The organism is Paralcaligenes ginsengisoli (assembly GCF_054781135.1).
Genome location: NZ_BAAGUZ010000020.1, coordinates 1 through 56076, shown reverse-complemented (window position 1 = coordinate 56076; position 56076 = coordinate 1). Strand labels below are relative to the sequence as shown.

Annotated in this window: 57 protein-coding genes, 1 tRNA gene and 1 pseudogene (1 of these 59 only partly in view); 32 read left to right on the top strand and 27 right to left on the bottom strand. The window is 59.4% G+C overall.

The features are described 5' to 3' along the window. Positions 1 to 540 carry the 3' portion of a LysR family transcriptional regulator gene (locus ACYVIS_RS11375; protein ID WP_460874011.1) on the top strand. 399 nt of this gene lie to the left of the window's left edge, so 540 of the gene's 939 nt are visible here — the last part of the coding sequence; its start codon lies off the left edge, out of view; its stop codon occupies positions 538 to 540. A gap of 7 nt (positions 541 to 547) precedes the next feature. Here the strand turns inward: ACYVIS_RS11375 and ACYVIS_RS11370 are convergent, their stop codons facing one another. After that, entirely contained in the window at positions 548 to 1420 is an 873-nt protein-coding gene (locus ACYVIS_RS11370; protein ID WP_460874010.1) for an NmrA family NAD(P)-binding protein, read from the bottom strand. Positions 1421 to 1465: 45 nt separating this feature from the next. After that, positions 1466 to 1888, bottom strand: a complete 423-nt coding sequence (locus tag ACYVIS_RS11365) for a DoxX family protein (RefSeq protein WP_232742544.1) — start codon at positions 1886 to 1888, stop codon at positions 1466 to 1468. Positions 1889 to 2005: 117 nt separating this feature from the next. Between ACYVIS_RS11365 and ACYVIS_RS11360 the strand changes: the two genes are divergently transcribed. After that, positions 2006 to 2911, top strand: a complete 906-nt coding sequence (locus tag ACYVIS_RS11360; RefSeq protein WP_232742543.1) for a LysR family transcriptional regulator — start codon at positions 2006 to 2008, stop codon at positions 2909 to 2911. Positions 2912 to 3025: 114 nt separating this feature from the next. Here the strand turns inward: ACYVIS_RS11360 and ACYVIS_RS11355 are convergent, their stop codons facing one another. The 3 genes from ACYVIS_RS11355 to ACYVIS_RS11345 all read right to left on the bottom strand — a co-directional run bounded on the left by ACYVIS_RS11355 (position 3026) and on the right by ACYVIS_RS11345 (position 5624). After that, positions 3026 to 3619 (bottom strand): YdeI/OmpD-associated family protein, encoded by a 594-nt coding sequence (locus ACYVIS_RS11355; protein WP_232742542.1) that lies wholly within the window; start codon positions 3617 to 3619, stop codon positions 3026 to 3028. A 328-nt stretch (positions 3620 to 3947) separates the two neighbouring features. After that, positions 3948 to 4241 carry a YciI family protein gene (locus tag ACYVIS_RS11350; RefSeq protein ID WP_232742541.1) on the bottom strand — a complete coding sequence of 98 codons (294 nt, stop codon included), beginning with the start codon at positions 4239 to 4241 and terminating at the stop codon, positions 3948 to 3950. A gap of 588 nt (positions 4242 to 4829) precedes the next feature. Next, a complete protein-coding gene (locus tag ACYVIS_RS11345) occupies positions 4830 to 5624 on the bottom strand; it encodes an SDR family NAD(P)-dependent oxidoreductase (protein WP_232742540.1) in 795 nt (264 codons plus the stop codon). A 577-nt stretch (positions 5625 to 6201) separates the two neighbouring features. Between ACYVIS_RS11345 and ACYVIS_RS11340 the strand changes: the two genes are divergently transcribed. The 3 genes and pseudogenes from ACYVIS_RS11340 to ACYVIS_RS11330 all read left to right on the top strand — a co-directional run. After that, positions 6202 to 6489, top strand: coding sequence for a co-chaperone GroES (locus ACYVIS_RS11340; RefSeq protein WP_232742539.1), 288 nt, complete (start codon positions 6202 to 6204; stop codon positions 6487 to 6489). A gap of 28 nt (positions 6490 to 6517) precedes the next feature. Then, positions 6518 to 8158, top strand: coding sequence for a chaperonin GroEL (groL, locus tag ACYVIS_RS11335; RefSeq protein ID WP_232742538.1), 1641 nt, complete (start codon positions 6518 to 6520; stop codon positions 8156 to 8158). A 236-nt stretch (positions 8159 to 8394) separates the two neighbouring features. Further along, positions 8395 to 8703, top strand: a pseudogene (locus ACYVIS_RS11330) (DUF3363 domain-containing protein); the annotation flags it as partial. Positions 8704 to 8709: 6 nt separating this feature from the next. Here the strand turns inward: ACYVIS_RS11330 and ACYVIS_RS11325 are convergent. Continuing rightward, complete coding sequence (locus ACYVIS_RS11325; RefSeq protein ID WP_232742537.1) at positions 8710 to 9372, bottom strand: TetR/AcrR family transcriptional regulator; 663 nt, start codon at positions 9370 to 9372, stop codon at positions 8710 to 8712. Between the two features lie 239 nt (positions 9373 to 9611). On the opposite strand from ACYVIS_RS11325, the gene ACYVIS_RS11320 reads away from it, so the two are divergent. From ACYVIS_RS11320 to pyrF, 4 genes are all read left to right on the top strand, one after another. Continuing rightward, positions 9612 to 10610, top strand: coding sequence for an alpha/beta hydrolase (locus ACYVIS_RS11320; protein ID WP_232742536.1), 999 nt, complete (start codon positions 9612 to 9614; stop codon positions 10608 to 10610). Beyond that, positions 10607 to 11125, top strand: a complete 519-nt coding sequence (locus ACYVIS_RS11315) for an SDR family NAD(P)-dependent oxidoreductase (protein ID WP_232742535.1) — start codon at positions 10607 to 10609, stop codon at positions 11123 to 11125. The genes ACYVIS_RS11320 and ACYVIS_RS11315 overlap by 4 nt, the downstream gene beginning before the upstream one ends. A 93-nt stretch (positions 11126 to 11218) precedes the next feature. Next, positions 11219 to 11602 (top strand): diacylglycerol kinase, encoded by a 384-nt coding sequence (locus tag ACYVIS_RS11310; RefSeq protein WP_232742534.1) that lies wholly within the window; start codon positions 11219 to 11221, stop codon positions 11600 to 11602. Positions 11603 to 11741: 139 nt separating this feature from the next. Beyond that, the gene (gene pyrF / locus ACYVIS_RS11305) at positions 11742 to 12557 is read left to right on the top strand and encodes an orotidine-5'-phosphate decarboxylase (RefSeq protein ID WP_460874009.1); all 816 of its coding nucleotides are present in this window, start codon (positions 11742 to 11744) and stop codon (positions 12555 to 12557) included. Here pyrF and ACYVIS_RS11300 read toward each other — a convergent pair. From ACYVIS_RS11300 to ribBA, 6 genes are read right to left on the bottom strand one after another with little or no spacing between them, the layout of a single operon-like run. Next, positions 12541 to 13047 carry a CinA family protein gene (locus ACYVIS_RS11300; RefSeq protein ID WP_232742532.1) on the bottom strand — a complete coding sequence of 169 codons (507 nt, stop codon included), beginning with the start codon at positions 13045 to 13047 and terminating at the stop codon, positions 12541 to 12543. The two genes, pyrF and ACYVIS_RS11300, sit on opposite strands and share 17 nt — an antisense overlap. After that, entirely contained in the window at positions 13044 to 13568 is a 525-nt protein-coding gene (locus ACYVIS_RS11295) for a phosphatidylglycerophosphatase A family protein (RefSeq protein ID WP_232742531.1), read from the bottom strand. Before ACYVIS_RS11295 ends, ACYVIS_RS11300 begins: the two co-directional genes overlap by 4 nt. A gap of 32 nt (positions 13569 to 13600) precedes the next feature. After that, the gene (gene thiL / locus ACYVIS_RS11290) at positions 13601 to 14560 is read right to left on the bottom strand and encodes a thiamine-phosphate kinase (RefSeq protein ID WP_232742530.1); all 960 of its coding nucleotides are present in this window, start codon (positions 14558 to 14560) and stop codon (positions 13601 to 13603) included. A gap of 21 nt (positions 14561 to 14581) precedes the next feature. After that, entirely contained in the window at positions 14582 to 15103 is a 522-nt protein-coding gene (gene nusB / locus ACYVIS_RS11285; RefSeq protein WP_232742529.1) for a transcription antitermination factor NusB, read from the bottom strand. Further along, positions 15072 to 15581, bottom strand: a complete 510-nt coding sequence (gene ribH, locus ACYVIS_RS11280) for a 6,7-dimethyl-8-ribityllumazine synthase (RefSeq protein ID WP_232742528.1) — start codon at positions 15579 to 15581, stop codon at positions 15072 to 15074. Before ribH ends, nusB begins: the two co-directional genes overlap by 32 nt. 14 nt (positions 15582 to 15595) lie before the next feature. Then, a complete protein-coding gene (gene ribBA / locus ACYVIS_RS11275) occupies positions 15596 to 16759 on the bottom strand; it encodes a bifunctional 3,4-dihydroxy-2-butanone-4-phosphate synthase/GTP cyclohydrolase II (RefSeq protein ID WP_232742527.1) in 1164 nt (387 codons plus the stop codon). Positions 16760 to 16962: 203 nt separating this feature from the next. Between ribBA and ACYVIS_RS11270 the strand changes: the two genes are divergently transcribed. Beyond that, positions 16963 to 17775, top strand: a complete 813-nt coding sequence (locus ACYVIS_RS11270; RefSeq protein WP_232742526.1) for an IclR family transcriptional regulator — start codon at positions 16963 to 16965, stop codon at positions 17773 to 17775. Between the two features lie 118 nt (positions 17776 to 17893). Further along, on the top strand, positions 17894 to 19486 hold the full coding sequence (locus tag ACYVIS_RS11265; RefSeq protein WP_460874008.1) for a CYTH and CHAD domain-containing protein: 1593 nt from the start codon (positions 17894 to 17896) through the stop codon (positions 19484 to 19486). Positions 19487 to 19518: 32 nt separating this feature from the next. Here ACYVIS_RS11265 and ftsY read toward each other — a convergent pair whose 3' ends face one another. Further along, positions 19519 to 20652, bottom strand: a complete 1134-nt coding sequence (gene ftsY / locus ACYVIS_RS11260) for a signal recognition particle-docking protein FtsY (RefSeq protein ID WP_232742524.1) — start codon at positions 20650 to 20652, stop codon at positions 19519 to 19521. 62 nt (positions 20653 to 20714) lie between these two features. Here ftsY and rsmD point away from each other — a divergent pair, with 62 nt between their 5' ends. The 3 genes from rsmD to ACYVIS_RS11245 all read left to right on the top strand — a co-directional run bounded on the left by rsmD (position 20715) and on the right by ACYVIS_RS11245 (position 22212). Next, positions 20715 to 21305 (top strand): 16S rRNA (guanine(966)-N(2))-methyltransferase RsmD, encoded by a 591-nt coding sequence (gene rsmD, locus ACYVIS_RS11255; protein ID WP_460874007.1) that lies wholly within the window; start codon positions 20715 to 20717, stop codon positions 21303 to 21305. Positions 21306 to 21381: 76 nt separating this feature from the next. After that, positions 21382 to 21885 carry a pantetheine-phosphate adenylyltransferase gene (gene coaD / locus ACYVIS_RS11250; RefSeq protein WP_232742522.1) on the top strand — a complete coding sequence of 168 codons (504 nt, stop codon included), beginning with the start codon at positions 21382 to 21384 and terminating at the stop codon, positions 21883 to 21885. A 75-nt stretch (positions 21886 to 21960) separates the two neighbouring features. Next, entirely contained in the window at positions 21961 to 22212 is a 252-nt protein-coding gene (locus ACYVIS_RS11245) for a YfhL family 4Fe-4S dicluster ferredoxin (protein WP_232742521.1), read from the top strand. 4 nt (positions 22213 to 22216) lie between these two features. On the opposite strand, the gene ACYVIS_RS11240 is transcribed toward ACYVIS_RS11245, so the two are convergent. Together ACYVIS_RS11240 and ACYVIS_RS11235 are read right to left on the bottom strand one after the other, a co-directional pair. Beyond that, positions 22217 to 22603 carry an MOSC N-terminal beta barrel domain-containing protein gene (locus tag ACYVIS_RS11240; RefSeq protein WP_460874006.1) on the bottom strand — a complete coding sequence of 129 codons (387 nt, stop codon included), beginning with the start codon at positions 22601 to 22603 and terminating at the stop codon, positions 22217 to 22219. Continuing rightward, on the bottom strand, positions 22600 to 25194 hold the full coding sequence (locus tag ACYVIS_RS11235; RefSeq protein WP_460874005.1) for an AsmA family protein: 2595 nt from the start codon (positions 25192 to 25194) through the stop codon (positions 22600 to 22602). The genes ACYVIS_RS11240 and ACYVIS_RS11235 overlap by 4 nt, the downstream gene beginning before the upstream one ends. 274 nt (positions 25195 to 25468) lie before the next feature. Here ACYVIS_RS11235 and ACYVIS_RS11230 point away from each other — a divergent pair, with 274 nt between their 5' ends. Beyond that, entirely contained in the window at positions 25469 to 26746 is a 1278-nt protein-coding gene (locus ACYVIS_RS11230; RefSeq protein ID WP_460874004.1) for a bifunctional O-acetylhomoserine aminocarboxypropyltransferase/cysteine synthase, read from the top strand. 56 nt (positions 26747 to 26802) lie between these two features. On the opposite strand, the gene ACYVIS_RS11225 is transcribed toward ACYVIS_RS11230, so the two are convergent. Further along, positions 26803 to 27225, bottom strand: coding sequence for a YidB family protein (locus ACYVIS_RS11225; protein ID WP_460874003.1), 423 nt, complete (start codon positions 27223 to 27225; stop codon positions 26803 to 26805). 123 nt (positions 27226 to 27348) lie between these two features. Here ACYVIS_RS11225 and ACYVIS_RS11220 point away from each other — a divergent pair, with 123 nt between their 5' ends. From ACYVIS_RS11220 to ACYVIS_RS11205, 4 genes are all read left to right on the top strand, one after another. Next, entirely contained in the window at positions 27349 to 28467 is a 1119-nt protein-coding gene (locus tag ACYVIS_RS11220) for a Re/Si-specific NAD(P)(+) transhydrogenase subunit alpha (protein ID WP_460874002.1), read from the top strand. Beyond that, positions 28467 to 28781: an NAD(P) transhydrogenase subunit alpha part 2 gene (locus ACYVIS_RS11215; protein WP_232742515.1), complete on the top strand. Its 315-nt coding sequence runs from the start codon at positions 28467 to 28469 to the stop codon at positions 28779 to 28781. Before ACYVIS_RS11220 ends, ACYVIS_RS11215 begins: the two co-directional genes overlap by 1 nt. Further along, on the top strand, positions 28778 to 30214 hold the full coding sequence (locus ACYVIS_RS11210; protein WP_460874001.1) for an NAD(P)(+) transhydrogenase (Re/Si-specific) subunit beta: 1437 nt from the start codon (positions 28778 to 28780) through the stop codon (positions 30212 to 30214). Before ACYVIS_RS11215 ends, ACYVIS_RS11210 begins: the two co-directional genes overlap by 4 nt. 89 nt (positions 30215 to 30303) lie before the next feature. Continuing rightward, positions 30304 to 31065, top strand: a complete 762-nt coding sequence (locus ACYVIS_RS11205) for a flagellar brake protein (protein ID WP_460874000.1) — start codon at positions 30304 to 30306, stop codon at positions 31063 to 31065. 30 nt (positions 31066 to 31095) lie between these two features. On the opposite strand, the gene amaB is transcribed toward ACYVIS_RS11205, so the two are convergent. Then, a complete protein-coding gene (gene amaB / locus ACYVIS_RS11200) occupies positions 31096 to 32601 on the bottom strand; it encodes an L-piperidine-6-carboxylate dehydrogenase (RefSeq protein WP_460873999.1) in 1506 nt (501 codons plus the stop codon). 149 nt (positions 32602 to 32750) lie between these two features. On the opposite strand from amaB, the gene ACYVIS_RS11195 reads away from it, so the two are divergent. The 7 genes from ACYVIS_RS11195 (at position 32751) to ACYVIS_RS11165 (ending at position 39679) form a co-directional block, all read left to right on the top strand. Beyond that, the gene (locus ACYVIS_RS11195) at positions 32751 to 33926 is read left to right on the top strand and encodes an NAD(P)/FAD-dependent oxidoreductase (protein WP_460873998.1); all 1176 of its coding nucleotides are present in this window, start codon (positions 32751 to 32753) and stop codon (positions 33924 to 33926) included. Between the two features lie 83 nt (positions 33927 to 34009). Beyond that, positions 34010 to 34939, top strand: a complete 930-nt coding sequence (gene lhpI, locus ACYVIS_RS11190; protein WP_460873997.1) for a bifunctional Delta(1)-pyrroline-2-carboxylate/Delta(1)-piperideine-2-carboxylate reductase — start codon at positions 34010 to 34012, stop codon at positions 34937 to 34939. Between the two features lie 112 nt (positions 34940 to 35051). Next, positions 35052 to 36557, top strand: a complete 1506-nt coding sequence (locus ACYVIS_RS11185) for a 2-hydroxymuconic semialdehyde dehydrogenase (protein ID WP_460873996.1) — start codon at positions 35052 to 35054, stop codon at positions 36555 to 36557. A 28-nt stretch (positions 36558 to 36585) separates the two neighbouring features. After that, entirely contained in the window at positions 36586 to 37008 is a 423-nt protein-coding gene (locus ACYVIS_RS11180) for a RidA family protein (RefSeq protein ID WP_460873995.1), read from the top strand. An 18-nt stretch (positions 37009 to 37026) separates the two neighbouring features. Then, positions 37027 to 37560, top strand: a complete 534-nt coding sequence (locus ACYVIS_RS11175; protein WP_460873994.1) for a 3-hydroxyanthranilate 3,4-dioxygenase — start codon at positions 37027 to 37029, stop codon at positions 37558 to 37560. Positions 37561 to 37632: 72 nt separating this feature from the next. Continuing rightward, positions 37633 to 38634: an amidohydrolase family protein gene (locus ACYVIS_RS11170; protein WP_460873993.1), complete on the top strand. Its 1002-nt coding sequence runs from the start codon at positions 37633 to 37635 to the stop codon at positions 38632 to 38634. 88 nt (positions 38635 to 38722) lie between these two features. Then, a complete protein-coding gene (locus ACYVIS_RS11165; RefSeq protein ID WP_460873992.1) occupies positions 38723 to 39679 on the top strand; it encodes a LysR substrate-binding domain-containing protein in 957 nt (318 codons plus the stop codon). An 11-nt stretch (positions 39680 to 39690) separates the two neighbouring features. Here the strand turns inward: ACYVIS_RS11165 and ACYVIS_RS11160 are convergent, their stop codons facing one another. The 10 genes from ACYVIS_RS11160 to ACYVIS_RS11115 all read right to left on the bottom strand — a co-directional run bounded on the left by ACYVIS_RS11160 (position 39691) and on the right by ACYVIS_RS11115 (position 49393). Further along, positions 39691 to 41349 carry a diguanylate cyclase domain-containing protein gene (locus tag ACYVIS_RS11160; protein ID WP_460873991.1) on the bottom strand — a complete coding sequence of 553 codons (1659 nt, stop codon included), beginning with the start codon at positions 41347 to 41349 and terminating at the stop codon, positions 39691 to 39693. 135 nt (positions 41350 to 41484) lie between these two features. After that, positions 41485 to 42576, bottom strand: a complete 1092-nt coding sequence (gene ychF / locus ACYVIS_RS11155; protein WP_460873990.1) for a redox-regulated ATPase YchF — start codon at positions 42574 to 42576, stop codon at positions 41485 to 41487. Between the two features lie 106 nt (positions 42577 to 42682). Further along, positions 42683 to 43489 carry a CPBP family glutamic-type intramembrane protease gene (locus ACYVIS_RS11150; protein WP_460874021.1) on the bottom strand — a complete coding sequence of 269 codons (807 nt, stop codon included), beginning with the start codon at positions 43487 to 43489 and terminating at the stop codon, positions 42683 to 42685. Further along, positions 43479 to 44075 (bottom strand): aminoacyl-tRNA hydrolase, encoded by a 597-nt coding sequence (gene pth / locus ACYVIS_RS11145; RefSeq protein ID WP_460873989.1) that lies wholly within the window; start codon positions 44073 to 44075, stop codon positions 43479 to 43481. Before pth ends, ACYVIS_RS11150 begins: the two co-directional genes overlap by 11 nt. A 123-nt stretch (positions 44076 to 44198) precedes the next feature. Beyond that, complete coding sequence (locus ACYVIS_RS11140) at positions 44199 to 44828, bottom strand: 50S ribosomal protein L25/general stress protein Ctc (protein ID WP_460873988.1); 630 nt, start codon at positions 44826 to 44828, stop codon at positions 44199 to 44201. Between the two features lie 106 nt (positions 44829 to 44934). Next, entirely contained in the window at positions 44935 to 45885 is a 951-nt protein-coding gene (locus ACYVIS_RS11135; RefSeq protein ID WP_232742499.1) for a ribose-phosphate pyrophosphokinase, read from the bottom strand. A 116-nt stretch (positions 45886 to 46001) separates the two neighbouring features. Continuing rightward, a tRNA-Gln gene (locus ACYVIS_RS11130) sits at positions 46002 to 46078 on the bottom strand. 1 nt (position 46079) lies between these two features. Next, positions 46080 to 47045 (bottom strand): 4-(cytidine 5'-diphospho)-2-C-methyl-D-erythritol kinase, encoded by a 966-nt coding sequence (gene ispE / locus ACYVIS_RS11125; protein WP_460873987.1) that lies wholly within the window; start codon positions 47043 to 47045, stop codon positions 46080 to 46082. A 12-nt stretch (positions 47046 to 47057) separates the two neighbouring features. Next, positions 47058 to 47618: a lipoprotein insertase outer membrane protein LolB gene (gene lolB / locus ACYVIS_RS11120; protein WP_460873986.1), complete on the bottom strand. Its 561-nt coding sequence runs from the start codon at positions 47616 to 47618 to the stop codon at positions 47058 to 47060. Then, complete coding sequence (locus tag ACYVIS_RS11115; protein ID WP_232742496.1) at positions 47618 to 49393, bottom strand: tetratricopeptide repeat protein; 1776 nt, start codon at positions 49391 to 49393, stop codon at positions 47618 to 47620. The genes lolB and ACYVIS_RS11115 overlap by 1 nt, the downstream gene beginning before the upstream one ends. Before the next feature lie 87 nt (positions 49394 to 49480). Here ACYVIS_RS11115 and mutM point away from each other — a divergent pair, with 87 nt between their 5' ends. From mutM to fahA, 6 genes are all read left to right on the top strand, one after another. After that, entirely contained in the window at positions 49481 to 50308 is an 828-nt protein-coding gene (gene mutM, locus ACYVIS_RS11110; RefSeq protein WP_232742495.1) for a bifunctional DNA-formamidopyrimidine glycosylase/DNA-(apurinic or apyrimidinic site) lyase, read from the top strand. Positions 50309 to 50391: 83 nt separating this feature from the next. Continuing rightward, entirely contained in the window at positions 50392 to 51348 is a 957-nt protein-coding gene (locus ACYVIS_RS11105) for an MBL fold metallo-hydrolase (RefSeq protein WP_460873985.1), read from the top strand. A 31-nt stretch (positions 51349 to 51379) separates the two neighbouring features. Further along, the gene (locus ACYVIS_RS11100; protein WP_460873984.1) at positions 51380 to 53056 is read left to right on the top strand and encodes an FAD-dependent oxidoreductase; all 1677 of its coding nucleotides are present in this window, start codon (positions 51380 to 51382) and stop codon (positions 53054 to 53056) included. 6 nt (positions 53057 to 53062) lie between these two features. Then, positions 53063 to 53269, top strand: coding sequence for a DUF2783 domain-containing protein (locus ACYVIS_RS11095; RefSeq protein ID WP_460873983.1), 207 nt, complete (start codon positions 53063 to 53065; stop codon positions 53267 to 53269). Between the two features lie 52 nt (positions 53270 to 53321). Next, positions 53322 to 54623 carry a homogentisate 1,2-dioxygenase gene (gene hmgA / locus ACYVIS_RS11090; protein WP_232742491.1) on the top strand — a complete coding sequence of 434 codons (1302 nt, stop codon included), beginning with the start codon at positions 53322 to 53324 and terminating at the stop codon, positions 54621 to 54623. A 16-nt stretch (positions 54624 to 54639) separates the two neighbouring features. Further along, on the top strand, positions 54640 to 55959 hold the full coding sequence (fahA, locus tag ACYVIS_RS11085; RefSeq protein WP_232742490.1) for a fumarylacetoacetase: 1320 nt from the start codon (positions 54640 to 54642) through the stop codon (positions 55957 to 55959). The last annotated feature ends 117 nt before the right edge of the window (positions 55960 to 56076 follow it).

Here is a 56076-nt window from a genome sequence, read left to right as displayed (position 1 = left end):
GGCGCCGCCTATCTGCCCGTTCTGGACGGCCGATGCAGCCTCGGCATACTGACTCCGTTGCCCCAGACATTTCCGTCACTGGTGAGCGAGCGACTGGGCGAATTGCCGTTGGTCGCGGTCGCTTCAGCATGTCACCCACTCGCGAACTTTAGTCATCGGATACCACGGCGTGAGCTGGCGAAACATGTACAACTTGTGCTCACCGACAGGTCCGACCTCACGACCGGCCGGGACTTCGGTGTCGCATCGCCGTCGACGTGGCGTCTGGCGGACTTGTCGACCAAATATGCGTTCCTCAAAGACTGCGTGGGATGGGGAGGGATGCCCTTGCACATGGTCGAGAAAGACATCGCTGCAGGCACGTTGGTTGTTCTGGATGTGGATGAAATGCCGCGCACAGGTTTCATGCTGACGATGTCCGCATTTCACCGGCCTTCGCAACCGCCTGGACCCGCAGGCAAATGGTTCGTTGACCATCTGAAGACCTTGTGGGAGCAAGACGATGTCGTTCAGGCGCCGTCATCGCGGTTGGGCGTGTAGCGCGGACCTACGCTGCAGCGGCCTTCTGGGCCGCCGCGAAGACATCGCGGGCGGACGTCGTGCCCGGGACGTGCTCCGTACCCTCGACCCCGAGGTTCATCCATCCCGCGTTGACGGCCTCAAACATGTCTTCGGCAGGTCCGGTGTGGCCCTTCGGAATGCCGACCTGCTCGAATGCTGCCGGCCACCCGGCCCGCGGGATGGCAAAAGCTTTGACGTCGACCTTCAAGACTTCGCCCAATTGTGTCGCTACTTCATCCGCGCTGACCATCGAACCGAGCTCGATGACCCGATGCCCCAACCATGCCGGCCCGGTCAGAAGTGCTGCGACCTCGGCGCCGATATCATTGGTCGCAACCATGGCTGATTTCCGATTTGTCGGGTTGTAGTAGACGGGGAGCGTGCCACCCTGGGCAGCCTGCAAGCCGTAGAGAAAGTTTTCGAAAAACCCGCCGGCGCGCACATAGGCGACCGGCGATTTCAGGCTCCGGAACCCTTGCTCCAGAAGCGACAGGGCTGTGATCATCCCGAGCCCGCTGGTCCTGTTCGCACCCATCGATGAAAGCGCAACCACTCGCGGCGGCGCTGCCTTGGCGAGCGCCTCGACATAGTTTGCAATCACGCTCTTGGCTTCTTTGTAATCGGGCGAGGGCGCCCAGACAGCCGGCAACATGACGAACGCGCCTTCGACGCCTTTGAGCGCTTGCTCGATGGCTGCCGAATCATTCCAATCGCCGTCTACCAGTTCCACGCCCTGATTCGCCCAGTTAGCCGCCTTCTCGCGATTGCGGACCAGCGCGCGTACTTCCTTGCCGTGCGCCAGCAGATGTGCTGCCGTTGCGCCGCCCACTTTTCCCGTGATTCCCATTACTAAAAACATGTGTTTTCTCCTGATATTGAGGGGCAGAGCACTGCCCCGGTTGGTTTAACGGATGAGCGGCAGAATGGCCCGGATACGGGGATCACGCGCGTAAAGGCCGCCCCATGTCATCGCACCCAGAAGCAGCGAAATGATTTCCGGCGGCGACCCCAACTCACCAATGCGGACATGGGCGCAGATGGCACCTCCCAGAAAACCTGTCACGAGGATCGCGCCGAGGACGGAGGTGGCTGGAATGGCGTAAAGCATGGCGCAGGCGAGTAGGATCGGGCCCACGACACGGGTCAGGTCCATCGCGAACCCAGTTTCCTGCAACATGCTCGCGATCTGTGCTGGCGCGAAAAGCTGAATAGTCCCGTCTGCCACCAGAGCGATAACGACAATCGCGCTCATTATCCGGCCGGCCCACAGCCTGCGATGCAAGGTCATGGCTTGAGGCACTTGATGCGGGTTCATGGTTTTGGACATTTGCCGTTCTCCGATTGGGTTATCTAATTTCGAAGCTTACTGTGTCTCTTAGGTATGATAAACACCGAAAAACTGAACTTACTGTTCTCTCTGCGGGGAACAATACCGAGGCACGAAATGCAAAATCTCGAACCCATCCTCATTTTCATAACGGTAGCGGACATGGGGAGCTTCACCCACGCAGCCGATAGCTTGGGCATTCAGAAGGGAAGGGCCTCAATGGCGGTCCGGAAGCTGGAAGAAGATATCGGTGTCAGACTCCTGCACCGGACGACGCGCAGCGTGCAGCTGACGGAGGACGGACGCGCATTTCATGCGCGTGCCCGTGATCTGCTTGCTGAAGTCGATGACCTACACTCGATGTTCGCAGGCGATCGCGTGGCACTTCGCGGGCGTTTACGAGTCGATCTTCCGACCGAGGTGGCGCGCACAACGATCGTGCCGGCATTGCCGGAGTTCATGGCGACTCATCCCGAGTTGGAGCTGGAAGTGTCGAGTACGGATCGGCAAGTCGATCTGGTTCAAGAGGGGTTCGACTGTGTATTGCGGCTTGGACCCATAAGGGACGAGACGCTGATTGCCCGCCCGCTGGGTTTGCTGCGCATGGTCAACGCTGCCAGCCCCGCCTATCTGGCGCGCCATGGCGTCCCTCGATCGCTCGAAGATCTCCAGCGTCAGGAGCATCGGGCAATTCATTTTTCGACGATGCTGGGCGCAAGACCCTATGGATGGGAATATCCGGACGGCGATAGCTACTCGACGCTTCAGTTGCCAGGTAAGCTGCACGTCAACAGCGCGCAGACCTACGAAGCCGCTGCCCTCGCCGGCCTTGGCCTGATTCAGGCGCCACTCTTGGGGATTGGCCAATACTTAGAGAGTGGAGCACTTGTGGAGGTTATGCCCGATTTTCGTCGCCGGGCGCTCGCCGTGTCCCTCGTCGTAGCACATCGGAGCAATCTGTCGCGCCGAGTACGCGCATTCATGAAATGGATCGAAGTTGTGCTGATGCCGTATCTGGAATGAGGCGTGGTGGATAAACGTTGATCGAGAGTGCCCTAAAAATTGACTGCTCCGAAGTTGTCGTTGCATAGGTAAATCATTTCAATCTTGGCGGCTTTCTGGCGCTACTCGAATTGGTTACGGATGTACCTTTTCATGTCGTTCCAGCATTTGCACGAACTGTGAAATTCGCTTGGCGCGCGTTTCAGCCTTCTTGGCGGTTTGTATCCTGAACAGAACGGCGTATCGATTCCGACTGTCGAGCGTTCCAAAGAAGTCCTTCGCTCGCGCATTGCTATCTAGCGCGGACTGAAAATCACTTGGTACAGTTGCCTTGCTGGCCGAGTCATACGCAGCGTCCCAGCGCCCGTCGATCTTCGCGCGCTCAATTTCTTTAAGTCCGGCTGGTTTCATGGCTCCTGCTTTGACCAAGGCAAGCGCTTTCTCCTTATTGATCTTGGACCAAATGCTTTTGTCTGAACGTCGAGTAAATTTCTGGAGCCAGAATTGCTCGCTGTGGGCTTGCTTTTGTCCATCTATCCATCCAAAGCAAAGGGCAATTTCAACGGCTTCGTCGTATGAAACTGACCGTGTATCGGCTCCCTTCTTTGCAAGTTTCAACCACACGCCAGACGATAGGTTATGGTTTTCTGTCAGCCAGGTAGTCCAGTCTTGTTGCTGCTCAAAGTGATGAATAGACAGGGCTGTAGGGGACTTGGTTGGAGATTTCATTCTCGACCCGTTCTGAATTAGGTGAGCGCCCGACTTGTTACATACAAAAAAATATCAGCCATGGCCTCCAAAGGTAGCACATCGGTGACAAGTCATGGCCCGCATGCATGCTGTGTTCAGGCACTATGCATTGTATATTTGTACACGAATAACACGTCTGATGAAAACGTTAATCCACCGATTTAGGCACCGCGCCTTCTCGACCAAGTTCGCGGGAGCGTCAGCGCGAATGGCTGCTTCGAGGCTAAAGCATGACCGGCCGCTCCTAGCCGATTGAAGCCTATCATCAATGTGTCAGCTCAAGCCTTTACGGTTGCTCCCGTTTATTTCAAATGGCGGTTTGCTCAGGGAACGCCTTGTGCCAAGAGTGGATTTCATATCTTTCCCGCAGCCCGTGTATCCAGAAGGGATCTGTGCGAAGCAGATCTTCAATAACACTTTTACTGTCGCAGTGAACGATCCATAACGCCCCTATGGCATCAGATTCTGGATCCAGCCGCAGAGAGCCGCCGATAAGAATTACGTCACTGTGAACGCGAAGCCATTCAAGGTGTGCATTTAAGAAGCTCTTTCGCACCTCAGGCCGCTTAGGCCTGTCGTAGAAACGAACTGCAAACAACATTACGTCACCTCGTAAAGGTTCGTTGGCCTGATGACCATATCGGTAGGCAGCAAGGAACGACTGCAAATATTAGCCGAAAAAATAGTTAAATCGCTTTGTCCGGGGTCGGGAAATATAGGTCGTCGGGTTAACTCTTGCATTGAGTCGCTACCGAGCGCTGTCTACCTGACGTAGGGTGGCTGCTCACGCAGTGTGGCATTTTTCCTTTTTTCTATATGACCGCGGCGTCATGCCGAAGGACGGTCGGTGGGCGTTTGGACTTGGGAGGGAATCGCCGCAGACGGCGACTTTCGAGTCTAATGTCTGCTTCTGGCCGAGGCTGTGTGAAAACTCGAAAAAGCCCCATTTTCGGGAGTAGCAAAACCATTCCCGATTACCCGATAATCGGGAATGGGTCGATCTGAGAGGTCGCGTCTCAAGTCAGCCTGTTCACGATGGAGTTTTCACACAGCCTCGGCCAGAAGCGGACGTTGATGGCCGTTGTATTACGTTCAAGCTCAGGAGCGCTGCGCAGCTTGATCGAGCGCCTCCTTAGGCCACAGTGTCACGGCGTGACTGGTGAGTGGCCTAAGGAAGACTTCAAAGCATTTAGCGTCCACCGGCCTCACGGCGTAGAGTCGGCAACCCGACGCCCGCTGCATCGAATCCGCCGTCGACGGCGAGCACTTGGCCATTCACATAGCTGGCGCCCGGTGTGCACAAAAAACCGACCGCCGACGCAATTTCTTCCATAGTGCCATAGCGACCGAGCGGAATACTGTCGTAATAGTCGGCCCGGATTGCTGCCGAATGGACTTGCTTGGCCATTTCGGTTTCGACAGGCCCTGGCGCGATTGCGTTGACCCGGATTCCCATGGTTCCGAATTCAACCGCCTGTTGACGCGTAAGGTGGATGAGCGCGGCCTTACTGGTGCCATAGGCAACGCGCAAGGTGCTGGCGCGCAATCCCGAGATCGACGCGATGTTGACGATTGAACCGCCGCCGTTCTTTAACATCACGGGTACGCAGGCTTGCGAGCAGAGGAAGGCGCCATCCAGATTTGTCGCCATCACGTAGCGCCACTCTTCGAACGAGGTCGTGCCTAACGTCTTGAACACAGCAACGCCGGCATTGTTCACCAGCGCATCGATGCGGCCAAAGTGCGCCTCGATCCGCGCCATGGTCTCTTGCACTTGCTCGGGGTTCGACACGTCACAGGGCAGCGCAAGTACGCGCTTGTCACCTTGATACTCGAGTGCGGCTTTTGAGAGTTCCTCGGCATCAATGTCGAGCATAACCACTTGGTGGCCGTGAGCCAGAAACCATCGAATGGTTGCGAGCCCGATGCCGCGTGCGGCGCCAGTTACGACACTGACCGGTAGAGAGGAGTTGGGAATTGTCATATTAAGTTTTGAAGATATTTAAGGCAGTTGGAGATAGTCAGGATTTGCGCCGCAATTCAAAGCAAGGCAGCTAAACCCATAGCCGCCCCAATACCCGTTACAAGCGCGACACGTCTGTTCTCCAGACCGTGGGAGGCAATTGTATCTGGCGAAGTGCAAGTTCTTGCTTCATTTTGATTAAGCCTTAAGGTGGCATCTTACGCTCCTTGGAAACAGGGGGCTGGTGCGATAGCGGAACTCATCAGAGCGCGATGTATGACTTCCAAAGACGGCCTTTTGCCCGGACCGGCCACACAGATGACCTCATAGCTCCTGTTCATTGGGGTTCCTTGGCACAGTAGCTATCGTTGATCCGGCAATATCGCAAGCGATCAACGTTCATTGATGGGCGTTGATCTTATCTTCGCGAACGTCTACAAGTGGTGTTCGACATTCGACATCAAAAATGTAACAAACCCTTCCCCCCCACTTGAACAAATTCAATTCATCCCTATAATTAGCACTCGAAGGGGTTGAGTGCTAACAATTGACCCCCTACCCTAATATTTCCATTTTTTTACTGAACAGGAGTTCCTCCATGGCACTGCGTCCTTTGAACGATCGCGTGATCGTCAAGCGTCTGGACAACGAGCGCACCACTGCGTCGGGCATTGTAATTCCCGAAAGCGCCGCTGAAAAACCCGATCAAGGCGAAGTCATCGCTGTAGGTCCTGGCAAAAGAACCGAAGACGGCAAAGTGCTGCCGGTTGATCTGAAGGCCGGCGACAAGATTCTGTTCGGCAAATATGCCGGCCAGGCAGTCAAGGTTGACGGCGAAGAGCTGCTCGTTATTCGCGAGGAAGAAGTCCTCGCCGTAATCCAGTAATCATCCGAATCAAGCAAGGAATTTAATAATGGCTGCTAAGCAAGTACTATTTGGCGATGACGCTCGCGTGCGCATCGTCCGTGGCGTGAACATTCTCGCCAATGCCGTGAAAACGACTTTGGGCCCTAAAGGCCGCAACGTGGTTCTGGAGCGCTCTTTCGGCGCCCCCACCGTGACCAAAGACGGTGTTTCGGTTGCCAAAGAAATCGAACTGAAAGACAAATTCGAAAACATCGGTGCACAACTGGTTAAAGAAGTTGCCTCCAAAACGTCCGACAACGCGGGCGATGGCACCACCACCGCTACCGTGCTGGCTCAGTCGATCGTCGAAGAAGGCCTGAAATACGTGGCCGCCGGCATCAACCCCATGGACCTCAAGCGCGGTATCGACAAAGCTGTTGCCGTTGCCGTCGAAGAGTTGAAGAAACTGTCCAAGCCTTGCACCACCAGCAAGGAAATCGCCCAGGTCGGTTCGATCTCGGCCAACAGCGACAGCTCGATTGGCGAAATCATTGCCAATGCCATGGACAAAGTGGGCAAAGAAGGCGTGATCACCGTCGAAGACGGCAAATCGCTGGAAAATGAACTGGACGTCGTCGAAGGCATGCAATTCGACCGCGGCTATCTGTCGCCCTACTTCATCAACAATCCCGACAAGCAAGTGTCGGTTCTGGAAGATCCGTATGTCTTGATTTTCGACAAGAAAATCAGCAACATCCGCGACCTCTTGCCGATTCTCGAGCAAGTTGCAAAATCCAGCCGTCCTTTGCTGATCATTGCCGAAGACGTCGAAGGCGAAGCCCTGGCTACTCTGGTGGTCAACAACATTCGCGGCATTCTGAAGACCACGGCTGTCAAGGCTCCTGGCTTCGGCGACCGTCGCAAGGCCATGCTGGAAGATATCGCCATCCTGACCGGCGGCGTTGTGATTTCGGAAGAAACCGGCATGTCGCTCGAGAAAGCCGCCCTGACCGATCTGGGTCAGGCCAAGCGCATCGAAGTGGCTAAAGAAAACACCACGATCATCGATGGCGCTGGCGACAGCAAATCGATCGAAGCTCGCGTCAAGCAAGTACGCGTTCAGATCGAAGAAGCAACGTCCGACTACGATCGCGAAAAACTGCAAGAACGCGTGGCCAAACTGGCTGGCGGTGTTGCGGTGATTCGTGTCGGTGCCGCGACCGAAATCGAAATGAAAGAGAAGAAAGCCCGCGTGGAAGATGCTCTGCATGCCACTCGCGCCGCAGTGGAAGAAGGCATTGTTCCTGGCGGCGGCGTTGCGCTGATTCGTGCCAAGGCCGCCATTGCCAAGGTCAAGGGCGACAACGTCGATCAGGAAGCAGGCATCAAGCTGATTCTGCGCGCCGTTGAAGCTCCTTTGCGCACTATCGTGGCCAATGCCGGCGACGAGCCCAGCGTTGTGGTCAACAATGTCGCCAATGGCAAGGGTAACTACGGTTACAACGCTGCCACCGGCGAATACGGCGACCTGGTTGAGCAAGGCGTGCTGGATCCTACCAAGGTTACCCGCACGGCTCTGCAAAACGCCGCCTCGGTGGCCAGCCTGTTGCTCACGACTGAAGCCGCTGTGGCCGAAATCGTGGAAGACAAGCCTGCCGGTCCGGCTATGCCTGACATGGGTGGAATGGGCGGCATGGGCGGCTTCTAAGCGCCTTTGCGGTCTGCCGGCCTTCGGGCCGGCGCCTGTCTCGAAAAAATCCCGGTCTCTGGCCGGGATTTTTTTTCATGCTGACGCCAGCACCAAATTTGGCTGGTCTACGCTGAGGCTCGTCACAGCGAGTTACCTTAGGGATCAAGTGGATTCACCATACCCCGGTGCTTTCCACAAGCCGATCCACTTTCCAGCCGCGTGACTCCCACGCAGCACCTGGAAATTGGGTCACCATAGTTGAAGCACGCGGTTCAGCCGAAGTCCGGGCAGCCGACAAGAACATCGCCGAGAGAGTCTGGCGCGTGCCAGCGAACCTGCCTGAGCAAGGTCGGTAATACAATATACAGCGGCTGGATGGCGTGTCGATGGAGCTGCGTTCGCACTTTCCTATCGAGCGCCAGACACGCGTGATCGGCGCGATCTGGTTGGAGCAGCAATTGATCGGCGGCACCAGCAGCATCGCCGACAACGACTTCGGCGGTGACGCGCGCGAGGCACTGCGGCAGCGGTCGGGTTTCTTGATCGAACAAGGATTGGTACAGAACGCACTAGCTTCGCGAGGATACTTCTTTGCCCCTCTTCGTTCGCGTTGACGCGCGGGGGGAACTGCCAGCGGGGCGCACGCCTTTGAGTACTTGGGTAACGAGTTCATCCCCATAGACTTGCGTCAGCGGAGCGTGGCGCAGTAGATGTCTGAAATATAGAGGGCCAAAGATAGCATCGATCAACAACTGGGCATCGACCGACTCGTCAAACTCTCCTTTCTGCTTCCCCTCCTCGATATCCGCCGCAGTTGCAGTTCTGCGAGCATTGATATGTTGCTCCACCAGTTCGCTCAGGATTTCCGGTTCGCTTTGACCCTCGGCAATCAAGTCGGCAATGACCTTGCCGAACAAGCCATTGAATTCATGGATGAGACGACGGACTTTCGTGCGAATAGCGTGTTCAGCGGTCGCGGACTTCGGGATTTTCGACACCACTGCGACCCGCTCATGGAATACAGCAAACACGAGTGCTGCCTTAGATGGCCACCACTTGTAGAGAGTTGGCTTGCCGACTTTGGCACGTTTGGCAATCGCTTCCATGGTCAGGTCGCGAACTGAAGTCTCCTGCAGCAGTTCGAAAACGGCATTCAGGATCACAACATGAGAGTCCGCAGAGACGCTACGCGGACGCCCTCGCGACACTCGGGTGGGCTCGATAGTAGACATGCCTCCATTTTAGTTTTATCAAAACGATCCGTAAAGAATTTCGTGGTGCCAAGTCACAGGACGCTCAGTTCGGTCCATCACGCTGTTTGAGAAATCGCACCGCCGAGTAGAGCAGATGAACCGTAATGCGGGAGCAATGGGTTGACCTTCGTTCAATTTATAATTACATTACGTTCAGTTAAATAAATTAACGCCACCAATTACTTGCTTTGCCGACTCAAATCTCTCGGAGATACGCCATGTCTTTTTCCAAAAATGCTTCTCTTGATGCCCCCTGGGCAACTACTCATCCCCTGACATCCGCTGATGCCGTTGTAATGACTGGCTTGCGTGAGATGGTTCTTCCAATGAAGGGCAAGATGCAAGGTATTGCCGCGCGTGGTCCCTTCGATAACATCATGGGCCGCGTTCAAGCGCCGGCGGATGTCACGTTCGAGGCCGACAGCGTCGGCGGTGTCGCTGGCTGGTGGTGCCGCCCTGTGAATGCCCGCGTCGATGAGGTGATCCTTCATTTGCACGGAGGCTGGTACAACTGGGGCTCGGCGCAAGCCTTTCGCGGGCTGGTCGCACACATCGCTGTGAGTGCAGGTGCAGCGGCCTTCATTCCCGACTACCGACTAGCGCCAGAAAACCCGTTTCCAGCTGCAGCCAACGACGTGCAAGCCTGCTACGAAGGGCTGTTCCAGTGTGGCGTAAGTCGCGTGGCTATAGTGGGCGATTCAGCGGGCGGCGGTTTAGCGCTCGGTCTTTTGGCATGGACAACTTCGAAGGCGCGTGTGGGTAGCTCGCTCCCAGTGGCCGCGGTGGTGCTGTCTCCAGTGACCGACCTTACCCTTTCTGGCGAGAGCTGGAGCTCACGAGCAGATGCAGACCCGTACTTCGTCCGTGCCCAAGTCGAAGCCCTGGTCAAGTCGTACCTGAATGAGCAGGCCGCAACCGATCCGCTTGCTTCACCGCTGTATGGCATCCTGCAAAACTTGCCGCCAGTTCGCGTGCATGTGGGCAACGACGAAGTGCTGTTAGATGACTCTTGTCTCTATGTCGAGCGTGCTGTTGCTGCTGGTGTCGACGCAAAGTTAGATGTGTGGAAAGGCATGCCACACGGATTCCTATCCACTGTTGGGCGAACCAACGCAGCGACTAGCGCGCTTGAAGCAATCGGCAACTTCCTTGCGTTACGTCTGTCGACCAAACCGGGTAATCAATTCAACGCGGCAGACTTCAAGGAGCATGCGTGAAACTCACCGGCAACATAATTTTCATCACCGCTGGCGGCTCGGGCATCGGACGCGGTTTGGCCGAGGCATTCCACGCTCTACGCAACCAAGTCATCATTTCCGGACGGCGACTGTCCGTCTTAGAGACGGTCTGCGTGGCAAATCCTGGAATGCAATGTGCCGTCTTCAACGCCAACGACCTGCAAGACATCAAGCGGATAGCGCGGTACCTCGCCGAGAAAGCACCGGGATTGAACGTTCTCATTAACAATGCGGGCTTTCAGCAGCCCGAAAACCTTCTAAATCAACAAGAAGACCTGACAGATGCTGAGTCCACCATAACGACCAACCTCCTGGGACTCATTCGGATCACTGCCGCGCTATTGGTTTATATGGATTTTCTCGACATGCACGCCATCAGAAAAGACTTGATAACGGACATTTTTTATGAGCGCATGGCAGCGCCCCCTGCGAGGCCCAGGATTAAGTTTGGCTGGATCAGGCTGCGCCTGTATGATTCAGTGTCCGAGCGTTGATTTGGCTATGAGGGGTCCCCATACAGCCATTGTTAATTGCGAAGAGCGGGCACCCGTTCCCGCATAAATATAAATTAAAGCCGCCAGAGAAGAATGAACACATCGTCGCCTTATAAAAGCCTTGGCGGTTTCGGCCGCCTGCTCAATGCCCTGCGCTATTCGCTGCAGGGCTTCAAAGCCGCGTTTCAGCATGAGGCGGCCTTTCGCCAGGAACTGCTGCTGGCTGTTGTGCTGACGCCAGCGGCCTTCTGGCTGGGCCGCAATGCCCTGGAGATCCTGCTGCTGCTATCAACGATCCTGTTTGTCCTGATCGTGGAGATCCTGAATTCGGCGCTCGAAGCGCTGGCCGATGCGATTACGCTCGAACATCATCCCCTGATCGGCCGCGCCAAGGACCTGGGCAGCGCGGCGGTCATGCTGTCCCTGGCGCTGGGAGGCCTGGTCTGGGGCACCTTGTTGTGCGTCCGGTTCCTGTAGATGAAAAGGCAAACGGCTGCCCCGGGCTTGCGGCGCGATCGGCGCGTGCAAAGTCCACTACACTAGAGCCTGCGCGCGTCGCACATCCCTGTAGACGGCTGCCGTTTCCGCCACTTTTGCCGCACCCCTGTTATCGCCCATGACATTCATTACAAAGCTCAATCAAGCCTGGTCCGCCTCGAACTCCCTGCTCATGGTGGGCCTGGACCCCGATCCGCAGCGCTTTCCCGCCGAGCTTCAAGGCCGCGACGACGCCATCTACGAGTTCTGTCGCGCCATTGTCGATGCCACCGCTCCCTATGCCTGCGGCATCAAGCCGCAGATCGCGTATTTCTCGGCGCAACGCGCTGAAGAGCAACTTGAAGCCCTGTGCCGGTACATACGCCAGGCATATCCGCAGCTCCCCATCGTGCTCGATGCCAAGCGCGGCGACATAGGCTCGACAGCCGAACAATATGCCCGTGAAGCGTTCGAGCGCTATAACGCCGATGCGGTCACGGTCAGCCCGTATATGGGCTTCGACACCATACAACCGTATCTGGCCTGGCAGGACCGCGGGGTCATTGTGTTGTGCCGCACCTCGAACAAGGGCGGCTCCGACCTGCAGTTCATCGAGTCGAAAGACGACCTGCCGCTGTACCTGCATGTGGCCGGACTGGTCGCCGACCGCTGGAATACCAACGGCCAATGCGCCCTGGTGGTGGGCGCCACCTTCCCCGATGAAATCGCCCGGGTCAGGCAGCGTGTCGGCGATATGCCTCTGCTTGTGCCGGGTATAGGCGCCCAGGGCGGCGATATCCCCGTCACGGTCAAGGCGGGCTGCGACAGCCGTGGGGCGGGAATGATGATCAATTCGTCGCGCGCCATTTTGTACGCCAGCGGCGGAGAGGACTGGCGCGAAGCGGCATCGGCGGCGGCCCTGGCCACGCGCGATGCGATCAATGCTGCCCGATAAGCTCTATGGCGGTATGCAGGGCATAGGCAACGGCGCTTGAACGCACCTGCTGGCGGTCGCCTTCGAAAACCCGGATCGCGGCACGTGTTGTAACGCCATCGGGCGTGCGCCGGGCAAAACCGAAACACACCATGCCTACCGGCTTGCCCGGCGTCGCGCCGCCAGGCCCGGCAATGCCGGTCGTGGAAATGGCAAATTGCGACAGGCTGGAAACCGCCAGCACGCCGGCCGCCATTTCCATGGCGGTTTCTTCGCTGACGGCGCCGAACCGTTCCAGCGTATCGGCATGCACCAACAGATGCTGTATTTTGGCCGCATTGCTGTAGGTAACGAAGCCTCGGTCGAACCATTGGCTCGACCCCGCCACATCGGTCAGCGCGGCGCTCAAAAGGCCCCCGGTGCAGGACTCGGCACAGGCCATCATCCAGCCGCGGTCTATCATCAACTGACCCAATGCCTGAACCAGGTCTGAAGATTCGTGCGCGCTCATAGCAATAGCTCCAATCGAACCAGAATCGCCATCACCAGCAAGGCGTATATGGCGGCAACGATGTCGTCCCACATCACTCCGAAGCCATTTTTGAAATGAGCGTCAAAGAAATGAATGGGCGGCGGCTTGACGATATCAAAGGCCCTGAACAGCAGAAACGCCAGCAATTGCGCGCCCCATACCCCGGGAGTCAACCACAGCACCAGCCAGAAGGCGATGATTTCGTCCCATACCATGCCGCCGTGATCGGGCTGCCCCAGTTCCTTGCCGACGCGGTGGCAGCTCCAGCAGCCATAGGCAAACGATAACACCAGCACGGCGGCAATTGCGCCATCGGGAAGCCGGGAAACCAGCAGCACCCAGAGTATCCACGCCAGGACCGTGCCCCATGTGCCCGGCCCGGGCCGCAACAGGCCGCTGCCGAAACCAAACGAAATAATCCGCGCGGGCGAATGGTATACCCATGCCAGGGTCGGCTCGAGGGGCGGTGTCGCCGACGTACCGGGATCAACAGAAGGCATAAAACCAACCTCTAAAAATTCGCATGAAAACTTCAGCCAAAATGATCGAACCCCGCGGGCAAAGGCGTAATGAATTGCCCGTCGGCCCCTTTTACCCTCAACCCGGGCTCGGCAGTAATGCGGCCCACCCGCGACACGGCCACCGAAGACTGCTGCGCCAACGCCAAAATCTGTTCGCGGCGCGGCGCGGCGGCCGTAAAGCAAAGCTGATACACATCGCCGCCGCCCAGCACAGCCGCCTGCTGCACGCTTTGCGGCAGGCGGCGTAAAGCCGGGTCAACCGGCAGCGCTGCGTAGTCGAGTTCCGCGCCACAGCCGCTGGCATCGAGTATATGTTCCAGATCTTGCACGAGGCCATCGGAAATATCCAGCGCCGCGTGCGCCACGCCGGCCAATTTCTGCCCCAGGCCGAGGGGAGGCAGCGGCCGCTCCAGGAACGGGCGAGTAGCGCTCAGCAGGTCGGGATTGGCCGGCAGCGCGTTCAACAACAGTTTCAAGGCGATATCGGCGGCCCCAAGCGTGCCTGTGATCCATATGTCGTCTCCGACCCTGGCAGCATTGCGACGCAGTGCCTGGCCCGCCTGGATCTGGCCGAATACGGTAACGCTGATAACGATGCCGCCCGGGCTGCGCGTGGTGTCGCCCCCGACCAGGGGACAGCCGCTGGCATCGGCCAGCGCATAGAAGCCATTTGAAAAAGCCTCGAGCCAGTCCGCATCGATGCCTGGCAGAGACAGGCTCAGCAAACATGCCAGGGGCTGCGCGCCCATGGCGGCAAGATCCGATAAATTGACGGCGAGCGCCTTGTGGCCCAGCGCATTGGGATCGACGTCGGCAAAAAAATGCCGCCCTTCGATGAGAAGGTCGGTACTGGCGGCCACTTGCATGCCGGGAGCCACGGGAAACAGGGCGCAGTCGTCACCGACCCCTAAAAACCGATCAGGCACAGGACGAGAAAAATACCGAGCGATAAGATCGAATTCGTTGCCCAATAGGCCCTCTTTTAGCCGGCCTTAGCGGCGCGCCGCAGCCTGGACCTCGGCGGACCGGACATCGGCCGCCATTTTGTCGAGGACTCCGTTGACGAATTTGAAGCCATCGGTTCCGCCGAACGATTTAGCCAGTTCCACCGCTTCGTTGATGGCTACCTTATAAGGTACTTCGACATGATGGATAAGCTCGTAGCTGCCTATCAGGAGTATTCCGTGCTCGATCGGAGAAAGCTCCGCCAAGGGACGGTCGATGTACGGCACAAAACGCTCGCGCAGCCCGGGGGCTTCGCGCAATACGCCGTGCAACAGGGTTTTGAACCATGTAGCGTCGGCTTCCTGGAATTCGTCGTCGTCGCGGATATGCGCGTCGATGGCGCCGGCTTCCTGCAAGCCATCATCGCCGCGCAACAGCCATGCATACACACCCTGCAGGGCGAACTCGCGCGCGCGCCTGCGCGCGCTGCGCGAATTGGGTTTTTGCGCAGCGGACCCGTCGTGGCCGTTATGAGCGTTATTCTTCGTCGTCAAAATCTTCGTCCTCATCTTCTTCGTCGTCTGATTCCGGCTCCAGCGCCGCGACCAGATTGGCCATTTCCACCGCGGCACGCGCGCAATCGCGACCTTTCCCGGCAGCCCGCGATTGCGCCTGCTCGTCGGTATCGGTGGTCAACACCCCGTTGGCGATTGGAATGCCGGTTTCGAGCGATACCCGGCTGATGGCCGAAGCGCTCTCGTTGCTGACCAGTTCAAAGTGATACGTTTCGCCCCGGATGACAGCGCCCAGTGCAATCAGCGCATCGAACTCAAACGTTTCGGCCATCTGGGCCAGGGTAACGCCCAGCTCGAGAGCGCCCGGCACCGAAACCAGCATGACGTCGCGCTCATCGACACCCAATTCGGCCAGTTCCGCCAGGCAGGCCTCGAGCTCGGCCTGGCCGATTTCTTCGTTGAAACGGGCGCGGACAATACCCAGGTGCAGACCTTCACCATTCAGATCGGGAGACAAAGTGTAAGGATTCATAGTCGGTATTCCTGTTAGGCCAAATTGACGGGTTCGCTATCGTAACCCGTGATCGTTAAAGAAAAACCGGCCATGCTGGGCATTTTTCGCGGCCGGGCCAATAAACGCGCTTTGCCGACATTCAGATCGCGCAAAATCTGCGCCCCGATGCCATAGGTTCTAAGATCGAAACGATTGTCGCCACTTTGGTTTTTTTCGTCGCCAGGCTGCCCCCAGGCCGCGAACTGGCTGAACATGATCTCGGCCGAGCCCTGGCAATTGAGCAGCACCAGCACCCCGGACGGCGCCGCAACAATGGTCTTGAGCGCATTCGAGACGCTCCAGCTGTGGGCCGTGGCCCCAACGCACAAGACATCGAGCATGCTGGTGGGTTCGTGTACCCGCACCAGGGTTTCCACTTCGGGCTCTATCGCGCCATGCACCAGGGCCAGATGCGGCGCCCCCGAGGCGCGATCACGATAGGCTACCGCCTGGAATTCCCCCCAAGGGGTTTCTATTGTACGCGCCGACACGCGCTCGACCATGGTTTCGTGCTCGCTGCGGTACTGGATGAGGTCGGCAATTGTGCCTATCTTCAGGCCATGCTCGCGCGCAAACAGTTTTAAATCGGGCAGGCGCGCCATCGTGCCGTCGGGCTTGAGGATTTCGCAAATGACCGCGGCCGGCGTAAGCCCGGCCAGATCCGTCAAATCGCAGCCGGCCTCGGTATGGCCGGCGCGCACCAGCACCCCGCCGCGCACCGCCTGAACCGGGAAAATATGCCCCGGCTGGACGATATCGGCCGGTTTGGCGTCGCGCGCCACGGCAACCTGGATGGTCCGCGCGCGGTCGGCGGCGGAAATGCCGGTTTCGACCCCCTCGGCCGCTTCGATGGACATGGTGAAATTAGTGCCGTATCGCGTTCCGTTGCGGCTGGCCATGAGCGGCAACTGAAGCTGGCGGCAGCGCTCTTCGGTCAGCGTCAGGCACACCAGGCCGCGCGCATGCGTCACCATGAAATTGATGGCGTCGGGCGTGACATATTCGGCGGCCATGACGAGATCCCCTTCGTTTTCACGGTCTTCTTCGTCAACCAGAATGACCAGCCGGCCGGCGCGCAACTCGGCGATGATATCGGGAACGGGGGAAATATCGTACGACTCCGACCGGCTAGGGTCTTCTATTGGGGTGTTGCTCATGGTTATGGGGACTCGTTGGAAAGTTGGCTAATTTTAACGCCTGCGGCAACAGGTATCGGACATTGTCGCCGGAACAGGCCACTTATGCCCGTCGCGGGCCAAACCCGAGTAACATTGGCGTGCCTGCTTTTTGGGCCCGCCGCGCCCGAACAAGCCAGAACAGTGTATCCGGCCACCGCCGAAACAACCTACTTCCCGACTCCATGGCAGCAAAACAATCAACAAGTCCCAACGATGGGCGGCGCAGCATCCAGTCCGTGGAAACGGGCTTTCCCCTGCTGGCAAGCCTGGTGGACGCGGGCATCCCCCTTACCCTGCGCGACCTGGCCACACGGGCGGGCATGACCTCGGCCAAAGCCCACCCCTACCTGGTCAGTTTTGTGCGGGTGGGCTTGGTAAAGCAGGACACGACGACCGGGCAATACGAACTGGGCCCATTTGCCCTGCAGATGGGCCTGGTCAGCCTGCAACGCCTGGACCCGGTGCGCATTGCCATGCCCTATGTCAATCAACTGGCGAGCCAGATCGGGCATACGCTGGCGATTGCGGTTCTGGGATCGCATGGGCCGACCATGATCCATATATGCGAAGCGAGCTATCCCGTGCACGTGAACATGCGCAAGGGCACGGTCATGTCCATGCTGCACACCGCCACGGGCCACGTCTTTGCGGCCTGGCTGCCGCCCAAGGTGGCCCAGCACTACATTGAACGAGAAGTCGGCGATACCGCCATAGTCACCAGCATCGGCCAGATACAGCCCAGCGAGGAAGCCCTGAGCGCCTTGCTGGCCGATATCAAAGAGCACGGCATGGCCCGCGCATTAGGCAACCCCCTACCCGGCATCGACGCCTTTTCGGTGCCTGTTTTCGACCATTCCGGCAACATTGCGCTGGCACTGACCAGCCTGGGGCCAAGCACGCTCTTCGACTCGAGCTGGGCAAGCCCCATCGCTCATGCGCTCAAGGACTGCGCCCGCGCCATATCGGAGCAATTGGGTTACAAGCCGGCAAAATGAACTGTCATATTGTTGTCATCATTATCCTGAATAATAGTCATATACCTGTCACGCAAAAACGCTGCACCGCCCGTCCCGCAAACCGTTAACAGGCGTCATCAATGACTTGCTGCCGGAAATGTTAGAACGAGAAATCAAACTGCACGTGCCGGCAAAAGCGCGCCTCGCCCTGGAACAGGAGTTGCGGGAGCAGCAGGCCACCGAAGTTGCCCTGCATGCGCTTTACTTCGACACAGCCGGACGCGAACTGGCGCAAGCCAAAATAGCGCTGCGGTTGCGCCGGGAAGGCGAACATTGGATCCAGACCCTGAAAATGCCGGGCGCGGATGCCTTGTCGCGCATCGAAATCAATCACCCGCGCACTGAGCCGACGCTGGACCTGTCACTGTATGAAAGCGGCGAACTGAAATCCGTTTTCATACGGCTGAAGAATCCTTTGGCGCTGTGCTACGAAACCAGGATCAAACGCCTGCTGCGGAAAATTCGCACCCGGTACGGAACCGTCGAGCTGGCCTACGATCAGGGAACGGTCTGCGCCGGCAGCCTGGAATTGCCGGTTTGCGAAATCGAATTCGAACTTCTCTCCGGCAGAATCCAGAGCCTGTTCACACTAAGCAAAAAATGGACGCAGCGCTTTGGCCTGATACTCGATCTGAGAAGCAAGGCCGAGCGCGGCGACACTCTGGCATCGGCCGCGCAGGCCGCCGCCGGAACAAGCGCCGCGGCCGGACGGCCAACGGCCGCTAACCTGGCCGAACGCCTGGCCAAGCCACGGCGCGCCGGCCTGCCCAAGTTGAAATCGGCAATGAGCCTGCATCAGGCTTATCTGGCCTGCGTGGACGACTGTTCGGGCCAGATCATCCGCAATGCCACTTTCGTGGCAGGCGTGGATGCCGCCCAGGCCGACGAAGCGCTGCGCGCCGAGCATGTTCATCAGTTGCGCGTCGGCATACGCCGTTTACGCTCCTGCTGGAAGCTTTACAAAGACTGGACCGCCCCCGCCGCTCCGCTGCTCGATACACAATTGCGCCAGCACTTTGCGGCCTTCGGCGAAACGCGCGACGACGACGTGGTCCGATATACGATTGCGCCGCAACTTGAACGCGCGGGCATGCCCGCCTGTATTTTGCCGCAAGCCTCGGCACACGGCCCGGGTCATGCGGCGGCGCTGGCCTCCGGACCGGCGTTCCAGATCCTGTTGCTCGACCTGCTTGCCAGCGCGATTGGCCCCGAAACCGGGCCAGCGGCAAAAACGGCCGAACCACTCCCGAATGCCGCGGTACAAGCGGTTCCCGCCTCGGCCGGCGCCGAGGAAAAACCCTTGCCGTTAAAGCTCGCGCTGGTCCGCCGCCTGAATAAATGGTTGGCGCACATAGTGCAACAAGGCTCGCGATTCCAGGAACTTGCCATTGAAGACCAGCACGACCTGCGGAAAAAGGTCAAGCGCCTGCGGTATGGCCTGAATTTTTCCGAAGCCCTGCTGTCTCGCCCAACTCTGGAGCGGGTACTGGCCGCATTGACGCAAGCGCAGGACACCCTGGGCGAACTCAACGATTTGTATGTGGCCGAGCAGGCCTATCGGGCGCTGCTGGCAAACCAGCCCCAGGCCTGGTTTGCCGTGGGCTGGTTGCGTTCGATGCAAACGCAAAAGAAACGGGAAGCGCAAGCGATGTTCAAGGTGCTGGCCAAGGCCGGCAAGCTCAAGTCCTGATCGCTGGCTGGCCATTGGCCCGCAACAACAGCTTATTCCCCTACCAGGGCCGCCGCGAATTCACGCGCCACGAAAGGCTGCAAATCGTCCAGGCCTTCGCCCACCCCTATCCAGTAAACCGGCACCGGCCTTACCCCCTGGCTGCCCGCCGCAACCGCCGCCAGCGTGCCGCCCTTGGCCGTGCCATCGAGCTTGGTGACCACCAGCCCGGTCAGGGTGACGGCGGCATCGAAGGCGCGAATTTGAGCAATGGCGTTCTGCCCGGTATTGCCATCGATAACCAACAAGACTTCGTGCGGAGCGGCCGAATCTGCCTTTCCTATGACGCGTTTGATTTTTTTCAGCTCTTCCATCAGATGCAGCTGGGTCGGCAAGCGGCCCGCCGTATCCACCATGACGACCCCGGCCTGGCGCGCTCGCCCGGCATTGACCGCATCGAAAGCCACCGCGGCGGGATCGCCGCCCTCCTGGGCAATCACGGTCACATTATTGCGCGCACCCCAGGCGATAAGCTGTTCGCGCGCGGCCGCGCGGAATGTATCGCCCGCGGCCAGCAGTACGCTGGCTCCCTGGCGCTGGAAGGTATTGGCCAATTTACCTATGGAGGTTGTTTTTCCCGCGCCGTTTACACCGGCAATCATGATGACCAGTGGCGCAACCTGCCCCAAGGGGAAGGGTTTTTCAAGCGGCGCCAGGTGATCGGCGAGTATGTCGCGCAATGCCGCCTTGACCTGCGCCGCATCTTCGATTTTTTCCTTGCGGACCCGGGCACGCAAGGCCGTGAGCAGTTTTTCGCTGGCCAGCGTGCCTGCGTCGGCCATGATCAGCGCGGTTTCCAGTTCATCGAACAGCGCTTCGTCGACCTTGACTCCAACAAACAGACCGCCGATATTCTGGCCGGTGCGCGACAGGCCTTTTTTCAACCTCGACAGCCAGCTTGTTTTTTCCACGGGCTCGGCGGCGGGCTCCACGGCCGGCACGAGCTGCGTTTCGGTATCCGAACCCTCTGGCCCGGACTGCGGCCAGGCGGCAAGCGTGTTTGTCTCGGCAGCCGGTGGCTCGGCCGGGACAGCCGCATCGATTTCGGCCGCGGCCTCGGGAGCGCCCGCCGGCGATTCCGGCGATTCGCCTGAAGTCGATTTTTTTCTTTTAAAAATGCTGAACATACGCTTTACACTACTCTAATTGGTTCATTTGACTGCCGTCACACCGCGTGCCGCTACACATCATGAAAAAACACCTCGTCCGTATTGTAGGCGGTGATTACCGACGTACCTCTATTCCGGTGATCGAAGCCGCCGGCCTTCGGCCCACCCCCGACCGCGTACGAGAAACTCTGTACAACTGGCTGCAGCATCTCTGGACTCACGATTTTTCACAAAAACGCGTACTCGACCTGTTTGCCGGAACCGGCGCCCTGGGCTTCGAAGCCGCGTCCCGGGGCGTCGCCCACGTGCAGATGGTTGAATCCAACCCGGCCGCGGTGGCGGCGCTGCGGTCTTTGCGCTCCCGGCTGAAGGCCGACCACGTGCGCATCCACTCCGGCGATGCCCGCATGGTTCTGGACCGAACAAGCGCCGACCCTTTCGACCTGGTCCTGCTCGACCCGCCCTTCGGGCAGCAGTGGCTGGACACCTTGTGGGCCCGGCTGCCCCCCATTCTGGCACCCGATGGCCTGGTTTATGTCGAGTCTGAAACAGCGCTTGTTCCCCCCGAGCCTTTCGAGCTTTTGCGGCAAGGCAAGGCGGGGCAAGTGCATTTCCATCTGCTACGATTTGCTGCGGCGCAAAAAAAAGTCAATAATCCCGAAACAAGTTGAAAAAATAAGCTAAATTAATCTCTCTTGCCCTTGCCGGGCCAAGCCAATTCATTTACTACAAATCATCGGAATCCGTATGATCACTGCCGTCTACCCCGGAACGTTCGACCCCCTTACCCGCGGTCACGAAGACCTGGTACGTCGCGCCGCCAGCTTGTTCGACCACGTAGTCGTGGGCGTAGCCCACAGCCACGCCAAAAAGCCGTTTTTCAGCCTTGAAGAGCGCGTTGAAATTGCCGAAGAAGTATTGGGCCATTACCCCAACGTCGAAGTCAAGAGCTTTGCCGGACTGCTCAAAGACTTTGTCCGGGAACAGGAAGGACGTGTCATTGTACGCGGCCTGCGCGCCGTTTCCGACTTCGAATACGAATTCCAGATGGCCGGCATGAACCGCCACCTGCTGCCCGAAGTCGAGACCCTGTTCATGACACCGTCCGATCAATACCAGTTCATTTCAGGCACGATCGTGCGTGAAATCGCCATTCTGGGCGGCGATGTCAGCAAATTTGTATTCCCTTCGGTAGAGCGCTGGCTGCACAGCAAGGCCAAGGCGCACCGCGCCGAGCAGGAACAGGGGTAGGCTCATTTCCAGGATCGGGCCGGCCTGCGCCCACCGCAGCGCACTGACACCGGCATTTCGGCAAGGGTAGACACCATGGCTTTGCGCATTACCGAGGAATGCATCAATTGCGATGTCTGCGAACCGCAGTGCCCGAACACGGCGATTTCACTGGGCCTGGAAATCTATGAAATCGACCCGAGCCTGTGCACCGAGTGCGTAGGGCATTTCGGCGAGCCGCAGTGCCAGGTCGTTTGCCCCGTCGAGTGCATTGAGATCGATCCTCAATGGCAGGAAGGCCAGGAAGCCCTGATGGCCAAATACCAGCGGATCACTCAGAAAAGCTGAACCATCAAGGCTGCCACAACACCTCGGGCGCATCGGGATGCACCTTGACCAGGCGGCTGGGCACCCCCAGGAAATTGGATATCCAGGCAGCGGCCAGATCGCCTTCATCGACCACGTCGACGCGCTGTTTGCCAATGGTGGCATGACGCCAGACGCTCTCGTCGTCTTCAATCACATCGAGCGGAATATCCATGCGCAGCATGCCCGGCGCGCGAATCACCAGATAGCCGAAGCGAATGGCCACGGCAACTTGCGCCAGCGAGGGGTGATCCCTTTGCGTGAGCCACCGGCCATCGGCGTCGATCACCAGCCATTGGCGGTCGTAGGGTGCGGCGTCGGGGTTATCGATGCCTGCACAGGCGTCGATGGGAAAATAAAGAGTAGGTGTCATTGACCCAGTAGTCCTTTCAATGCATTGCCAATACTTTTCACCGCATCCGACTTGCCGGACGGAGCGGGCGCGGCCGGCTTGGCCGCCTGCGGCAGGAGATCTTTGCCGACCTTGTTCGACAGCAGGTCCAGCAAGCCATCCTGCACGGCCTGTTTCACCGCCTTGCTGCCGATTTCCTTCCACTGGACCTGATACCCCAGTTTATCGAAAGGCCCTGAAATGCGGATGGGAATCGTCACGCCTTTGAGATCCGCCAGTTCTTTGCCGCCTTGCCCCACAATGGTATTGACCACGCGGACATTTGCCACGATGTCGGCCTGCTGGTTGACCAGGTCGATCGAGGCCGGAGTACCTTCGGATATTCGCAGCAAAGGCGATACTATGCTGAGTTTTTTAAGCGTCCCCTGGCCCTGATTGAACGCCAGGCTGGCATCGAGCGAGGTAAAGTCCGTTTGCCGCCCGGCATCGAACTTCGCCGCCACGTCGGGAACCTGGCCACTGAATACATTTTCCACGGCGCTGCTCACTTCGCGCAGGGTCTGGGAAATATTGATCCCCTTGACCGCGCCATCGCGTATCGTGGCCTGCACCGTGCCGGTCAGGCCCGCCTTCAGCGCTGCCGCCGTCGTACCCTGGGCATGCAAGTTCAGGGCGACATTTCCCGTACCGGTGAGCCGATTTTCCTGCGACAGGCCCTGCAGCAGATCGCCCACGGCCACCTTGTCGAGCGTCATTTGCGCCGCCATCGAATTATGCACATCCGCGGACAACTTGCCGCCAAGTTTGCCCCCGTACAAATCGGCCGACAAGGGAGCGATCGTCAGCGTCCCGTTCAACACCCGGATTCCGGCGCTGACTTGCCTGGCATCCAGTTTTCGCGCACGAACGTGGCCCACCTTGATGTTGCCGTTTATGTCCAGAGACCCGAGAGCGGACAGATCGATGGCCTCGGATACCGCGGCAGGAACCGCGGGTACCGCGGCCTTGGCCGGAGCACTGGGCGCGGCCGGCTTGGCCGCCTCGGCCGGCTTGCCATCCGCCGCGGGAGCGGCCGCAGCCTTGGGTTGAGTCGGCGGAAACAGCTTATTGAAATCCAGCGTGTCGGCCACCAGATCAAACGTTACTTTTGGATCGCGCAATTGCGTCGCCTTGACCTTGAAATCGAGTTTGCTGCCGCTCAGCACCGCATTGATCTCGCTGCTGATCTGGTCCTTGACCAGATCGGCGCGCAGGCTGCCGATCAGGGGAAACTCGAAACTGTCGCCAGCCAGGGAAGGGTCCGATATCTTGACATCGCCCTTGATGGCCGACAGGCCGCCATGATCCTTGATGGAGCTCCAGTTCGCAGGCGAGGAAATATTGAATTGAATCACGCGCTGCCCCTCTTTGAGCCCGCCTTCCACTTTCAATTCTTTAAGCGTCAGTTCCTGCGCATTGCCGCCTATGCCGCTAACGCCCAGCGCCAGGCCCAGCACCTTCTGGCCGGAGAGCTTGACTGTACCGGAGATCGCGTCCCCCTTGGCGGCCTCGGGCGAAATCGACAAATTGGGGGCATCGACGGCAATGTCGAAATTTTGCGCAGGCAAGACCCCCTTGGCACGCAGGGCCAGCTTTTCGAGCTTGAGCTCGGATTGACTGCGGTCGACCTTGAGTTGAGGAACCGACAGGCTGGCATCAAGATTCTTGATCGGCTGCTTGCCGTCCACCGCGCCCTGCACAACCAGTTCAAGATTGCTGGCCGTGAACATTTGCGAATAAGCGCTATACGCCAGATTGCCCTTCAGGCTGACTGTCTTGGCCTGCAGCGAATCCAGCATGCCCGAGACCTGCAGGCTCAGCTTTTGCGCCGAGTACGTCTGCTGTTCGGGATTGATTTTAACGACGGCCTGTCCTTCAATATTGGCGTCTGCAACGGGAGACACGCCAATCAGCTTGCCTTTCAAGGCCACGTCGAAGGGCTGGTCGAAAGTCATGCGGCCGGTGTTGACTTCGAGTTTTTCCACTCGCGCCCGCGAGCCGGTTTTGATATCGCGAAAATGAATCTCGCCGTTTTTCAGGTCGAGCCCGGCAATATCAATCTGGAAGTCGGCGCGCGAGGCCTCGTGATTGGTCAGCACGGAGGGGCGCCCCGGAGGCTTGGCGTCGCCGCTTGCCCCAGGCGTCGCGTCTGTCGCCGGTTCGGCGGACAGCGAGCTTCCCATCAGATCCTGGAAATTGAATTGCCCCAGCCGATTGCGCACCACCCATGCCTTGAAACCCGAAACGGCCACATGGTCTACCACCAATCGATTCGACATCAGGGGCCAGATGGCCACCGCGAAACGGGCACTGTCGATCGAGGCAAACGTATTTGTGCTTTCCCTGTCGGACAAGGACACGCCCTGCAGCGACAGGCCTATGCGCGGAAACAGCGACAACTTGATATCGCCCTTGATGGCCAAAGTGCGGTGATACCGGTTGTACACAATTTCTTCGAGCTTGTTCTTGTATGCATTCGGATCGAAGGTCAGCAGGAAAATCGCCAGGCCCACCAGCGCGACAATTACCACGACCACCAATCCAACAAGCCCACGTTTGAACCAAACTTTCATTTCCGGCCTCAAAAACCTCGGGAAAACCCCCGAAACTGCCCCAGCAAGGCAATACGTTGAATGCTAACCCAAGTGCTTTGGATTTTTCAGGCTTCCCCGGATTTTTCTGGCTGAAACCTTGCAAAGTGTTATACAAGCCTATTTTTAACAGTTTTTATATTCAACCGTTATAACAATATGGGACAAAGGTCTGACCCACTCTACGCTTTCCCCGGTACGATAGGGCTTCTTGCACCCATGCCAACCTCGATTCAGACCACGGAAAGCAAAAAACATGAAACTTGAAACGCTTGCCATTCATGCCGGCTACCAGCCCGACCCCAGCACCAAGGCGGTCGCGGTGCCCATTTACCAGACCACGTCCTACGCCTTCGACAGCACCCAGCACGGCGCCGACCTGTTCGACCTGAAGGTCGCAGGCAATATCTATACCCGCATCATGAACCCCACCAACGCGGTGCTGGAAGAACGCGTTGCGGCTCTCGAAGGCGGTGTCGCGGCTCTCGCCGTGGCATCGGGCATGGCGGCCGTCACGTACGCCATCCAGACCATAGCCCAGGCGGGCGACAATATCGTCTCGGTCAGCAAACTCTATGGCGGCACCTACAACCTGTTTGCGCATACCTTTCCGCGCCAGGGCATTACCGTGAAATTCGCCCCGCATAACGATGTGGCGGCGCTTGAAGCCCTGATCGACGAAAACACCAAGGCGGTATTTTGCGAGTCGATAGGCAATCCGGCGGGCAACATCATCGATATCCAGGCCTTTGCCGATGCCGCACACCGCCACGGCGTACCGCTCATCGTCGACAACACCGTTGCCTCCCCCGCTATTTGCCGACCATTCGAGCATGGCGCCGATATCATCGTACATGCGCTTACCAAATACATGGGCGGCCACGGCACGACCATCGCCGGCGCGGTTGTCGATTCGGGCAAATTTCCCTGGGCCGAGCACAAGGCCCGTTTCCCCATGCTGAACGAACCCGACCCGTCCTATCATGGCGTGGTGTATACCGAAGCATTTGGCCCGGCTGCGTTCATAGGCCGCTGCCGCGTGGTGCCGCTGCGCAATACCGGCGCGGCGCTTTCGCCATTCAACGCCTTTCTTATCCTGCAAGGAATCGAAACGCTACCCTTGCGCATGGAGCGCCACACCGAAAATGCGCTCAAGGTGGCCGCGTACCTGGCCAAACATGCGCAAGTATCATGGGTCAAGTATGCCGGCCTGAGCGATCACCCCGAACATGGGCTGGCAAAAAAGTACATGGACGGCAAACCGGCCAGCATCATGTCGTTCGGCATCAAGGGCGGCAGCGCCGCCGGCGCCCGATTCATCGATGCCCTGAAGCTCGTGGTGCGCCTGGTCAATATCGGCGATGCGAAATCCCTGGCCTGCCATCCGGCCTCGACCACGCACCGGCAGCTCAGCCCCGAAGAGCTCGCCAAAGCAGGCGTGGGCGAAGACATGATCCGCCTGTCGATCGGCCTTGAGCATATCGACGACATTCTGGCCGATCTGGAACAAGCCCTGAGCGCCAGCAAGGGATAGGCCGCAAGAAAGGCGGCCCATTCGGCATGGCCGCCTTTCTTGACAAGCTGTACTGTCTAGAGCTTTCCGAGCAGTCCCGACAGGGAGCCCATGAGCGACGAGGTATCGAGGCCGCCCTGAGCGCCGGGCTCGACGGTTCCGTTGGGCGTGGCGTGATCGACCAGATGCGGCAGCAAGGTGCTGAGGTTGCTCAATACCGAACTGGTGTCCTGGCCCGAGCTTTGCGCCAGGTTATTGACCATATCGTCGCCCAGCACGGCATGCAACTGATCGCCCGAAACAGGCTGATTCGCGCCGGTGCCGACCCAGGAAGACACGACGCCGCCCAGGCCGCCCTGCTCGAATTTCTGGACAAGCGCGGACAAGCCGCCTGGATAGTTATTGACTTGTTCGAGCAAGGCGGGCAGCAATGCCGCCTGACCGCCTGCCTGGGGGTTTCCGCCACTGACGGCGGAAAGAACCGAATCCAGAAGTCCCATGATGATCTCCTTAGTATGATCAATAAGTCTAACAAATATAAGCGCCGCACATTGCAAATAATTGTCAGTCAGTTCGGGTATAGTAAGCCTCATTAAATAATAACGGGAAGCTGGAGAGTCTTCATGCAAATAGGAATTCCGCGCGAAAGCCTGCCAGGAGAAACGCGCGTTGCCGCCACTCCGGAAACAGTCAAAAAATATATAAGCGGCAAGCACACGGTCATTGTCGAGCACGGCGCGGGCGCGGCGGCTCATTACCCCGACGACGCCTATGTGGCGGCCGGGGCCAGCCTGGGCAGCGCGGAGCAGGCGCTCGGGGCCGAGCTCGTACTCAAGGTACGCTCGCCCAGCGAAGCCGAACGCCGGCACATGAAAGCGGGCACCGTCCTGGTCGGCATGCTCGACCCCTTCGATCAATCGGGCCTGGCGGCGCTCGCCGGCGCGGGCCTGACCGCCTTCGCCCTTGAAGCCGCGCCGCGCATCACGCGCGCGCAAAGCCTCGATGTCCTCTCCTCGCAAGCCAATCTGGCCGGCTACAAGGCCGTGCTGCTGGCGGCCAATCAGTACGGACGCCTGTTCCCCATGATGATGACGGCGGCCGGCACGCTCAAGGCGGCCCGCGCCGTCGTTCTGGGTGCGGGCGTAGCCGGCCTGCAGGCCATCGCCACCGCCAAGCGCCTGGGCGCCGTGGTCGAAGCCTCCGACGTGCGGCCCGCCGCCAAAGAGCAGATCGAATCCCTGGGCGCGAAGTTCATCGACGTGCCGTTCGAAACCGACGAAGAGCGCGAAATTGCCCAAGGCGTGGGCGGCTATGCCCGGCCCATGCCCGCGGCCTGGATGGCCCGTCAGGCCGCGCTGGTATCGGAACGCTGCAAACAGGCCGATATCGTCATCAGCACCGCGCTCATTCCCGGGCGTCCGGCACCCGTGCTCATTACCGAAGACACCGTCAAGGCCATGAAGCCGGGCTCGGTCATTGTCGACCTGGCCGTCGAGCGTGGCGGCAACTGCCCTCTGTCCGAAAAAGACAAAATCGTTGAAAAGCACGGGGTCAGCCTGATCGGCTACAGCAACCTGCCGGCCATGGTCGCCACCGATGCCTCGGCGCTCTATGCCCGCAATATTCTCGATTTCATGAAGCTGATCACGAACGCCGATGGCGAACTGGCCATACAGCAAGAAGACGAAATCATTACCGCCTGCCTGATGTGCACCGGCGGCAACGTATTAAGGAGCGCCTGATGGAAGCGGTCAATCCCACCCTGATCAACTTTATTATCTTCGTGCTCGCCATCTACGTCGGCTACCACGTGGTCTGGAACGTCACACCCGCCCTGCATACGCCGCTCATGGCCGTCACCAACGCCATCTCGGCCATCGTCATCGTGGGCGCCATGCTGGCCGCGGCACTGACCGAAGGCGGCCTGGCGCGATTCATGGGCGTATTTGCCGTCACCCTGGCGGCCGTCAATGTCTTTGGCGGTTTCCTGGTCACTCGGCGCATGCTTGAAATGTTCAAGAAAAAAGAGAAGAAAACCGCGGGAGGGCAATCATGATTTCTGCCAATCTCGTCACCCTTTTCTACCTTATCGCTTCAATCTGCTTCATACAGGCGCTCAAAGGCCTGTCCCATCCCACCACCTCCCGGCGCGGCAATCTGTTCGGCATGATAGGCATGGCCATTGCCGTGGTCACGACCGCTTTACTGATCGTCGGCCTGGCCAGCGACGGCAAGGCCGGCATCGGTCTGGGCTGGGTCGTGCTGGGCTTGCTCATAGGCGGGAGCTTCGGCACCATCCTGGCCAAGCGCGTCGAAATGACCAAAATGCCCGAACTCGTGGCTTTCATGCACAGCATGATAGGCCTGGCCGCCGTGGCCATCGCCGTGGCCGTCGTGGCCGAACCGCATGCCTTCAATATCGCCGCCCCCGGACACCCCATACCCGTGGGCAACCGGCTCGAACTGTTCATCGGCACCTTCGTGGGCGCCATCACGTTTTCCGGCTCGGTCATTGCCTTCGGCAAGCTGGCCGGCAAATACAAGTTCAGGCTGTTCCAGGGAGCCCCCGTGGTTTTTCCGGGGCAGCATTTCGTCAACCTGGCGCTGGCCATTGCCATGCTGGGCTGCGGGTTCTGGTTCATGGGCACGCAGTTGTGGCTGCCCTTTATCATCATGGCCCTGCTCGCCTTCGTATTGGGAGTGCTGATCATCATCCCCATCGGCGGCGCCGACATGCCTGTGGTGGTATCCATGCTCAACAGCTACTCGGGCTGGGCCGCGGCCGGTATCGGTTTTTCGCTCAACAACCCCATGCTGATCATCGCCGGTTCGCTGGTCGGCTCATCGGGCGCGATCCTGTCGTACATCATGTGCAAGGCCATGAACCGCTCGTTCTTCAATGTCATATTGGGCGGTTTCGGCACGGCGCCCGGCACGGCGCAAAGCGCCAGCCAGGCCCAGCGCAATGTCAAATCCGGCAGCCCCGAAGACGCGGCCTTCCTAATGAGCAATGCCGAATCCGTCACCATCGTCCCCGGCTACGGCCTGGCGGTCGCGCGAGCCCAGCATGCTCTCAAGGAGCTCGCCGAGAAACTCGGCGAGCAGGGAGTCGTCGTCAAATACGCCATACATCCGGTGGCCGGCCGTATGCCGGGCCACATGAATGTCTTGCTGGCCGAAGCCGAGGTGCCCTACGACCAGGTCTTCGAAATGGACGACATCAACGGCGAATTCGGCCAGACCGACGTGGTGCTGGTGCTGGGCGCGAACGATGTCGTGAACCCCGCCGCCAAGAACGATCCGCAATCGCCCATTGCCGGCATGCCCATCCTCGAGGCCTACAAGGCCCGCACCGTCATCGTCAACAAACGCTCGATGGCGGCCGGCTATGCGGGGCTCGACAATGAATTGTTCTATATGGATAAAACCATGATGGTCTTCGGCGACGCCAAGAAAGTCATCGAAGATATGGTCAAGGCGATCGAATAAAACGGCAGGAAAGGCAGTTTTATTTCATAGACGAGACTTTTTTAATCGTTTATGCTTCGTGCTGCCGTTTACATTTGTTACAAAATCTCATGCCTATCGACTCCCGCTTCGACGCCGCCGAAGATTCCAGTCCCTTTCTCGTGACGTCGCCACGGGAAATCCTGTCGCTGTTGCGCTCGCTCGAAAAAGAACGGGCGCTGCTCCAGATGCATATCCCAGGCAGGCCGGTATCGGTCATTACCACCATTCTCGAGCTGGACGAGCGCCGGAACCTCATCGTGGTCGACAACTCCAGGGAAGACACCATCAACCAGAGCATGATCGCCGCCGAAGAGGTTTCGTTCGAAACGGCGCTGCACAAGATCCGCATCCTGTTTTCCACGCCGAAAGTCACCGCCGGCCAGCACGGCCAGCAATCGGCCCTGATGTTCGACATCCCCACCGAACTTACCCGCCTGCAGCGGCGCGACTACTATCGGGTGGACATCCCGCTGAGCAATCCGACTCTGTGCTCCTTTCCGCTGCCCGGCAATGCCGATACTCCCCGCATTTCCCTGACCCTCGAAGACCTCAGTTGCGGCGGCATGCTTGTGATGGACAACGACCAGGTCCTGGACTGTACCATCGGCACCCTGTATACCGACTGCCGGCTCCAGTTGCCGGACAACGAGATCCTGACCGTCGCCGCGCAGGTCAGGCGCAATCTCGATGACACCTTGTCGAACGGCAGGCAAACCCATCGGGTCGGGTTTGCCTTTGTCGACCTGCCCAACACCTCGCTGATTGCCTTGCAGCGCCATATCGGCAAAATCGAGCGCAAGCTGACGGCCCGGAACAAAGGGTTCGACTAATTCGGGCCGCGCGTGCCGGCCGGCGCCCCATCACGTTCCACTCCCGAACCTGATCCCCTGCGCCAAGGGCAATGCGCGCGAATAATTCACGGTATTGGTGGCACGGCGCATGTATGCTTTCCAGGCATCGGAACCCGACTCGCGCCCACCGCCGGTTTCCTTCTCGCCCCCGAACGCTCCGCCAATCTCGGCTCCCGATGTCCCGATATTGACGTTGGCAATGCCGCAATCGGATCCCGCGCTCGACATGAACTTTTCCGCCTCGCGCAGATCGGTGGTGAAAATAGCCGACGACAGGCCTTGGGGAACGCCATTGTGCAGGCGAATGGCATCCTCGAACTGCTCATATCTGAGCGCATATAAAATCGGCGCGAAAGTTTCCTGGCACACCACATCGCTCTGTTCGGGCATCTCGACAAGGGCGGGCTCCACGTAATAGGCGTCGGGGTACCGGCCGGCGAGCACACGGCCGCCGCCGAATACAAGCCCTTGCTGCTGCCTGGCCCGGTCGAGCGCGGCCTGCATGGCCAGGAAAGCCGGCCGATCGATGAGGGGACCGACCAGCGTTTGCGTATCCAGCGGATCGCCTATGCGGGCGCCCGCGTATGACTGTTTCAGGCGCGCCAGCAAATCGTCGGCGACGTCGCGATGCACAATCAGGCGACGTGTGCTGGTGCAACGTTGCCCCGCCGTGCCGATGGCGCCAAACAAAATGCCCTGAGCCGCCATGTCCAGATCGGCCGAGGGCGCGACGACGACAGCATTGTTTCCCCCCAGTTCAAGCAGCGACCGCCCCAGGCGCGCCGCAACGCGCTGGCCCACCTGGCGCCCCATCCGGGTCGAACCCGTCGCCGAAACCAGGGCGACCCGGCTGTCGTCGACCAGCGTTTCGCCCGCCTCGCGATCGCCTATCACCAGTTCGGACAGACCGGGCGGCGCATCGCTGAATTTTTCCATGGCGCGCCGGAACAAGGACTGGCAGGCCATGGCCGTCAGCGGCGCCTTTTCCGAAGGCTTCCAGACGACCGCATCGCCGCACACAATCGCCAAGGCCATATTCCACGACCACACGGCGACCGGAAAATTGAAAGCCGAAATGACACCCACCACACCCAGCGGGTGCCAGGTTTCCATCATGCGATGACCCGGCCGCTCCGAAGCAATCGTCAAGCCATACAGCTGGCGCGACAGGCCCGCCGCAAAGTCGCAAATATCGATCATCTCCTGGACCTCGCCCGCGCCCTCGGCAAGAATCTTTCCCGTCTCGACCGACACCAGGCGGCCCAGCGTATTTTTATGGGCCCTCAGCTCTTTGCCAAACAGGCGAATCAGCTCGCCGCGGCGCGGCGCCGGCACGTCGCGCCAGGCCCGGTACGCGGCTTCGGCGCGTTCAATCGCCGCGGAGACTTGAGCGGCCGTATGGACCTGGACCCGGGCCAGCACGGCGCCGTCGATGGGCGAATGCACGGCCAAGGGGCCGCCGGTCAAATCGTGCGGGGCCACGCCCATGGCATCAAGCAATTCCAAGTTTGTCATAATGACCTCTCCATGCAGTCGAACCGCCCCGGGCGCTGTGCGCGCCAGGGCGAAGACACCGCGCAAGTATGGAATCCGCTTACAGAAAAATTGCGGCAATCCCTGGAAATTCTGGAACAATAGTAGCAGTCAAGCCGAAGGTTTACGATATGCCGCGCGAACAGTTCGACGTCATCATTGCCGGAGGCGCCGCCGTCGGCAGCGCCTGCGCCTACTTCCTGACGGCCCATCCGGACTTCAAAGGCTCGGTGCTGGTCGTCGAAAAAGATTTCAGTTATCGGCGTTGCGCCACCAGTCTTTCCGCCGCATCGATACGCCATCAGTTTTCCACTCCCGAAAATATCCGGATGTCTCAGTTCGGAACAGAGTTCCTGCGCCATTTCGGCCAACGTCTCGCCGTGGACGGCGTGCGGCCCGAGGCCGGCTTCCATGAAGGCGGCTATCTGTTCCTGGCGACGGCGGCGGGCCTGGATGCCCTCAACGAAAACCACCGCACCCAGCGCGCACTCGGTGTCGATGTCGCCTTGCTGAATCCGGAGCAGCTTGCGGCCCGTTTCCCCTGGATGCGGACCGGCGACCTCGCCGCGGGCTCCTTGGGCCTATCCGGCGAAGGCTGGCTGGATGCGTACGGCATGATGCAGGGCTTCAGAAAAAAAGCGATCTCCCAGGGCGCGCATTACAGGGAAAACGAAGTAGTGCAGGTGCGGCGCAAAGGGCGCCGCATCACCGGCGTCGGACTCGATAACGGCGCCATCCTGCAGTGTGGCGTACTGATCAACGCGGCGGGAATCGGCGGCCCGCAACTCGGCCGCCTGGCCGGGATAGACCTGCCTATAGAGGCCCGCAAGCGCTGCATTTTTTATTTCCGGAGCCCGAACCCGGTGACGCCTTGCCCGCTGGTCATAGACCCGAGCGGCGCGTACTTCCGGCCTGAAGGCGCAGGGTTCATAGGTGGGATCGCGCCCGCCGACGATCCGCAATGCGTCGACTTCGATGTCCAGTACCAGCTCTTCGAAGAGGTGCTGTGGCCGCTGCTCGCAGCGCGCGTACCGGCATTCGAAGCGATACGCTGCACCCATGGCTGGGCCGGTCATTACGACATGAACACACTGGACCACAACCTTATTATCGGCGCTCATCCGGACATTGAAAACCTGCTGTTCGCCAACGGCTTCAGCGGCCATGGACTGCAGCAGGCGCCCGCCGTCGGGCGAGCCTTGTCCGAACTTGTGCTATTCAACGGCTTTCGCACGCTGGATCTGACGCGCATGGGATGGTCGCGCATATTGAATAACGCCCCGATCATCGAAAAGAACGTGGTGTGAACAAAGCGATATGACGCCGGCGCGCATCGCGGGATACACTGCTTATCCGCCATGCTTTACCGAGTTCCACATATAGAGGCCTCATGAGCGTCAGCACGACTACCCTTTTCGATGCCGGGCAAACCGCCCGGCTGCTCGACTTTTCCCATCTCGTCGAGGCACTCAAAACAGCCGCCATCGACTATGCACGCGGCCTCATCATCGCGCCCGAACGCCAGGTCGTGCCTTTCCCCCGCGGCGGCCTCATGCTCTCCATGCCGGCAACCGCCGGCGATATCGGCATACACAAGCTGGTTAACGTGACCCCGTCCAACCGGGTCCTGAACTTGCCCACCATCAATGGCCTGGTATCGATCTACAACGGCAAAACCGGTCAGGAGCTGTTCGTGCTGGATGGCCCTACCGTGACCGCCCGCCGTACCGCAGCCATCTCGATGCTCGCACTCAAAACCTTTCTCGATCGGACTCCTGCGCGCATCGCCCTGATCGGCACAGGCAAACAGGCTTCGGAGCACGCTCAGGCCATCGCCGCCTTGTTTCCGGGCATTGCGCTGCTCGTCACCGGCCGCAGCCCAGACAGCGCCGGCGCCTTTATCCGGGCGCACGAAAAGCTGGACCTGCGACTCGCGCCGTGTGCCGTGTCGTCCATTCCCGGAGATGTCGATGCGGTGATCACCGCCACAAGCAGCAAGACACCGGTGTACGGCGAGCCGGCCCGTGCCGGACGCCTGGTGATCGGAGTAGGAGCCTTTGAGGCCGATTCGGCCGAAATCGCCGCCGAGACAGTCCTGGGCAGCCAGATCTACGTCGACGACCCGGCCGGAGCCCGTCACGAAGCAGGAGACCTCATCATGGCACAAGCGGCCTGGGATAGTGTCAAGCCCCTGTCCGACGCGCTGCTCAACGGGGTCGATTTTGACCGCGCACTGCTTTTCAAAAGCGTGGGCTGCGCCGCCTGGGATCTGGCTGCCGCACGCTGCGCGCTGGCGGCCCTGGACCTGCAAATCACTTGACGGCTGTCTGGTCATATATTCCAAATAGGAATAGATGAATACTGAAATTTCATTATTTTTTATATCACAAGGCAGATACACTACAAAAAACAGTCCTATTGGTGGAGTCGACATGGTTAACACCCCCTTGCCCAAATCTCGCACGGCGAAGCCGCCCGCGGCCGTTCCCCTATTACGCTGTTTTGTGGACGGCGCATGGATCGACACAGGAAAAAGGTTCGACAATATCAACCCGGTCAACGGCCAGGTAATCAGTCATGTGTGCGAGGCCGGCGCCGACACCGTCAATGCCGCCATCAGCGCCGCCAACCGCGCCGCCCAGGGCAGTTGGAAGCACTGCACGGTGTCTGAGCGAGCCGCGTTCCTGCACCGCATTGCCGATGGCATAGAACAGCGCTTCGACGATTTTGTCGCGGCCGAAGTTGCCGATACGGGGCGCCCTGTCCATCAGGCACGCACGCTCGACATTGCACGCGGCATCGCCAATTTCCGCACTTTTGCCGACCTGATCAAAACCAGCTCGAGCGATCTGTTCCAAAGCGACGGCCCCGATGGCGCCAAAATCATGAGCTACGTCATACGCAAGCCGCTGGGCACCATAGGCATCATTTCGCCCTGGAACCTGCCTTTATTGCTCCTGACCTGGAAAGTCGCACCGGCGCTGGCCATGGGCAATTGCGTCGTCGCCAAACCGTCGGAAGAAACCCCTTCGTCTGCCACGCTGCTGGCCGAAGTCATACAGGCCGCCGGCCTGCCCAATGGCGTCTTCAACCTGATCCACGGTTTCGGACCGGACTCGGCGGGACAATTCCTGAGCACCAGCCCGCATATCGACGCCATCACGTTTACAGGCGAATCCCGCACCGGCAGCACCATTATGAAAGCCGCCGCCGAGGGAGTGAAGGAAGTCTCGTTCGAGCTGGGCGGCAAGAATGCCGCGGTGGTATTTGCCGATGCCGATTTCGAGGCCGCCGTTGCCGGTGTCATGAAATCGAGCTTTACCAATTCCGGGCAAGTCTGTCTATGTTCCGAACGCGTTTATGTAGAGCGCCCTATTTTTGACCGCTTCGTGGCCGCAATGAAAAACCGGACCGAACAATTGCGCGTCGATTTCCCCGACGCCGAGGGCGTGGATATGGGCCCGCTGGTATCGCACGCCCATCGCGACAAGGTGCTGTCTTATTACAAGCTGGCGCGCGACGAAGGCGCCACGATCGTAAGCGGAGGCGGCGTGCCGGTCTTCGGCGACGAGCGCGACCAGGGCGCCTATGCGCAGCCCACTATCATCACCGGCCTGCCCGACACCGCCCGCTGCGTACGCGAGGAAATCTTCGGCCCCATCTGCCATATTTCCCCATTCGACACCGAAGCCGAAGTCATAGAGCGTGTCAACGACAGCGCCTACGGCCTGGCCGGCTGCGTCTGGACCACCAATCTGTCTCGCGCCCATCGGGTTTCCAGCCAGTTCGAAACCGGCATCGTGTGGGTCAATACCTGGTTCACGCGCGATTTGCGCACTCCGTTCGGCGGGGCAAAACTATCGGGGCTGGGCCGCGAAGGCGGCCGCTATTCCCTGGACTTCTACTCGGAAATCAGCACTATCTGCATGAAGCTTTGATACGCCAACCACTCATTACAGGAAGATCATGAACAATCCGGTACAAGCCCGCGTCGTGCCAGGCAAAGCCACGCCCCGCGGCAAATTCCCCCATATCAAGCGCGCCGGCGATTTTTTGTTTATATCGGGCACCAGTTCGCGGCGCCCCAACAACACCTTTGCCGGAGCCCAGGCCGATGCCATGGGTACCACGCAGCTCGATATACGCGTCCAGACCCGCGCGGTCATCGAAAACATTCGCGACATACTCGATAGCGAAGGCGCAGGCCTGGAGCACTTGGTCGAGATCTCGGCCTTCCTGGTCAATATGAACGATTTCGGCGGCTACAACGAAGTCTATGGTGAATTTTTTTCCGCCGACGGCCCGACCCGCACCACGGTTGCCGTGCACCAGTTGCCTCATCCGCATCTACTCATCGAAATGAAGGCCATCGCCTACTTGCCCAAATAAAGAATCACGGAGGACGCCATGCTTGCTTACGGAAAACCTTTCAACTTCGCACGCTGGATCGACGAACACGCTCATCTTTTAAAGCCCCCTGTCGGCAATCAACAAATCTGGCAGGACAGCGATTTTATCGTTACGGTAGTGGGAGGCCCCAATCACCGCACCGACTATCACGACGACCCTTTCGAAGAATTCTTCTACCAGATGCGTGGCAACGCTTACCTGTATCTGTGGATCGACGGCGCCCGCGAACGACTCGATCTAAAGGAAGGCGATATCTTCCTGATGCCGCCCCATGTCCGTCACTCGCCGCAAAGGCCGGAAGTCAATAGCGCCTGCCTGGTCATCGAACGCCAACGCCCCCTCGGCCATATCGACGGCTTCGAATGGTACTGCGAAGGAGACAAAGGCTGCGGGCACCTGGTGCACCGCGTGGAAACCCAGTTGCAAAGCATCGTGACCGACCTGCCGCCGCTCTTTAACGCGTTCTACCAGTCCGAAGAAAAAAGGCGCTGCCCCAACTGCGGCAAGCTGCACCCCGGAAAAGGGAATTGAGCCGCAGCGGCACCGGGCGAGCCCCCATCGATCCATATCACTGAACAGCTACTCAATACGCCGACACAGTCCATGAAAAAAATAGACATGCATTCCCATTTTTTCCCGCCCATCAGTCAGGCGCAGGCCGCGGCGCTGGACGCCGCGCAAGCGCCCTGGCTGTCAATTTCCAGCGACGGCGAAAACGGCCATATCATGAAGGGCGACCGATCCTTCCGACCAGTCTACCGGGCCTTGTGGGATGCCAGCCTGCGGCTTGAAGAAATGGACCGCCACGGTCTGGACGCACAGGTCATTTCGGCCACACCCATCATGTTCGGCTACAGCCATGCGGCCGACCGCGCCGCCCCATGGGCGGAGCGCATGAACGACCTGGCGCTGGAACATTGCGCGGCCAACCCGAAGCGCCTCAAGGCCCTGGCCCAGGTACCTTTGCAGGATCTCGACCTCGCCTGCCGCGAGGCCTCTCGCGCCAAGGCCTGCGGCCATGTGGGCGTGCAGATCGGCAACCACCTGGGCGAGCGCGACCTCGATGACGAGCATCTGGTGCAGTTCCTGACGCATTGCGCCCTCAACGACATTGCGGTGCTGGCCCATCCCTGGGACATGATGACCGACGGCCGCATGAAAAAATGGATGCTGCCCTGGCTGGTGGCCATGCCGGCGGAAACCCAGTTGGGAATCCTGTCGCTGATTTTGTCTGGGGCGCTGGAACGCATACCGAAATCGCTCAAGCTCTGCTTCGCGCATGGCGGCGGCAGCTTCGCCTTTTTGCTCGGGCGCGTCGACAACGCCTGGCAGTGCCGCGACATCGTACGCCAGGACTGCCCCCAGCCGCCCTCCAGCTACCTGAACCGCTTCTATGTAGACAGCGCCGTCTTCGATCCGCGCGCACTGCGCCTGCTTGTCGAGGTAATGGGTTCGGATCGCGTCATGCTGGGGTCGGACTACCCATTCCCCCTGGGCGAACAGCAAATTGGCAAGCTGGTCGCCGACAACGAATGGCTAAAGGCCGCCGATCGTGAGAAAATCAACGGCCTCAATGCACAAGAGTTTTTTGGTTTCGACGCGTAGCATCCGGGCGGCGAGAGTCCGCCCGGCACCAAGCGGCAATGCAGTCCGGCCAGCCTATTCATACAACCCCGACATATCGACGCCGCCCATGGACCCGCTACTGTTAAATCGTACCGCCCTGGCCCGCAAGCTGCGTTTCTCGCAGTTGTTGGTGCTGGAACAGGTGATGCAAAGCAAGTCGATACTGCACGCCGCCCAGGCGCTCAATCTGACGCAGCCGGCAGTCAGCAAGGTTATTCTCGAACTGGAGGCATGGTTCGGAGAACCGCTGCTGGTGCGCAGCAATCGCGGCGTTGCCCCAACCGAATTCGGCGAACTCATTGGGCGCCGCGCCAAAACCCTGCTGGCCGAGCTCCGTGCCATGACCGACGAGCTCAATGCCTACAAAACCGGTGTGCTGGGCCACGTCATCATCGGAACCCTTATTGCCGCCTCGTCATCCTTGCTGCCCCACGCCATTGCGCGGCTCAAGGCACAGGCCCCGCAAGTCATCGTAACGCTGCGCGTAGGGCAAATGGATCAACTGCTGCCCATACTCGCCACCGGCGATCTCGACCTGGTGGTGGGGCGTATTCCCGATGATCAGAGCTGGCGCGCCTCGGCCCAGACAGTGGCGGCCGAGACACTGTATCGCGATGAATTGTGCGTCGTGGCCGGCCGCCAGCACCCCCAGGCCAAAAAGAAAGCCCTGGGCCTGCACGATCTGGCGGGCTGCCCCTGGATTCTACCCACTACAGATTCATCGTTGCGCAAAACCGCCGACCGGCTTTTCGCGCAGGCCGGCTTGCCGCCACCCGACAATCTGGTCGAGTCGATGTCCGTCCTGACCAACTTGACGCTATTGTCCGACTTCAAGACCTGCGCATTCATGCCGCGCACCATTGCAATGCCGTTTGTCGAGTCCGGCATGTTGAGCGTACTGCCGGTAAAAGGCCTGGATGTGTTCGGCGACATCGGCTTCTTTCATCGGCCGAGCCACAGCCAGGGTCCGGCGGTCGAGCTATTCAAAACCTGCCTGCGCGAAGCGGTACGCGAAGTAATCTGAGACCCGGCGGCTCATACATCCGCTACGGCGGAGACCGACTTTGCCGCCGAGATCCCGGCCATTTCTTCTTCGAAGAAACAGATTCCGTTCTTTCCCGCCCGCTTGGCCCGATACATGGCGATATCCGCTTGCGACATCAATTGCGAACTGGAAACCGACAAACCGCTGTGCAAGGCAATGCCGATCGAAGCACTCAGCCTGAACGTTTTGCCGTCTATGATGTAAGGCTCGCAGATCGCCGCCAGGCATTGGCGCGCCACACTCCCGGCGCCGGCGCGCGCCTCGTCGATATTGACGAGATCGGTCATCAGAATCACAAACTCGTCGCCGCCCAGGCGCGCCACAGTATCGAGGCGCCGGCGCCCTTCCAGCAAACGGGTGGCAACCTGGACGAGCACGGCATCGCCCACATTGTGCCCGTGGTCGTCATTGATGGGCTTGAAGTAATCGAGATCGAAAAACAAAAGCGCAAAACACGAATTATTGCGGCCGGCTCGTGCCAAGGCTTGCAGCAGGCGGTCTTCCAGAATCACCCGGTTGTACAGGCCAGTCAGCGAGTCGTGGTGCGCAAGGAATTCCATGCTCGCCTCGTTCGCCCTGAGCGCGGTTTCTTTCTCGCGAAGGCGACCCACCAGATAGTTGAACCCCAGCACCAGGCCGCCAATTTCGTCGGCCCGCTGAACCGGCAAAGGCTCCAGCTCGCGTTTGCCGTCGGCCATTTGCCGCATCGCGTGCGCTGTTTCGGTCAGGGGCCGCAATATGCGCGGCATGACCAGCAGCAACGCAGCCAGCATGACCAGCAAAGCCACAAAACTGCCTTTCACCACCATGCCGCGCAGGACTTCGATCGGTTGAAAGGCTTCTGTCGTCGGCATGCGGGCGACCACGAACCAGCCTGTGCTGGGCACACTGACCATGGCCGACAATTCCTTGACGCCATGGGCATTGATGGTAACGCCAGTGCCTCGGTAGCCCGCCATGGCACGGTCGTGCAGCAGGTTGACGCCGGGCGGCGGAGTGGGCGTGAGCATCATGGAAGGATCGCTGGAGCCGACAAACAGCTTGTCGGCCGGTGAAATCAGCAGAAAGCCGCCCGTCGTGCCCAAGCGGGTTTCCTTAAGCCGCCCAAGGAAACCCGGCCCGTCCAGCGCCGTGACGCCCGCCAGCACCGCCACGACACGATGGTCGGCATCGCGCACCGGCGTCGCCATAATGATAATGGGCTGTCCATTCGCCGGATCGCGCTGCGGCCGGCTCATCACCGGCGCATCGGCCACAAGTGCCGCCTGAAACCATTTTTCGCCGAAAAAAACGTGCTGTGATTGTCCACCCAGGGCGGGATAGGCAGCCAGTACCCCGCCGTCCGGCCGTATCGCCCGCAGCCCGCTGAACAAGGGGTTCAAACGCTCCCGATCCTTGAACCACGCGGCGAGTTCATCCGGGCGCTGCACAAGGGAAAGCGGGACGACCGCGGCAAGTTCGCTGATCAGCGAACGGCGTTCGACCACGCGCTGATTGATATCGCTTGCAATATAGGATGCGATCGACAATTGCTGGGCGGCGACCAGGTCGCGCAATTGTTCTTGCGCAAACGGCAAGCCGACAGCAAGCCGCAAAATAAGGCCCAGAATAACCAGCACCGCACCCAGGGCAATGAGACGGAATTTCATGCTTTGGAAATTCATGGTTGCGCCATCATACCCATATAGGGAATCGCCCCTCAGATAATTATTTATGCGTGCAGGATCCCGATAAGTTGCCTATCGTGCCTTCGTCCCAGGCAAATGTCAACGGGGGCGCCACGCCTAGACGTTGAACAGGAAGTTCAGCACATCGCCATCCTTGACGACGTATTCCTTGCCTTCGGAACGCATTTTGCCGGCTTCCTTGGCGCCCTGCTCGCCTTTGCAGGCGATGAAATCGTCGTAGGCGATGGTCTGGGCGCGAATGAAGCCGCGCTCGAAATCGGTATGGATCACGCCCGCCGCCTTCGGCGCCGTGTCGCCGATATGAATGGTCCAGGCGCGCACTTCCTTGACACCCGCGGTGAAGTAGGTTTGCAGGCCCAGCAGGCGAAAGCCGGCCCGTATCACGCGATTCAGGCCAGGCTCGTCCATGCCGATATCGGCCAGGAACACGCCCTTGTCCTCATCGTCGAGGTCGGCGATTTCGGCTTCCACGGCCGCGCATACCGCCACGACCGGCGCATTTTCAGCGGCGACATACTGCTGTACGGCAGCCAGATGGGGATTGTTCTCGAAGCCGCCCTCCTTGACATTGGCCACATACATGGCCGGCTTGGCGGTAATGAAGCACAGGGGCTTGATCAGCAGCAAGTCGTCGGCATCGAGCTTGAGGGAACGAATGGGGCGGGCCTCGTCGAGCACCGGCATGATCTTTTCGAGCAAGGCCACCATCTTGATGGCATCTTTGTCGCCCGCGCGCGCCGTCTTCTGATAGCGATGCAGGGCCTTTTCGGCCGAAGCCAAGTCGGCCAGCGCCAACTCGGTATTGATGACGGCGATATCGGACAGCGGATCGATCTTGCCCGCAACGTGAATGACATTTTCATCTTCGAAGCAGCGCACCACATGCACAATGGCATCGGTTTCCCGGATATTGGCCAGGAATTGGTTGCCCAGGCCCTCGCCTTTGGATGCGCCCGCCACCAAGCCGGCGATATCGACGAATTCGACCACCGCGGGCAGGATGCGCTCGGGCTTGACGATGTCGGCCAAAGCCGACAGGCGCGCGTCCGGCACCTCGACCACGCCGACATTCGGCTCGATGGTGCAAAACGGATAGTTCTCAGCGGCAATGCCGGCCTTGGTCAAAGCGTTGAAGAGAGTGGATTTTCCGACGTTGGGTAAACCAACAATGCCGCATTGCAGAGCCATGAGTATCCTGAAATTTCTGAAAAACAAACAAAGAACAGCATTTTACGTGATGGGCACCAAATAGTCTGGCGCCTCCGGCCAGCGCAACCCTGCCGGCGCCAAACCTTCAGGTGAGCATTTGCGGAACCGTGTGCAACGCAATCCACACCACCAGCAGCGGGCCGCCGTTGAACAGCCCGTGCAGCAACATCGAGGCGCCGATGCCGCGGCGAACCCGCAGCCACCCGAGTACCAGGCCTGTCAGCCATTGCGGCAATACCAGCAGGGGCATGAGCCAATACGGCGTGAGGTGGAGCGAGAAATTATTCAGATGGACACCCGCGAACAACACCGACGATGCATAAAAAACCCATGGAAAGCAGCGGCGATAACGAAGCCGCAGCCCCCAGGCCATGGGTCGACGCGCCCGCGCGAGCCAGTTCAGGCGCAAGGGCGCATTGTTGCGGCCTTTCAAATACGGCAGCCAGCACAGCAACAATATGGCCGCCAGCAGCAATAGGGTGCCCCAGCGCGGCCCGAACACCAGTGCAACAACCGCCGCCGGCACCAGCCACAAGGCTTGTGCAATATGCCTCAAGCCATAGCGAAAAACCAGTTCCTCGACTATCGGCGCCCAGATCAGCGCCTGCAGCCACGGAATACGGTGTATATCGAGCCTGTGCCCGGCCCCTCCCAGGCTTGCCGCGGTCGCGGCAATGGGTCCCAGGACAAACAGGTTCACGACCCATAAAAAGGCCGCCCATTGCAGCAGGCGCCAAAACGACAAGTCCGGAAACCAGTCTTCCCACCAGCCATCGCTTGCCGCCCGCCCTGGCAGGCGCGGGGCAAAGCCCGGGCGTTTCAAAAAACGCCAGAACTCCCGGAACTCGTCTCGGAATCGCAATGCACGAGTTCCTTGGGCTTCAGCCACGATTGGCCTCGTGCAATTGGCTCATGGCCTGAGTAAATTCGCCTCGCAGCAAGGCCGGAGCAATCGCCCGGCAACGATCGATGACGCCTTCTATTTCGCTCAGTTCGTCGCGTCGCGGTGGATTGAGCACAAAGGCTGCTACCTGCTGGGCCAGCCCGAGAGTACGTGGATGGCCTATCCCCACGCGCAAGCGCCAGAAGTCCGGGCTGCCGAAGGCCGATTGAATGTCGCGCAAACCATTGTGGCCGGCATGCCCCCCACCCTGCTTGAGCTTGACACTGCCCGGCAGCAGGTCCAGTTCGTCGTGCAATACCAGGACTTGCTCGGGCACGAGCTTGTAAAAGCGCATGAGCGCGCCCGCCGCCTGGCCGGAACGATTCATAAAGGTCGTGGGCTTGGCCAGGATGACGGCCTCGCCTTCGAAACGGGCCTTGGCCACTGAAGCGGAAAAAGCCTTCTCAAGCGCAAAACCGGCCTTCAAGTCATCGGCCAGATGATCTGCCAGCCAGAAGCCCGCGTTATGACGCGTGGTTTCATACTCGGGGCCGGGATTACCCAGGCCAATAATCAGGCGTATAGGAAGTGTCATAAGCGGCAGGCAAAGCGGACAAAATACAGCAAGGATTCAAAGACGGATCAAAGCAAAACCCCTGCCAGCCACGCTGAGCAGGGGTTTGCGCCAAACCGGGAGTTTGGCATGCGGCACCAGGCTTTATTCGGCCGGTTTGTCGGCGGCAGGAGCTTCAGCGGCCGGAGCTGCGTCGTCTGAGCTGTCGCTACCCGCTTTGAGGTGCGCCGCGGCCAGGGCCGGGTTGGCATCGCTGCCATGCGGCACATAGACCACGCCCTTGGGCAAGGTAATGTCGGACAAGTGCAGAATCGCGCCGCCCAGGAGCTGGCCGAGGTCGACTTCGATGAACTGGGGCAGGTTCGCAGGCAGGCAAGTGATTTCAAGCTCGGTCACGACATGGCTGACAATGGCTCCGCTAAGCTTGACGGCAGGCGACAGCTCGGCATTGACGAAGTGCAAAGGCACTTTGGTGTGCAGGGCTTGCGTCGCATCGACACGCTGGAAGTCGACATGCAGGACCTGTTGCTTGTAGGGGTGCCATTGCACAGAGCGCAACAATACCTGTTCGGTTTTACCGCCCAGATCCATCGTCAGAATCGATGCGTGGAACGATTCTTTGCGCAGGGCATGATAGATTTCGTTGTGGTCGAGCTCGATGCTCAGAGGCTGGGCAGTACCGCCGTAGACTATGGCGGGAACACGGCCAGCGTGGCGCAGGCGGCGGCTCGCACTCGTACCCTGTTCGCTACGCGAAGTGGCGTTGAATTTCATGGAAAAACTCCAAATGACAGTGGGCTTGAAGCCCGATTAAAAAACGCGGCGTGAATCACGCTGCGGGGAACCGCTATCTGCCGCGACCAGCAGACAGCGAATAGGTTTAATCGACGAACAGGGAACTGACCGATTCGGCGTTGGAAATACGTAAAATGGTTTCACCCAGCAACGAAGCGCACGACAGTTGGCGAATCTTGCCGCAGTCGCGCCCGGCGTCCGACAATGGAATCGAATCGGTCACCACCAGCTCGTCGATTTCCGAAGCGGCTATACGCCCGACCGCCTCGCCCGACAGGACGGGGTGAGTGCAATAGGCATAGACCGACAGGGCGCCACGTTCTTTAAGAGCCTGCGCAGCCTTGCACAGAGTGCCGGCGGTATCGACCATGTCGTCCATGATGATGCAATTGCGGCCATCGACCTCGCCAATAATGTTCATGACTTCGGACACGTTGGCGCGCGGACGGCGCTTGTCGATAATGGCCAGATCGACCTCGAGCTGCTTGGCCAGGGCCCGGGCCCGCACCACACCGCCGATATCGGGCGAAACCACCACCAGATTGCTATAGTTGCGACGCCAGATGTCGCCCAGCAAAATAGGCCCCGCATAGACGTTATCGACGGGAATATCGAAAAAGCCCTGAATCTGGTCGGCGTGCAGATCCATGGTCATGACGCGATCGACACCCACCACCTGCAACATATTGGCGACGACCTTGGCCGAAATCGAGACACGAGCCGAGCGCGGCCGGCGATCCTGGCGGGCATAGCCGAAATAAGGAATCGCGGCGGTAATGCGGCCTGCCGAGGCACGGCGCAATGCATCGACCATGACCATGATTTCCATCAGGTTGTCGTTGGTCGGAGCGCACGTGGGCTGCAGCACGAAAACGTCTTTGCCGCGGACATTTTCATTGATTTCAACCATGACCTCTCCGTCGGAGAAGCGGCCTACGGTCATCTTCCCGAGGGACATATCGAGATGATTGACCACATCGACTGCCAAGCGAGTGTTGGCAGTGCCTGTAAAAATCATGAATCTGTCGTTTGTCATGATGGACGGTAGAGATTCCGTGGCGTTAAACAACAAAGCTGTTGACCAGCACCCCACCCGGGGCCGACTCAACAGCTTCATGTATTAACTGCAAAGCCTTCAAGGCTTGGAAAAAGTGGCTGGGGAAGAAGGATTCGAACCTTCGCATGCTGGAATCAAAATCCAGTGCCTTAACCAGCTTGGCGATTCCCCAATTAACTGTGTACCCAGTATCGTAATGGATGATCAAGCAAACCCGGGCAAGCCCATGTATTTTCAATCACCGCTTCCTTGCCGGAATTGCTGCAAGGTATTTTAACGACAATTTCCTGCTGACACAGCCGGGCCTGTTCCAACGTTACAAACTCAACGAAAAAACAGGCGCCAGACCCGGTCATTCGAGCATTGATACCCAACTGCCCCAACCGCAAGGCGGCTTCGCGTACGCGCGGATACCTGCTGCAAACCACCGGTTCCAAGTCGTTGCGGCCAAAATACCCGGTATTGCGCACCGCCCCAGCTGTTTTTTCGTCAAAAACGCAAGCGGCCAACAACCCTTCTTTTTTAGCTTCGACTTTTTGCCAATCAGCAAAGACCGTAATTCTGACAGACGGGGAATTCCTTGTCAATTCAGGGGCCGAGAATACACCCGCAGTGGGCACCTGCTGGCGCGGCTGAATCACCACATAAGCTCGCTCGGGCAGGCTGAGCGGCGACAATATTTCTCCTATCCCTTCCGCAAAGGCCGGCTGGCCGAAAATGAAAACCGGGACATCGGCCCCCAAAGGCAAAGCCAGCGCCATGAGTTCACGCCGATTCAAGCCGGTTTGCCACAGGCGGTTCAGGGCCAGCAAAGTCGTGGCGGCATCGCTCGACCCGCCGCCCAGGCCTGCACCCGACGGAATGTTTTTCCGGTAGCTGATCTGCGCCCCGTACGGGGTGCCTGTTGCCCGCTGCAGCGCCCGGGCGGCACGCACGACCAAGTCATCTTCGTGAGCCAGATCGGGATTCGGGCCCTCGCAGACTATCCGGCCATCACCGCGTTTTTCATAATGAAGCACATCGCACAGATCGATGAACCGAAACGCCGTCTGCAGCAAATGGTAGCCGTCGTCGCGCCGGCCGACGACATGCAGGAACAAATTGAGCTTGGCAGGCGCGGGAACATCGTACAGCGTCACTCAAGGCCCCGGCTACGTGCCATCGACAACCAGACGCACGCTGATGCGCTGGTTGGAATCATTGCGATTGAGCTGCAACAGCCTGGGGCCAAGCGAGTCATAGCGCGACAGCACGACCCGCCAGCCGTTCTGCTGGAAGCTCGTGGCTTGACCCGCCTGGTTTTTTTCCAGATTCAGTACCGCGCCCGTGCGGCCCCGCAGCCAGTCGCGCAAACCCTCCACGGGAATGGCGCTGCCCAGCACTTGCTCGACCAATCCATCGGGATCGCTCGCCTGCTCCTGCGACCCATCGGATCGCGTCAGAACCGAATAGCCAGGTGATACCTGCACGCGGGCAAGGGTATTACCCAAGGGATTGGCCAGATCGAGCCTGAGCGTTTGTCCATCGTCGCGCCAGGCAAAACCGCCTTGCACGGCCTGCTGCTTGCCGTTGTCGCGCATCACGCTGACGGCAAACCGGCCAGTCCGTTCAAAAGCCCGGGCGCCGCCCGCGTCAGTGATTCTGTGCGGCGTGGCGCAGGCCGCCAGCAAACCCGCCAGACAAAAAACCAGCCAGGCACGATACAGGCGCATCAAAGCTTCACCTCGAAGCGCTTGATCGTTTTCAGCAAGGCGTCGTTCTTGGCGTCCTTGGCCAGGCCCGCACGCCATATTTTCTTGGCCTCGTCGAATCGCTTGAGCTTCCACAGCACTTCGCCCAGATGGGCCGCCACATCGGCCGACGGCAACAGCGCATAAGACCGCTGCAGGTAGTCCAATGCCACCTTGTTGTCGCCCGTTCGATAAAGATACCAGCCCACGCTGTCCAGAATGAATGGATTGTCCGGCTCCAGATCGAGGGCATGCTCGAGCAGATCCTGCGCTTCATCCAGGCGAATATTCTGGTCGGCGTAGGTATAGCCCAAAGAGTTATAGGCATTGGCATTGTTCGGGCTGATCTGGATAACGCGCAGCATGAGCTTTTCGAAGTCGTCGAACTTGCCCTGCCGCTCGTACATCATGCCCAGGTCGTACATGATCTCGGAAGTATCGGGCATGGCCTTGTTGGCATTGACCAGCACCTCGGTGGCCTCGCCGGTGCGTCCCGCGTCGCGGTAAATCGACGACAGGGTAAGCGCGATGACCGTCCGTTCGTGATTGTCTTGCGGCTTGAGCGCCGCAATCGTGCCGCGCGCCGCCGACAGATTGCCAAGGCGGGCCTGCAGTACGGCCTGATGGATGCGGGCCTGAAACCGCAGCGTGGGGTCGTCGATAAGACCCAGTTGACGGATTGCATCATTCAGGCGCCCCTGCTTTTCGGCAATTTGCACCAGCAGCAGCCTGGCGTCGGAAGCGTCCGCGGCCGCGTTGGTGGCATTGTCGTTGATCGATATGCGGCGCTGCGTCTGGATGCTGATGTATTCATTCAGCAGCGATTCGGCGCGGCTATAGCGTTCGGCGCGAAAATTGACCTCTGCCTCGGTGTAAAGCAGATCGAAATCCTCGGGAGCGCGCTGGCGCATTTTTGCAACCTGCGCCAAGGCACCGTCAAAATCCTTGCGGTCGGTCAGGCGAGCAGCCAGCATCAGCTGCAATTTGCGCGCTTCGGGATGCTTTTCGGCATACACCCGCGCCGCATTGATCGCCGCCCCCGGATCGACCTTCAAGCCATATTCAAGCACTCTTTGCGCGGCCGGCTCGGAATTCGGATCCAGCGCCAGGGCCTGCTGCGCTTCGGACAGCGCGCGGTCGGGATCGCCGGCCGCCCAGGCGGCGTCAGCCAGGGCCAGATGCGCCACGGGCAAGGAACGCACCGGATCATGCAAGGCTTTATCCAGGACATCGAGCGCCATTTTCTTGTCGCTCATTTTGCCGACTACAGCGGCCGCCTGCCCAATTGCCCTGTCTTTATCCTGCGCCTTGTCGATGCGAGCCCAAAGCGCGCCGGCCAAGCCCGCCGTCTGGCCATTGGACGCCGCCAGCGCCAATGAAGACGCTACGGCCTCGGGGTCGTCGGGTGCCAGTCGCGCCCACTCGCGCGCGGCCGCCAGGGCACGCGGCATATCGCGATCGGCCATGGAAAACTGAAACGCCCGTTTAGCCAAACGTGGATCCGAGGTATCCTTGGAAAGATCCAGCATGGTCTGGCTTGCCAGATCGTACTGGCCTCGCTGCGCGCCTATTTCCGACGCCAGCACGCGATAGAGGATATCCGCCGTCAGGCTGACATCGGGCAACTTGCCCTCTCGAAGCCGAATCAGTTCGGTTTGTTTGCGCGAGTGCTCGGTTTGCCGGGCCTGGGCGGCAAAAGACAGCAGCAGACACAAACCGACAAATGTTACTGAAGACAAGGAAATTGATAGTTTCATTCACTCGAACCACTGCCGTTGTGCCCGTAATACGGACGCAAAATGGCGAAATTACATACGAAGATTGAGAGATCTTAGCACCCCCTCATGCCTGAGCTACCAGAAGTCGAAACGACCCGTCGCGGAATTGCGACGGTTATGCCGGGTCGGATACTGACCCGATTCATTGTGCACGAATCGCGCATGCGCTGGCCGATCCCGCCCGGACTGCCCGAAATCATCAGCGGCAAGGTCGTGCAAAGTTGCGAACGCCGCGGCAAATACCTGCTGATCAACTTTGACCATGGTACACAGATTGTCCACCTGGGCATGTCCGGCTCATTGCGGCGCGTGACGCTCGATGAGCCCCGGCGCAAGCACGATCACGCCGAATGGCTGTTTGAAAGCGCGCGCTTTCTATTGCACGACCCGCGCCGCTTCGGCGCGGTGCTGTGGCATGGCGCTGAAGACGGGCCCCTGGCCGGCCACCCCCTGCTTGCCAAGCTGGGCATAGAACCCTTCGACCCTCTGTTCAGCCCTGACTGGCTGCATCGACATCTGCGCGGCAAGACGCTTTCAATCAAACAGGCATTGCTGGCGGGCAATGCCGTCGTCGGCGTGGGCAACATCTACGCCTCGGAGTCGCTGTTCAAGGCGCGCATCAATCCGCAAACCAGCGCCGGCAAACTGTCCCTGACTCGCTGCACGCGACTGTTCGCCTCTATACGGCAAACGCTGGAAGATGCGCTCGCGTCCGGCGGCAGCACCTTGCGCGACTACGTCGACGCCAGCGGCGAGCCGGGAGCTTATTTCGCACTGCACGCAGCCGTTTACGAGCGTGCCGGCCAGCCTTGCCCCGTCTGCCAGACACCCATACGCCGCATTGTCCAAGGGCAAAGAGCGACTTATTACTGTCCGCGCTGTCAGCGCAATTAGCCCGGCTAATATTCGTTTATAACAAATGCGTTGCACAAAAACGAATTATCGGCTATATTTTTCCCATAAACTGGAGACCTCACATGAGCAAACAATTCGCCTCGCACGCCGACATGGAAGACAAAGTCGTTTCGTTCGAAAAACTATCCGATAACGCCTATGCCTATACCGCCGAAGGCGACCCCAACACAGGGATCATCATTGGCGACGATGCTGTCATGGTCATCGATACACAAGCCACGCCTGTCATGGCCCAGGACGTGATTCGCCGCATCAAGGAAGTCACCGACAAGCCGGTCAAATACATTTTGCTGTCGCACTACCACGCGGTGCGCGTTTTCGGAGCGTCTGCCTACAATGCCCAGGAAATCCTCGCCAGCCGCGACACCTACGATCTGATCGTCGAGCGCGGCGAACAAGACAAAGCGAGCGAAATCGCGCGTTTCCCGCGCCTGTTCCGCAATGTCGAATCCATTCCGCCTGGGCTGACCTGGCCGACCATAACCTTCGAAGGCGAAATGACGGTCAATCTGGGCAATCTTGAAGTGCAGATCATGCAAGTCGGGCGCGGCCACACAAAGGGTGACACGATCGCCTGGCTGCCCGAGCAAAAAATCCTGTTTGCCGGCGATCTGGTCGAATACCAGTCCACGCCTTATGCCGGCGACTGCTATTTCCGCGAATGGCCCTACACGCTGGATACCCTGGCCGGTTTCAATGCCGAGAAAATGGTGCCGGGTCGCGGCCCGGCCCTGAAATCGGCCGACGAAGTCCGCAAAGGCCTGGCCGGTACGCGCGCATTCCTGACCGACCTCTACACGTGTGTAAACAACGGGGTCGCCGAAGGCAAAGACCTCAAGGCGATTTATCGCGAAACCTACGATTTCATGAAGCCGCGCTACGCCAATTGGGTGATTTTCGACCACTGCATGCCGTTTGACGTTTCACGCGCCTACGACGAAGCCACCGGCTATGACGATCCCCGTATCTGGACCGCCGAACGCGATATCGAAATGTGGAAGCAACTCGAAGGCAATTAATCCGCAAAAAAAACAAAACAGGAGCATGGATGTGGGCGACATCGATTATCAGGCGCTGGAATTCGCTTACCGGCCACAGCCCGCTCAGGCAGAAAATCGCCATCCGATCGTCGTGGTCGGAGCCGGCCCTGTCGGCCTGAGCACGGCAATCGACCTTGCCCAACGCGGCAGCAAGGTCGTGGTCGTCGATGACGACTACCGTCTGTCCACGGGATCCCGCGCCATCTGTTTTGCCAAACGCACGCTCGATGTCTGGGATCGCCTTGGCGTCGGCCAGAACATGGTCGACAAAGGCGTGTCCTGGAATGTAGGCAAGATCTTCTTCAAAAACGAGGAAGTCTGGCGCTTCGACCTGCTCCCCGAGCAAGGCCACAGGCGGCCCGCCTTCATCAATCTGCAGCAGTACTATTGCGAAGGCTTCCTGTACCAGCACGCCGCCCGGCACCCCAACATCGAATTGCGCTGGAAACACAAGGCCGTCGCGGTCAAGAACCACAGCGACCATGTCGAGCTCACTGTCGACACCCCCGACGGCCCCTATACATTGATCGCCGACTGGCTGCTTGCCTGCGACGGATCTCGTTCACCCTTGCGCAAAATGATCGGCCAGGAAAGCCACGGCCGGATTTTCCACGACCGCTTTCTTATTGCCGATGTCAGGATGGATGCCGAGTTCCCGACCGAGCGCTGGTTCTGGTTCGACCCACCCTTTCATCCCAATCAGTCCGTACTGCTACACCGCCAGCCCGACAACATCTGGCGCATCGACTTCCAACTGGGCTGGAACGCCGATCCCGTTGAAGAGGTCAAGCCGGAAAATGTGCTGCCGCGCATCAAGGCGCTGCTTGGCGCAGACGTGAATTTCGAACTCGAATGGGTCAGCATCTATACCTTTGCGTGCGAACGCATGGACCGATTCCAGCACGGGCGGATTCTGTTTGCCGGCGACGCCGCTCATCGCGTCTCGCCCTTCGGCGCCCGCGGCGCCAACAGCGGCGTGCAGGATGCCGACAATCTCGCCTGGAAACTGCACCTGGTCACCCAGGGCCTGGCTCCCGAATCCCTGATCGCTACTTACGCGGCGGAACGCGAAAAAGCCGCCGACGAAAATATTCAGCACTCATCGCGCTCCACCGATTTCATTACGCCCAAAAGCGAAATCAGCCTGTTATTCAGGAATACGGTCTTGAAACTGGCCAAGCAATTTGAATTCGCCCGCAAGCTGGTCAATAGCGGGCGCCTTTCGACGCCCACGTTTTATTCCGACTCGCCCCTCAATACGCCCGATACCGACAGTTTCATGCCAGGCCTGCCCCTGGGCGGCGTGGCGCCCGACGCGCCCATCCTGGTACAGGGCCGTCGCGACTGGTGGCTGGGCCAGTTGGACGGGCGATTCGTCCTTGCCGTCTTTTGCCTTGCGCAACTGCCTCCGGCTGCAACGCTGCAAGAACTGACACGGCTACAGGAAAATCCCGCAGGCCTGAAAGTCGTTTTCGTATTGGGTCCCGAAGCCGAGACACTGCCGGTGCCGGCAGGATTCCAGGTGGTCGTCGACCATGAATCGATCCTGGCCGAACGCTACGGCGCACTCGAACAAACCAGCTACCTGATCCGCCCCGACCAGCATCTGGCCGCCCGCTGGCATCATTGCGATGCTTCGGATATCCAGGCGGCCTTGCTGCGGGCGATGGGTTTCAACCAGAGTTAGCGACTCATGCATACACTAAATACTCAATCCAATTTTGCGGTACCCGATGACTTCTACGAACACCTGATCGAAGCGCATCGCGACCTCAGCACAGAACAAAGCCACGCCATGAATGCCGCGCTGGTTCTGCTCCTGGCCAACCATATCGGCGATCTGGACATTGTTCGCGATGCCTTGCAAAAGGCGCGCACCACGATTCAGAACGGCGGATAACGCCCGCAGGCCCCGAACCCAGCCCGGCAAATTCGTTTTAGGAACATTTTCGATGAGTACACTTCAGTATCAAACCGGATTCGGCAATCATTGCGCCACCGAGGCACTGCCCGGAGCGCTGCCCGCGGGCAGCAACTCACCCCAGGTTTGCCCCTATGGACTCTACGCCGAGCAGTTGTCCGGGACCGCGTTTACCGCCCCCCGCGCCGAAAACCGCCGCTCCTGGCTATACCGGATTCGTCCGGCCGCCGTACAGCAGCCGTTTGAAGCGTGCACAGACATCGCAAGCTGGCTGAATACATTCGGCGACGGCCCGGTCACACCAAACCAGTTGCGCTGGGATCCGCTGGACATACCGGCCGAGCCCACCGACTTCATCCATGGCATTCGCACTTGGGCGGGCAACGGCAATCCCGACGACCACACCGGCGTGAGCATAAATCTGTATGTGGCCAACCGCTCCATGCAAGACAGTTATTTCTACAATGCCGATGCCGAAATGCTGATCGTGCCGCAAGAAGGCCGCCTGCGCCTGGCCACCGAACTCGGGCTGATCGATATCGAGCCCTGCGAAATCGCCGTCATCCCGCGCGGCGTACGTTTTCGCGTCACGCTTATCGACCCTTCCGCACGTGGCTATTTGCTTGAAAATTTCGGCGCCGCCATGCGCCTGCCCGAGCTCGGCCCTATCGGTTCCAATTGCCTGGCCAATGCGCGCGACTTCAAGACCCCCGTGGCCTGGTATGAAGATCTCGAAGGCGATTTCGCGCTTTACGCCAAATTTACCGGCGGTTTCTGGCGCGCCCGAATCGATCATTCGCCGCTCGACGTCGTAGCCTGGCACGGCACCCATGCCCCCTACAAATACGATCTGCGCCGCTTCAATGCCATAGGCTCGATCAGCTACGATCATCCCGATCCCAGCATTTTTACCGTACTGACCTCGCCTTCCGACACTCCGGGCACGGCCAATATGGATTTCGCCATTTTTCCGCCACGCGTGCTGGCTATGGAAAACACCTTCCGCCCGCCCTGGTTCCATCGCAATGTCGCCAGCGAGTTCATGGGCTTGATCCAGGGCGTCTACGATGCCAAGGCCGAAGGATTCCTGCCTGGAGGCGCCAGCCTGCACAACTGCATGACGCCTCATGGCCCGGATGCCGAAACCTTCGAAAAAGCCTCGACGGCCGACATCAGCCAGCCGCACTATATCCGCGATACCATGGCTTTCATGTTCGAAACGCGCCGCGTCATACGCCCAACCGCCGCCGCGCTGGCTTCGCCCGCGCTGCAAGGCAACTACTATCAAGCCTGGCAAGGATTGAAAAAGCACTTCAATCCCTCCAAGGCATAACAAACAGGATGCAACGATGTCCCACTTGAACGAAACCCACGACCCGCAACTCCAAAGCTGGGTCGAGTCGGCCAATGTCGAACACAACGGCTTTCCCATACAAAACCTGCCTTTCGGCATTTTCCGCGAACGCGCCGGTTCGCAGAGCTTTCGCCCCGGCGTAGCCATCGGCGATCAGATTCTCGATCTGGCCGCGCTGGCGCAGGCCCGGCCATTTACGGGCCTGGCGGCCGAAGCGCTGAACGCCTGCACGGGCGATCGCCTGAATGCGCTCATGAGTCTGGGCCAGGCGCACTGGTCGGCGCTGCGGCTGGCCTTGTCCAGAGCCCTGCGCTCAGGGGCGGCGCAGCAAAAGCTCCTGGAACCGCTGCTGAGTGCCCAGTCCAAAGCGGAATTCGATGTTCCGGCCCATATCGGCGACTACACCGATTTTTACATTTCCCTGCATCACGCGACGTCGGTCGGCAAGCAATTCCGCCCCGACAATCCCTTGCTGCCCAATTACAAGTGGGTCCCTATCGGCTACCACGGCCGGGCCTCGAGCATTGGGGTATCGGGCCAGAAATTTCCACGGCCGGTTGGGCAGACACGCCCCGCCAGCGAGGGCGCGAAGCCGGGCTTCGGGCCATGCCAGCGCATGGACTATGAGCTTGAGCTGGGCATTTTTGTCGGCCAGGGCAACCCTCAGGGTGAACGCATTGGCATCGACCAGGCCGAGTCCCATGTATTTGGGCTGTGCATACTGAATGACTGGTCGGCCCGCGATATCCAGGCCTGGGAATACCAGCCTCTGGGCCCATTTTTGTCCAAGAATTTCGCCAGCACTATTTCGCCCTGGATCGTAACTCTGGAAGCGCTGGCGCCATTCCGCACCGAATTCACGCGCGAGGCGTCCGATCCGCAACCGCTGCCTTATTTGTCTTCGGCCATCAATTCAGCCGCGGGCGCCTTCGACATAGGCCTGGAAATTCTGCTTACCACTGAACAGTCGCGTGCCGCGAAGGCGAAGCCGGCGCGGCTGTCGCAGAGCAATTTCAAGGATGCTTACTGGAATGTCGCGCAACTGGTGGCTCACCATACCGTCAATGGCTGCAATTTGCAGGCGGGCGATATGTTCGGCACGGGTACTCTTTCGGGCCCTGGGCCGGACCAGGCGGGATCGATACTCGAGCTGAACCACGGCGGCAAGGATCCGGTGCGGTTGCCTTGGGGGGAGCAGCGTGTATTCCTGCAAGACAACGACGAAGTGATTTTGCGGGCCAGGTGCCAAAAGCCCGGGTATCCGACTATCAGCCTGGGAGAGTGTGCTGGGATGATTCTTCCGGCTAAGACGTAGGGGACGGGCCTTGTGGTCGCCTATTATTCGCGTTCTTTGTTCTTCTTTGTTCTTCTTTGTTCTTAAGACGCGGGGGTGGCGGCCCAGGCGGGGTGGTGCTCGCATCGTCCGGTCCTG

Coding starts and splice junctions, on each gene's coding strand:
- ACYVIS_RS11370 (WP_460874010.1), bottom strand. CDS start 1,420: ATGTTTTTAGTAATGGGAATCACGGGAAAAGTGGGCGGCGCAACGGCA.
- ACYVIS_RS11365 (WP_232742544.1), bottom strand. CDS start 1,888: ATGTCCAAAACCATGAACCCGCATCAAGTGCCTCAAGCCATGACCTTG.
- ACYVIS_RS11360 (WP_232742543.1), top strand. CDS start 2,006: ATGCAAAATCTCGAACCCATCCTCATTTTCATAACGGTAGCGGACATG.
- ACYVIS_RS11355 (WP_232742542.1), bottom strand. CDS start 3,619: ATGAAATCTCCAACCAAGTCCCCTACAGCCCTGTCTATTCATCACTTT.
- ACYVIS_RS11350 (WP_232742541.1), bottom strand. CDS start 4,241: ATGTTGTTTGCAGTTCGTTTCTACGACAGGCCTAAGCGGCCTGAGGTG.
- ACYVIS_RS11345 (WP_232742540.1), bottom strand. CDS start 5,624: ATGACAATTCCCAACTCCTCTCTACCGGTCAGTGTCGTAACTGGCGCC.
- ACYVIS_RS11340 (WP_232742539.1), top strand. CDS start 6,202: ATGGCACTGCGTCCTTTGAACGATCGCGTGATCGTCAAGCGTCTGGAC.
- groL (WP_232742538.1), top strand. CDS start 6,518: ATGGCTGCTAAGCAAGTACTATTTGGCGATGACGCTCGCGTGCGCATC.
- ACYVIS_RS11325 (WP_232742537.1), bottom strand. CDS start 9,372: ATGTCTACTATCGAGCCCACCCGAGTGTCGCGAGGGCGTCCGCGTAGC.
- ACYVIS_RS11320 (WP_232742536.1), top strand. CDS start 9,612: ATGTCTTTTTCCAAAAATGCTTCTCTTGATGCCCCCTGGGCAACTACT.
- ACYVIS_RS11310 (WP_232742534.1), top strand. CDS start 11,219: ATGAACACATCGTCGCCTTATAAAAGCCTTGGCGGTTTCGGCCGCCTG.
- pyrF (WP_460874009.1), top strand. CDS start 11,742: ATGACATTCATTACAAAGCTCAATCAAGCCTGGTCCGCCTCGAACTCC.
- ACYVIS_RS11300 (WP_232742532.1), bottom strand. CDS start 13,047: ATGAGCGCGCACGAATCTTCAGACCTGGTTCAGGCATTGGGTCAGTTG.
- ACYVIS_RS11295 (WP_232742531.1), bottom strand. CDS start 13,568: ATGCCTTCTGTTGATCCCGGTACGTCGGCGACACCGCCCCTCGAGCCG.
- nusB (WP_232742529.1), bottom strand. CDS start 15,103: ATGAGGACGAAGATTTTGACGACGAAGAATAACGCTCATAACGGCCAC.
- ribH (WP_232742528.1), bottom strand. CDS start 15,581: ATGAATCCTTACACTTTGTCTCCCGATCTGAATGGTGAAGGTCTGCAC.
- ribBA (WP_232742527.1), bottom strand. CDS start 16,759: ATGAGCAACACCCCAATAGAAGACCCTAGCCGGTCGGAGTCGTACGAT.
- ACYVIS_RS11270 (WP_232742526.1), top strand. CDS start 16,963: ATGGCAGCAAAACAATCAACAAGTCCCAACGATGGGCGGCGCAGCATC.
- ACYVIS_RS11265 (WP_460874008.1), top strand. CDS start 17,894: ATGTTAGAACGAGAAATCAAACTGCACGTGCCGGCAAAAGCGCGCCTC.
- ftsY (WP_232742524.1), bottom strand. CDS start 20,652: ATGTTCAGCATTTTTAAAAGAAAAAAATCGACTTCAGGCGAATCGCCG.
- rsmD (WP_460874007.1), top strand. CDS start 20,715: ATGAAAAAACACCTCGTCCGTATTGTAGGCGGTGATTACCGACGTACC.
- coaD (WP_232742522.1), top strand. CDS start 21,382: ATGATCACTGCCGTCTACCCCGGAACGTTCGACCCCCTTACCCGCGGT.
- ACYVIS_RS11245 (WP_232742521.1), top strand. CDS start 21,961: ATGGCTTTGCGCATTACCGAGGAATGCATCAATTGCGATGTCTGCGAA.
- ACYVIS_RS11240 (WP_460874006.1), bottom strand. CDS start 22,603: ATGACACCTACTCTTTATTTTCCCATCGACGCCTGTGCAGGCATCGAT.
- ACYVIS_RS11235 (WP_460874005.1), bottom strand. CDS start 25,194: ATGAAAGTTTGGTTCAAACGTGGGCTTGTTGGATTGGTGGTCGTGGTA.
- ACYVIS_RS11230 (WP_460874004.1), top strand. CDS start 25,469: ATGAAACTTGAAACGCTTGCCATTCATGCCGGCTACCAGCCCGACCCC.
- ACYVIS_RS11225 (WP_460874003.1), bottom strand. CDS start 27,225: ATGGGACTTCTGGATTCGGTTCTTTCCGCCGTCAGTGGCGGAAACCCC.
- ACYVIS_RS11220 (WP_460874002.1), top strand. CDS start 27,349: ATGCAAATAGGAATTCCGCGCGAAAGCCTGCCAGGAGAAACGCGCGTT.
- ACYVIS_RS11215 (WP_232742515.1), top strand. CDS start 28,467: ATGGAAGCGGTCAATCCCACCCTGATCAACTTTATTATCTTCGTGCTC.
- ACYVIS_RS11210 (WP_460874001.1), top strand. CDS start 28,778: ATGATTTCTGCCAATCTCGTCACCCTTTTCTACCTTATCGCTTCAATC.
- ACYVIS_RS11205 (WP_460874000.1), top strand. CDS start 30,304: ATGCCTATCGACTCCCGCTTCGACGCCGCCGAAGATTCCAGTCCCTTT.
- amaB (WP_460873999.1), bottom strand. CDS start 32,601: ATGACAAACTTGGAATTGCTTGATGCCATGGGCGTGGCCCCGCACGAT.
- ACYVIS_RS11195 (WP_460873998.1), top strand. CDS start 32,751: ATGCCGCGCGAACAGTTCGACGTCATCATTGCCGGAGGCGCCGCCGTC.
- lhpI (WP_460873997.1), top strand. CDS start 34,010: ATGAGCGTCAGCACGACTACCCTTTTCGATGCCGGGCAAACCGCCCGG.
- ACYVIS_RS11185 (WP_460873996.1), top strand. CDS start 35,052: ATGGTTAACACCCCCTTGCCCAAATCTCGCACGGCGAAGCCGCCCGCG.
- ACYVIS_RS11180 (WP_460873995.1), top strand. CDS start 36,586: ATGAACAATCCGGTACAAGCCCGCGTCGTGCCAGGCAAAGCCACGCCC.
- ACYVIS_RS11175 (WP_460873994.1), top strand. CDS start 37,027: ATGCTTGCTTACGGAAAACCTTTCAACTTCGCACGCTGGATCGACGAA.
- ACYVIS_RS11170 (WP_460873993.1), top strand. CDS start 37,633: ATGAAAAAAATAGACATGCATTCCCATTTTTTCCCGCCCATCAGTCAG.
- ACYVIS_RS11165 (WP_460873992.1), top strand. CDS start 38,723: ATGGACCCGCTACTGTTAAATCGTACCGCCCTGGCCCGCAAGCTGCGT.
- ACYVIS_RS11160 (WP_460873991.1), bottom strand. CDS start 41,349: ATGAAATTCCGTCTCATTGCCCTGGGTGCGGTGCTGGTTATTCTGGGC.
- ychF (WP_460873990.1), bottom strand. CDS start 42,576: ATGGCTCTGCAATGCGGCATTGTTGGTTTACCCAACGTCGGAAAATCC.
- pth (WP_460873989.1), bottom strand. CDS start 44,075: ATGACACTTCCTATACGCCTGATTATTGGCCTGGGTAATCCCGGCCCC.
- ACYVIS_RS11140 (WP_460873988.1), bottom strand. CDS start 44,828: ATGAAATTCAACGCCACTTCGCGTAGCGAACAGGGTACGAGTGCGAGC.
- ACYVIS_RS11135 (WP_232742499.1), bottom strand. CDS start 45,885: ATGACAAACGACAGATTCATGATTTTTACAGGCACTGCCAACACTCGC.
- lolB (WP_460873986.1), bottom strand. CDS start 47,618: ATGCGCCTGTATCGTGCCTGGCTGGTTTTTTGTCTGGCGGGTTTGCTG.
- ACYVIS_RS11115 (WP_232742496.1), bottom strand. CDS start 49,393: ATGAAACTATCAATTTCCTTGTCTTCAGTAACATTTGTCGGTTTGTGT.
- mutM (WP_232742495.1), top strand. CDS start 49,481: ATGCCTGAGCTACCAGAAGTCGAAACGACCCGTCGCGGAATTGCGACG.
- ACYVIS_RS11105 (WP_460873985.1), top strand. CDS start 50,392: ATGAGCAAACAATTCGCCTCGCACGCCGACATGGAAGACAAAGTCGTT.
- ACYVIS_RS11095 (WP_460873983.1), top strand. CDS start 53,063: ATGCATACACTAAATACTCAATCCAATTTTGCGGTACCCGATGACTTC.
- hmgA (WP_232742491.1), top strand. CDS start 53,322: ATGAGTACACTTCAGTATCAAACCGGATTCGGCAATCATTGCGCCACC.
- fahA (WP_232742490.1), top strand. CDS start 54,640: ATGTCCCACTTGAACGAAACCCACGACCCGCAACTCCAAAGCTGGGTC.